The following is a 56,389-nucleotide window of genomic DNA, read 5'->3' as shown; positions in this document are numbered from 1 at the left end:
CGTAGACGCTTTTGACCGGAAGACCATCCTTGCGGTTCAATATCCTGAAATGAACCTTCGATGCCTCGCTGGTGGCGCCGACGACCTTCACGCCGCAGGACACCGAACCAACCTTCAAAAAACCCTTCCAGGCAGCACGCGGCGCGACCATTTTGCTCATCCTGTTTCCAGTCAGGGCAAACGGGTTTCCGTGCAAATCGTTCCTCCGGCTTGGCCGCCGGGATCCGCAAAACCGCACGAGCCTGCGGGGTGCGTTGGCTGGCTCTTCGTGGATGTTACCGTCTATTCGACGTCGCCGCCGCCGACCCTGTCGGGCTTTATCCGGGCAGATGCTTGTTGCAGGGCTTCGCGTTGGGCCCTGAGCTTTGCGGTCTTCGTTTCTCGGGCTGAGCGCTCGAGGTCGATAATCTCCTTCGAAATCCGGTCAGCTTGCGCGCGCAGCTGATACGGGTCACGCATTCTCCGTTTCGCCATTCAAACCTCCAGACGAGAGATTTCCCGGGCTCTTAAATCGCCTGAGTGCTGGATGGTTCCGATCGCCACGATGAGACGCGACCAATGTTCAAATCGTACATACACGAGATCGATCTCGACTCCGACTTTGCCTTCAGGGAGACTGCTGCTGGGAGGAAGCTCGATGCGGCCATTGCCACGCAACGTCGATGCCGATGCGGTGCTGGCGATCGGCGCCTACCTTGACGATCAGGCACATTCCGTCCCGATATCCATTCGCGGCAGTATTGATGAGGTTCGCAAGCGAACCGGTACGAGCTTGTCCGACCGTCAATTGGAGGAGATCATCATCGAAAGTGCCGCAGCCAGACGTCTAGCGGTGTTGCTTGACGTTGGCCAAGCCAAGGGCGACGGCAGGCTTCCCTGACAGGTCCGCAATGCCTATCTCTACGCAACGAGCAACGCGGGCGGCACAAATTGGCGCAACGATCGGGAAGTGCTGATCTTCCACTGCATGGCGGTCGCGTGCCCAAATGGCTCGGAGATCGCATGACGCGCCTTGGCGCGGTGATGTGCGAGGCGATCATCCATCACTATGGTCGCACCGAATTGCTGCGCCGTCTGGCACACCCGTTCTGGTTCCAGTCTTTCGGCGCGGTGATGGGGATGGACTGGCATTCCTCCGGCATCACGACAAGCGTTGTCGGCGCCCTGAAACGGGGCCTGTCTCCACTCTCCGGCGAACTCGGTATCCATGTCTGTGGCGGGCGCGGCACCCATTCGCGCAAGACCCCGCATGAACTGGCACTGATCGGCGAGCGCGTCGGCTTCGACGGAACGGGGCTGGCCAAGGCCAGTCGGCTGGTCGCCAAGGTCGATAGCGCCGCCGTCCAGGACGGCTTCGATCTCTATCTTCATGGCTTCATCGTCACCGACGATGGCGACTGGGTCGTGGTACAACAAGGCATGAACGGCGACAGCAAGGTGGCGCGTCGCTATCACTGGCTGTCCGAGGGGCTGACGAGCTTTGTCGACCAGCCACATGCCGCGATCGAAGGCGCCAATCAGGGCGAGATCGTCAATCTGACCGACCGGCGCGCCGATGCTTCGCGTCATGGCCAACTGGAGCTGCTGCGGGATCTGGGACCCGATCGCATCGTGAAAGAGTTTGCCTTGCTTGAGCATGGCTCGCCACCCGCTCCCGCGCAGCCCCTGCTGCCGCATCTGATTATGCCGGCCCATCATGACGTCCGCGAAAGCGATGTCGTCATGCGCCGCCTGCACGGCAATATCGCCGCCGCCGTCGAACGCGGGCCTGCGGATTTTCCGGAGCTGCTCTTGGTGCCAGGCGTTGGTGCCCGCACCGTGCGTGCATTGGCGATGGTGGCCGAGGTCGTGCACGGCGCGCCATGCCGGTTCTCGGACCCCGGCCGGTTCTCGCTAGCGCATGGCGGCAAAGACAGACACCCGTTCCCCGTGCCGCTGAAAGTCTATGACGAGACGATCGGCGTGCTGAAATCGGCCGTTCAAAAGGCGAACCTAGGCCGCACCGAGGAAATCGACGCATTGAGACGGTTGGACAACCAGTCGCGCCAGGTCGAGCGCTATGTCACCGGTCCCAGCCTGAAGGAAATCGTGGCAGGTGAGTTCGACCAGTCGCACATGCTGGGCGGACGCAGTGTTTTCGGATGGGAACCACCGCCGCAAGCGCAGTCTGTTAGAGCCGGCAACAAGGAATGAACTCAGCCGAAGGCTTCCATCCCCGGCTTTGAAATTCTTTGCGAAGGCTCCAACAAGGAGCCGGAGCCTTCGCGTTTTGCGGGATTTCAATAGAAGCGGATCCAGTAGGATCGGCGGAAGCATCTCCGGCGCCAGCGGCCTCGACGCCAATAGCGACGGCAAACCACGCGCCATCCACGACGCCGCCTCCATACACGCCGCCGCCTCCATCGATAGTACTGCACGGGTTCGACGTCATTCTGGCTGTCAGGACCCGGCTCCACAAGGTCGTCTACCGGCTTGTCCAGTTCATCGAGAATGCCATTCCCAGTGCTCGGGATGCCAGCCACCGCCCTCACGGGGCGAGCTACGGTGACCACGGCCGCAGCGCCCGCCAATCCTAACATTCCAGTCAGAAACAATCGCCGATCCATGCCAACCTCCATCGTTGATCAATGCGACAATGGAGGAAATAGAGCAGTTGGTTGAGGCGCCTAGATGCCGAGCTAAATCTGTTTAAAAACCCAAAATCGGTATTGGTCGAGATTCACGGTGGTAAGAATTTGCGAGCTGGGCGATGAAGATTTCAACGCCGCGCCCGCCAAAAGCAGTCGCGCCGGAGATCGTCAGATGGCGGGAACTCCCGGTAAAGGCCAAGACCGATCTACATGGCTCTATTTCACGCCGATGCCGGCAGTCAGGCCTCCATCGATTTTATAGTCCGCGCCGGTGCAGAATCCGGCTTTGGCCGAACAGAGAAAAGCGATGAGTTCTGCCACCTCCTCCGGCTCGCCGATGCGCCCGATGGGATGCGTTTCGCCGAAGCGCTTGTAGGCGGCTTCGACATCGGCATCGGTGCCATTCTCGCCGCGTGCTGCCTTTTCCAGGATCGGGGTGCGGATCGAGCCCGGGCTGACGGAGTTGACGCGGATTCCCTGGCGTGCGTAGTCGAGCGCCAGCGAGCGCGTCAGGGTATGGATCGCCCCCTTGGTCGTCGCATAGGCGGCGACATTCTGCTGGCAAGCGTGACCCTGCACCGAAGCCACGTTGACGATGGAGCCGCCGCCCCGCCGGATCATTTCCGGGATGCCGAAATGCGCGGTCAGGTAGATCGAGCCGACATTGACCGACATTGCCTTGTTCCAGGTCTCGAAATCGGTGCTGGTAGCGGTTCCGTATGGATGGACCGCCGCCGAATTGACGATGATATCGAGGCCACCGAACCGCTCGACGCCGGCCGCGACCGCATCGCGAACCTGATCCGGCACAGAGACGTCGGTGCCTATGACCAGCACGCCTGGCCCGGAGCTTTCCAGTTGCGCTTGCATCGCCGCGTTGGCCGCGCGGTCGATGCCACAGGCGATGATCGCGGCACCTCCTGCCGCAAGGCGTATAGCACTTGCGAGGCCAATCCCGGTCGTACCCGTCACCAGAGCGACCTTGCCGTCGAAATCCTTCATTGCGGCTACTCCGTTATTTGCTGTGGCCCTTAATGCATGTCGCCCAAAACTGGCCCCGGTTTTGGGGGCAACGACATGCATAAAAACAAGGACCTAAAGCGCGTCGCCTGAATCCGCTCAAACGCGACGCGCTTTGGTTTGACAGTCGTTGCGGTCCAACAATAGGTTGCCGTCCTCGCAGAAGGAAAGCCGTAATGGAACAATGCTGGCGCTGGTATGGACCGGACGACCCGGTGACGCTCGATCATGTCAGGCAGGCAGGTGCGACGGGTATCGTATCGGCGCTGCACGACATCTATGACGGGCGCGCCTGGCCGCTCGAGAACATTCTGGAGCGCCAGCGGATCATCGAGGCGGCAGGGCTGACCTGGTCGGTCGTCGAGAGCATTCCCGTCCACAATTCCTTCAAGATCGGTGCGCCGGAGCGCGAGCGCTACGCAGGCTACTATCGCGACACGATCCGCGCCCTTGCCAAGGCCGGGATCACAACGGTCTGTTACAATTTCATGCCTGTGGTCGACTGGACCCGCACAGATCTGGCCTATCGGCTTCCGACGACGGGCTACGCCCTGCGTTTCGATGCAATCGATTTCGCGGCCTACGACCTGTTCGTGCTGAAACGCAGGAATGCTGAGGCCAGCTACAGCGCCGCCCGCATCGCCGAGGCGGAAACACGGCTGAAGGAATTGAGCGACGAGAAGATCGACAGGATCGAGCGCAACCTCATCGCCGGCCTGCCGGCGACCGAGCGCAGCTACGACCGTGACAGTTTTCGCGAGGCCCTGGCGGACTACGATGCTATCGGTCCGAAGGAATTGCGCGACAACCTTGCCTGGTTCCTGCGCGAGATCATTCCGGTGGCCGAGCAGGAAGGGGTGCGCATGTGCATCCATCCTGACGATCCGCCCTTCTCGCTCTATGGCCTGCCGCGCATCGTTTCGACCGCCGCGGATGCGCGTTTCATCCTCAACGCCGTCGACAGCCCCGCCAATGGTTTGACGTTCTGCACCGGCTCGTACGGGACGCGCGCCGACAACGACATCGTCGCCATGGTCAAGGAATTCGCCGACCGCATCCATTTCGCCCATCTGCGCAACATCACCATCGAGGAGGACGGGTCGTTCTATGAAGCCGAGCATCTCGAGGGCGGCACCGACATGGCGCATGTCATCCTCGCTCTGATGCAGGAAGAGGCGCGCCGCAGCAGGGAAGGCCGCGCCGACTGGCGCATCCCCATGCGCCCCGATCACGGCCACCTGCTTGCCGACGATATCGGCAAGACCAGGATCAATCCCGGCTACTCGCTGATCGGCCGGCTGAAAGGCCTCGCCGAACTGCGCGGCATCATGCGCGCCGTGGAGACGTTCGGCCTGGCTTGAAGTCATCAGACAGGCTGGCCTGAGAAGGGATCCGGGCGCAACAGCCAACCTGCTCGGGTCTTCGGTCTCTGATCGATGTCTCGTCGCATTGTGCATGGAACATCCCTTTGGGAATATTATTTTGCCCTCGGGTCACAATATGCAGCGCTGACTTTCTTCTGTTGGTGCCGAGATTGGGGTGCCCATTGCTTTGATCGGCTGCACCTGCGTGGCACCCTTGGATGCACGATCCACGCCTCGAATGCTTGCCGATGGTCGCTCCTACTTCTCCTCGGCAAGGGCGGAGAAAAGAAGGAACCTGCCCATGCCCAGAATTGTGCCGGTACTCGATCTGAGCCGTCTCGAACAAGGAGCGTCCGAGCATCGCACCTTTCTCCTGGACCTGCGCACGGCGGCCCGGGACGTCGGCTTCTTCTATCTCAGCGGTCACGGAATTTCGGCGTCGGAGACCGATGAAGTGCTTGATGCCTCACGCCGGTTCTTCGCCTTGCCGGAGGCCGACAAGCTGGCGATCGAAATGGTCAAGTCCTCGCAGTTTCGCGGCTACACCCGCGCCGGCGGTGAACTGACCAGGGGCGCCGCCGACTGGCGTGAACAACTCGACATCGGCGTCGAGCGCCAGCCCATCCCACAAGGGCCGGGAATTGCGCCTTGGACACGGCTGCAAGGACCGAACCAATGGCCGTCGGCACTGCCCGATCTCAAGTCGGCGCTGCTGGCATGGCAGACCAGGGCTATGGCTGTCGCGATCCGGCTGCTGAAAGCCTTCGCGCTGTCGCTCGATCAGCCCGAGGACGCCTTCGACGCGATCTACAGGGACTCGCCCAACCATCGCATGAAGATCGTGCGTTACCCCGGACGTAACGCGACGGATGGCGACCAGGGTGTCGGCGCGCACAAGGATGGCGGCTTCCTGACGCTGCTGCTGCAGGACGACAACAAGGGGCTGCAAGTTGAATATGACGGAAGCTGGGTGAATGTGGACCCGCTCCCCGGAACGCTTGTCGTCAACATTGGCGAACTGCTCGAACTGGCGTCGAATGGCTATCTGCGCGCCACCGTTCACCGCGTCGTGACGCCGTCTGCCGGCGTCGAGCGGATTTCCGTTCCCTTCTTCTTCAGCGCGCGGCTGGATGCGACGATACCGCTGCTGAATTTGCCCGAGGAGCTGGCGGCCGAGGCACGCGGACCGGCAAGCGACCCGGACAACCCGTTGTTCCGCGACGTCGGCACCAATGTCCTGAAAAGCCGTCTGCGTTCGCATCCCGACGTGGCGCGCCGCCACTATGCCGATCTTCTCCAGACGGGAGCGGTGCGCCCGTAAAGCCAAATGCATGTCGCCACACAAGAGGCCCCGGCTTTGGGAGCTCGACATGCATAGGCAAAACCTCAATGCCGAACAGATTTTCGCCATTTTGCCTGTTCTTTGGAACGTCATTCGTCGCCAAGTCGCGGAAATAAGCTCAAACAGGTAAAATCGTTCGGCGGTTTCCTCCCATTCCGCTGAGCGGTGTTCCCCTCTGAAGGTTTGAACCTTCTTTTGGCCGGGCCGCATTCGCGCCCGGCCATTTTTTATGCCGCGGTCGTGGATCGCAAAACGGAATTGCTGCAAAAACCGGGCGCGGCGCAACGGAATACCTTCCCGGGTTGATCGGACAGGCCGATCCTAACGATCAGGATTCGAGCGATGGCGCTCGACCATATTGATCGGTCGGAACGATTTCCATGACACAGAAACAATTGCGGCTTGGCGCTTTCATGCGCCCCGTCAGCCTGCACACCGGCGCCTGGCGCTATCCGGGCGCCTGTCCCGACGCCAATTTCAATTTCGCGCATCTGAAGCGCTTCGCCCAGACCCTGGAGGCGGCGAAGTTCGACGCTTTCTTCATGGCAGACCATCTGGCCGTCCTCAACATGCCGATCGAGGCACTGCGGCGCAGCCACACGGTTACGTCGTTCGAGCCGTTCACGCTGCTGTCGGCGCTGGCGGCCGTCACCGATCATATCGGGCTGGTCGCAACCGCATCGACGACGTTCGACGCGCCTTACCACATCGCCCGCCGCTTCGCTTCGCTGGACCATATCAGCGGCGGCCGCGCCGGCTGGAACATCGTCACCACATCCAACCCCGATGCGGCGCTCAACTTCGGCCTCGACGAACATGTCGAGCATGGCGAGCGCTATAGGCGGGCACGGGAATTCTATGATGTCGTGACCGGCCTGTGGGACAGCTTCGCTGACGATGCCTTCATCCGCGACGCTGAAAGCGGTCTTTATTTCGATCCTTCCAGATTGCATGTGCTCGATCACAAGGGCGAGCATCTCTCGGTGCGCGGGCCGCTCAACATCGCCCGGCCAATCCAGGGCTGGCCGGTCATCGTCCAGGCCGGCGCGTCGGAGGCAGGGCGGCAACTGGCGGCAGAGACGGCGGAAGTCATTTTCGCCGCGCATGCCGATCTCGCCGCCGGCCAAAGTTTCTTCGCCGACGTCAAAAGCCGTGCGGAGAAACTCGGCCGCTCGCGCGACGACATCAAGATCCTGCCCGGCGCCTTTGTCGTCGTCGGTGACAGTGTCGAGGACGCGCAGGCCAGGCGGGCGAAGCTCGACAGCCTCGTCTACTACGAGAGCGGCATCGCCTCGCTGTCGATCGCGCTCGGGCAAGATGCATCCGGTTTTGATCCGGACGCGGCCTTGCCCGAAATCCCCGAAACCAATGCCAGCAAGAGCGGCCGCGAGCGTGTCATCGAACTGGCGCGCAAGGAGGACCTGACCGTCAGGCAGCTTGCCCAGAGGCTGGGTGGCTATTCCGGCCTTGCTTTCGTCGGTACGCCTCAAACAATCGCCGACGAAATGGAGGAATGGCTGGTCACCGAGGGCTCCGACGGGTTCAACATCATGTTTCCCTATCTGCCCGCCGGGCTCGACGACTTTGTCGAGAGGGTCGTGCCCGAACTGCAGCGACGTGGGATCTTCAGGCGGCAGTACGAGGGAACGACGTTGCGCGAGAATCTTGGCCTGAAGCGGCCGCCCAACCGGTTTTTCGAATAGCGTGTTCTTGACAACGAGGTCGTCCCCAAATGTCAGCCGAGACAAACACCCGCATCGTGCTTGCAGCGCGACCGCAAGGCCGGCCGAAGCCAAGCGATTTTCGTATCGAGACGGTTGAGATTGTCGAGCCGGCGGAGGACGAACTCCTCCTGCAGATCCTCTACCTGTCGCTTGATCCCTATATGCGCGGGCGGATGAACGACGCCAAATCCTATGCCAAGGCGGTGGAGATCGACGGCGTGATGGAAGGCGGCACCGTTGCGCGAGTCGTCAGATCCCGCCATGCCGGCTTCGCTGAAGGCGATGTCGTCCTGTCGCACTCGGGATGGCAGAGCTCTGCCCTGTCCGACGGCGTCGGGCTGCGCAAGCTCGATCCCGCGGCGGCGCCCGTCACCACGGCACTCGGCGTGCTCGGCATGCCTGGCTTCACCGCCTATGCCGGCCTGCTCACGATCGGACAGCCAAAGCCTGGCGAGACGGTCGTCGTGGCGGCGGCCAGCGGCGCGGTCGGGTCAGCCGTTGGACAGATCGCGCGCATCAAGGGCGCGCGTGCGGTCGGCATCGCCGGCGGCGCTGACAAATGCGCTTTCGTGCGGCAGGAACTCGGCTTCGATGCGGTCGTCGATCACCGTGCCGATGATTTTGCCGCGCAGCTCAAGGCGGCCTGCCCTGATGGCATCGACATCTATTTCGAGAATGTCGGCGGCCCTGTCTGGGATGCGGTGTTCCCGCTGCTGAACGATTTTGCCCGCGTGCCGGTCTGCGGGTTGATCGCGCAATACAATGTCATCGCAGAGTCCGACATCGATCGGCTACCGACGCTGATGCAGCAGGTGCTCCACCGAAGCCTGACGATCAGGGGATTCATCCAGCGTGAATTCGTCGACCAGCGCCCGGCATTCTACCGCGACATGGCCGACTGGATAGCATCCGGCCGCATTCGGTACCGGGAAGATATCGTGGATGGAATAGAGAACGCTCCGCGAGCCTTCCTTGGCCTTCTCGAGGGCAAGAATTTCGGCAAGCTCATCGTGCGGGTCGCCGGAAGTCGCTGAGGGCTCTGCCCAACAGGATTTCGGGCATTGCGAATCAAGAAATGGTCGCTCATTCCTTGACCCGCATGGATACTCTAATTGTTGAGGCCCCCATCGGGCTCGGCGTTCATGAAAGAACCGTCCAATAGTCGAGCGCTTTCAACTGCTCGACGCCATCCAGCACCATGCTGCCTGCGACATAGACGATGACCGCAAGGCCGAGCCAGCCGATCCAGCGATGCCTGGCCAGCAGCGCCGCCACCAGCGTCGAGGCGACCGCCATCAGAACCACCGACAGGATGAGGCCGAAGACCAGCGCATCCATGTCGTCGCTGGCAGCACCGGCCACGGCGAGCACATTGTCCAACGACATCGAAACGTCGGCAACGACGATCTGCACGATCGCTGTGCGCAGCGCCTTGGCCGGTCGTGTCGCCGCAAGGAAAGCCACGGTCGGATCGGCGTCTGCACCGTCCCCGTCATCGGCGTCGCCGGCGGATCGCAATTCCCCGAACATGTTCCAGCAGACCCAGAACAACAGCAGGCCGCCGACCAGCATGATGCCCGGGATCGCCAGCAACTGCACGGCCACCACGGCAAAGACGATGCGGATGACAGCCGCAGCGGCGATGCCGGCGATGATCGCCTTCTGCCGCAGCGCCTTTGCCAGGCCCGCGGCCGCCATGCCGATCACCACGACATTGTCGCCCGACAGAACGAGATTGATGGTGATGACTTCCAGATAGGCTGTGATCGTCGCCTGATCGATCCCAAGGGACATCCGGTAAGCTTCCCTGTCGTTCGCAGTTTTCCTGCCCTAGGCAGGACTCAGCAAGACGAGTGGATCCTACCATGCATATGGGGCTTCGCTTCCGGCAAGATTGGGGTGGCCCGTTGCCACCGCACCTCGTGCTGCGGCAGCGTCAATGGCGGTATGAACTCCAGCACATTATCGGCTTGGACGCAGCGGCGGCATTCGCTACGCCGTTCTCGATGCGCATGATCCGGTCGTGTCTCGGTTTGAAGGCTCGCTGGTCGCGATCCGGGCCGAACTCCTATATACTTACCGCAAAGCATGGGGAGATTTCATTCCATATGCCGTCCAGACTGCCCGGATGCGCCGAGGCAGGGACCACGCGGACGGTATAGAGAGCGCTTTGCCGAGAAATAACGGAGGTGTGGGCAATGGCTCAAGACATGCCCGTTCAACCAATTCGCCGCGATCTCCTCCTTGGAAGCTGGCGGATGACGTCTTGGATGACGAGAGATGTTTCGACCGGGGAGCGGCAGCCAGCCCTGGGTCAGGAACCTCATGGCATCGTCATCTATACACCTGAGCGCGTCATTTTTTTTATCCTTAGGAACGATCGCAATCGGCCGCAGCGTTTGCCGCCATCCGACGAAGAGAAGATCGCGTTGTTCGATTCGATGTTCGCCTATTCGGGCAGCTACACGGTTGAGGCGGATCGAGTGGTCCATCATGTCGACATGAGCTGGAATGAAACATGGAGTGGCACGGAACAGGTGCGGTTCTGCAAAGTCGACGGACATACGCTGACTTACACCTCGCCTCCCGCCCAAAATCCGTTCGACGGGCGCGAGATTATTCACGAAGTGACTTATGCGCGAGAGAAATGACCCTGGGTCGATCTGCCTCTCAGGTCTCTGCATTGTCCGTATCGCAAAATTTCAAACTGAGACACTAGCTGATTGCGAGCAGAGTCGACATTGCATGAGGATGTCACTATATACCGGCGGCTTCGACCCGCGCGCCTGAGGGTAGCGCCGCCGAAGCGACTGTAAATGTGTTACGGATTGCGCCATCTATTGTGACGAAATCGGCTAGGAAACCGGAAAAAAGCAAATAGAAACAGTGGCGCAAAGCTGGGCGTGATCCCGGCCAACGGTACCGACCCCTCAGAAACAGAATGCTCTTGACCCCTCGATTTCCTTTGACGCTGTGGACCTTGGACAAGATCGGCTTGCCGGTTGGCGACGACTCGGTTCGTATGGGAGCATGCATCCTTTGCGGGGTGTCGGCGTTTATGATTACCAACCGGCTTTGCCGCCAGGGAACAGCAGTATGAGTGAACACGCGATCGAATTCTTGCGGGGATGGATTGGCGAAAAGGTCCACTGCCAGTCATCCCACGCCAGGATCGACAAGCAGGCCGAGACTCTGGCCAAGGAATGCGCTGCCAAGGCGGCAGAGGTAGGCATCCCCCTGGAGGATATCCAGGAAGAGGTCGGCGACATTCAGGAACTGATCGCCTCCCGGCTCGAGGAAGCGGCCGAGGCCGACGAGAACCAGCAGGCGCCCAGCAAAGCAGCGGAATAGCCGCTTAGAGCAATTCAAGGGAAACCGTCTGAAACGCGGGCTATTCGGCCCGCGTCTTTGTATCAGTCATCCCCTCGGCCAAATTTCTCTTTCAGCCACACTTTCGGCAACGCCGGCACGAAATTGCCGTCGCGTCCGCTCATGTCGTCATTGGCGACCAAGGCGTTGAGGATCGATTCCTCCACGGACTGGATCACCGCATCGAAAAACGGATCGATGTCGGTGTCGGGAACAAAATCGGCGCTGGCGATGCGGCCGGATGGTGCCAGCGCCGCGCTCGCATTGGCGGTCGAGAAGGCGATAAAGATGTCGCCTGAACTGTGATAGCCGAAGCCGCCAGTCATGGCGACGCCAAGCGGCACGCGCCGCGCCAGCCGCTTCATCTGGTGCGGCAAGAGCGGCGCGTCGGTGGCGATGACGGCGATGATCGAGCCCTTTTCGGCGCGCGGCGTGCCCTGCCGGATCGCCGGCTCGGCAAGCTCCGGCCCGGCGCGCAGACCGCGAACCGTAAAATTGTGCCGCTTGCCGAAATTCGACTGCACGAAGGCGCCGACCGTGTAGGCGCGGCCTTGCCATTCGACGATGCGTGACGCGGTGCCGGACCCGGCCTTGAAGCCGAAGGTGATCATCCCCGTGCCGCCGCCGACGCTGCCTTCCTCGATCGGTCCGCTGGCCGCATCGTCAAGTGCCTGCGCAACATGCTCTGATGTCAAATGGTGGCCGTTGATGTCGTTGAGGAAGCCGTCATAGGTCTCCGCCGCCACCGGCAGGCCCCAGCCGCTGTCGAGTGCCGCCGGCAGTACCCTTTGCATCCAGCGCAGCGTGCCATCGCGTGAAACACCGCAGGAATGCGTGTTGGTGATGGTGATCGGGAAGTTGAATGCGCCGGTTTCCTCGACGATGTGCGAGCCGGTCAGTTCGCCATTGCCGTTCTGGCTGAAGATACCGGCAAAGACCGGTGTGGCAAGATCGGCGCGCGGCCGGGGCAGGATCGCGGTGACGCCGGTACGCACCGGTCCCTGGCCGACGACGAGTGCACCATCGCCCGAAATCAGCGTCGTGTAACCGACGGCGACGCCCGGCACATCGGTGATCGCGTTGAACGGACCGGGTGTGCCGTCGAAACCGATGCCGAAACGCCGCGCGCGCGGCTTGCCGGAAGGCGTTGCCAGATGGTTCGGATTGTCGGTCATGATCTCAGAACAGCGATCCCTGATTGCCGGGCTCTTTGGCCTTGCCCGCCGGCTTGGCCACGGCTTTCGGTCTTGCCGTGCCGCTGGTGGCAATCGCATCGGCGGTGCCGTCGGCGAACTCCAGCGAAAGCGCCATTCCCGACGCCACTTCGGTGGCATGTTTGATCACCGCTCCGTCGGCGTCCTTCACCAGGACGAAGCCGCGCGCCAGGACGGCCTTGTGCGAAAGCGTGGTCAACAGGCGGTCGGCCTGGCTCAATTGTCCGCGCAAGCGCTCGAGCCGGACGGAGATCACCAGATCCTGCCGCCGCGCTAGTGCTGCCAGCGTGTCCCCTTGCAGCTTCTGGCGCCGCGCGATCGGCGCAGGAGACAGCCGCGTCGCGGTGCGCGAAAATCGTGCGCGACGTTCGCGCACGATGGCAAAAAATGCCGCTTGCGCGCGGGCGAGGTCGCGGCCGGTCAGCGTGCGGGCTTCATTCATGCGCCGCGACAGCGTGGCCGGCGTCAGCCTTTGGCCTTGAAGCCGCGCCCGCTTGCGGTCGACGCTGACGGACAGCGCCCGGCCGAGCCGGCTTGTCGCCTCGTCGAGGCGGCGGCGCGGCAGCGCCAGCAACTGATCGGGCGAGGGCAGCGCACGGGCGGCGGCACGGGCGGCCTGCCGCTTGCGCTCGAAATTGCGCAAGACCGCCGCCTTGAGCCGCGCGCCAAGGCTGGCAAGCGTCGCTTCGAGGTCGGCCTTCACCGGCACCGCAAATTCGGCGGCACCTGTCGGTGTCGGGGCCCGGCGATCCGCGACGAGGTCGATCAGCGTCCAGTCGGTCTCGTGGCCGACAGCCGAGATCACCGGAATGGCGGAGGCTGCAACGGCACGCGCCAGCGCCTCGTCGTTGAAGCTCCAAAGGTCTTCGAGGCTGCCGCCGCCGCGCGCCACGATCAGCAGATCGGGGCGCTGGACGGCACCGTCCCAGGCCAGCGCGTTGAAGCCATTGACAGCGGCGGTCACTTCCGCGCCCGCCGTCTCGCCCTGCACGCGCACCGGCCAGACCAGCACATGCAATGGAAACCGGTCCTTGATGCGGTGAATGATGTCGCGGATGACGGAACCTGTCGGCGAGGTGACGACGCCGATGACACGCGGCATGAACGGCAGCAACCGCTTGCGGCCGGGGTCGAACAGGCCCTCGGCCTGCAGTCGGCGCTTGCGCTCTTCCAGCAGCGCCATCAGGGCGCCGGCGCCGGCTGGCTCCAGATTGTCGATGACGATCTGGTAATTGGATTTGCCGGGATAGGTGGTGAGCTTGCCGGTGGCGATCACCTCCATCCCCTCTTCGGGGCGGAATTTCAGCCGGCTCATCGTGCCCTTCCACACGACGGCGTCGAGCCGCGCGCGGTCGTCCTTCAGCGCAAAATAGGCATGACCGGACGAATGCGGCCCGCGATAGCCGGATATTTCGCCGCGCACCCGCACATTGCCGAACACGTCCTCGACGGTGCGCTTCAGCGCGCCGGAAATCTCGCTCACCGTGTATTCGGTGGCGTTGGTGCGTGATTCGGATGCTGCCTCGCTCATTGGCCGATTGGGGAACGGTTGGACGCTCGCGTCAAGGCATCTGTGACGGACCACGCGTCATAACGTGATCTTAAGCCTGCTTTGATTGAGTTGCATTCAACGAAGCTGGCCAAGGACGCATGAGCGCAAGCGGACATCGCAGCCCATTGACGTATCAGGTCACGCTGACCGTGCTGGCGCTTGCCGCTTTTGCGCTGGTCATGGTCGTCGGATTTGGCTTCTACGCGGCCGTGCAGACCGATCGTGCCTCGCTTGAGCGACAAAAGGTATTCTTCGCCAACGGTTTGCAGGATCAGATCGCTACCGTGGAGCGCGAGCAGGAAAGTATCTCGGTCTGGGACGATTCCATCCTCAACGCCAAGGCCGGCAACCAGCAATGGATGGTCGAGAACATCAGCGTCTGGATGTACACCTACTACGGACACAACCGTGTCTATGTGCTGGACGATGCAAACCGGCCGATCCACGCCATGCAGGAAGGCAAGGTGATGCCGCTGGCCGTCTATGGCGCGGATGAGCCTGCTTTGCGGCCCACCATCGAAAAGCTGCGCTTGCTGATCGCTCAGCCGCCGCAAGCGAACGCATCCGGCGGCGCGACCAAGATGGTCGCCGAGGACCTTGTGTCGCTTGGGGGCAAGCCCGCGATCCTCAGTATCGCACCGCTGGTGCCAAGTTCGGACCGCGTCACACAGGCGCCGGGGAGCGAATATCTGCATGTCTCGATCGAGTTCATCAACGACGCTGTCATCGGCAAGATCGCGGAAAAATATCTGCTTGATGGCGCGCACCTGCTGCTGTTGTCGCAACCGGTCGACTCAGCAGCCATTCCGCTGATGAATTCACGCGGTGTCATCCTCGGTTACATCGGCTGGGATCAGGAGCGCCCCGGTCTGACACTGGTGCGCAAGGCGGGCCCGGCATTGGTCGCTGGCGTGCTGTTTGCCGCGGGTGCATTGATCTTTCTCCTGCGGCGCCTGCGGCGGACCTCGCTGGCGCTGCAGACCAGCCAGGCGCAGGCGCAGTATCTCGCCTTTCATGATACGCTGACGGGCCTCCCCAACCGGGCTCTCTTCGAGGACAGGTTGCGGCGGGCCTTGCTGACGACCGGGCGCGATACGGCAAGGATGGCGCTGTTTTATCTCGATATCGATCGTTTCAAGCATGTCAACGACACGCTCGGCCATCCCGCCGGCGACGAGCTTGTGCGCCAGACGGCAACAAGGCTGCAGCAGACGATTCGGGAAATCGACACGGTGGCGCGGCTTGGCGGCGATGAGTTCGCGATCATTCTGGTCGATGTTCGCGACATCAGGGCGGCCGAGGATGTTTCGGAACGGCTGCTGCGGAAAATGCAGGAGCCGTTCAGGCTGATGGACGATCAGGTCTTCGTCAGTGTCAGCATCGGCATAGCCTTGGCGTCGGGTCCGCAAGTTGATGCTGACGACCTGCTGCGCAAGGCCGATATTGCGCTTTACGAGGCCAAGAAGAACGGCCGCGGTCGCCATCAGATCTTCGCAGGCGACATGGACGACCTCTTGCTGCATAAGCGCAAGGTCGAGAACGAGCTCCGCAGCGCCCTTGCCGGCGGGACCGGGATAAAACTGGCCTATCAGCCGATTTTCGCCGCGGATGGCAGGACGATCGCCGGCGCCGAAGCGCTGATCCGCTGGGCGCATGAGATCCATGGCGCGTTGCCGCCCCAGCAGTTCATCGCCATTGCCGAGGAACGGGGCATGATCGGTGAACTCGGCAAATGGGTGCTGGCCGAGGCCTGCCGGTTCGCCGTCGGCACGCAATTACCCTGGGTGGCCGTCAACGTCTCGCCGCTACAGCTGCGCGATGCCGGGTTCGCCGACGAGGTTGCGTTGATCCTTGCGGAGACGGGCTGGCGCCGTCGCGGTTGCAACTCGAGATCACCGAAAGTGTGCTTCTGGAAAACAACGACACCACCAGGACGGTACTGGCGGCCTTGCGCCAAACGGGCATCGGGGTCGCGCTCGATGATTTCGGCACCGGCTATTCTTCGCTGAACTACCTGCGCCGCCATGCCATCGACAAGCTCAAGATCGACCGTTCCTTCGTGCGCCTTCTCGACCATGATCGAAGTTCCACTGCGATCGTCAAGGCGTTGGTCGACCTTGCCATCGCTCTTGAAGTAGAGGTCACCGCCGAGGGGGTCGAGACCGAGGAGCAAAAGGCTCTGCTCGTCGGCATGGGCTGCCATCAGTTGCAGGGCTATCTGCTGTCGCCGCCGCTGGAGCCGGCCCAGATGCTGGCCCTCGCAGGCCTGTCGCCCGGTGAGGGCAGGTCGGCTTTTTCGGCTCTTGGGTGATCTTCCTGTCAGGGAGGATCTGGCCTACCAGCCCGGCAGGATCTGGTTCGGCTTCGTCCGCTTCATCTTGGCATAGGCGAGGGCTGCGAAGTCGAATGTCCCGGTCTCTTCGCCGATCGGCACGGAAATATTGTCCAGGCTTTCCGAAATGTGGCGGGCAAGCGCATCGACGATCTCCGGCCGCGACGTCTGGCCGCGCATGATGCCGATGCGGCAATCGGGCAGGGCGCCGAAGCCGTCGGCTTCGCCCAGCACCCGCATGCCGGGCCTCAGCGCGCATTCCGGCAGCACCGAGATCGCCAGGCCGGAAAGCACCGCGGCGGTGATGACGGTTGCCGAGAAGCTGGTGAACAGGATGCGATAGTCGCGGTTCTGCTGGTCGAGCACATCGACGGCGGCACGCCGCCAGATGCAATTTGGCCGGCCAAAGGCCATCGGCAGCGTCTGCTGTTCGTGCGTCGCATGGTTGGCGGAGGTGACCCACAGCAGCGGCTCGCGCCGCACCACCTCCGACTGGCCGCGTACATCGTTGTGCGTCACCAGCGCCAGGTCGAGATTGCCGCGCTTTATATGCTCGACCAGCCCTGGCGTCGGCTCGCAGATGACGGTCAGTTCGACGCGCGGATTGGACCGCGTGAACCGCGCCATGATTTCGGGCAGGAAACGGTCGGCATAGTCGTCCGGCGTGCCGATGCGGATCGTGCCTTCGAGCCGCCGGTCGTCGAAGGCGGCCAGTGTTTCGCGGTTGAGATAGAGCAGCCGCCGCGCATAGGAGAGCAGCTTGTCGCCTTCCTCGGTCAGCCTGTTGGTACGCCCGTCCTTTTCGAACAGCGGTTTGCCGATCCGCTCCTCCAGCCGGCGCATCTGCATCGATACTGCCGACTGGGTCCGGTGCACCTCTTCGGCCGCCCGCGTAAAGCTGCCGGTATCGGCAATCGAGATGAAGGTCTGCAACTGATCGAGATCGAGTGGCGCTTTCATCGGTTCAATCCATCACTAGTGTTGATGCCTAGGATTAGAAACATTCGTTGGATTAATCAATCGGTCGATGGCAAATTGTCATTGTCCACATGAAGGCATGTGACTCGAAGCCGGAACGGCCGCTGTCGCCAGCGCCGCTTGCCTGGTTTCGTCCGTTCGAGTCTGAAGGAGACCGACATGACCACGTTTGATTTCGCCACCGAGACTTCGCGCATCACCTCGCGTCCGGCCGTTGCGACGCGCGTGGCAAACACCGTCTCCAACGTTTACCGCGCCTGGAAAAACCGCCGCGCCTTCTATCGCCTTGGCGAGATGTCGGATTCCGAACTCGCCGATATCGGCCTGACGCGCGCCGACCTCCATGTCGCCATCGACATACCGTTTGGCCGCGATCCGACGAAGATCTTGCGCGCAATCGCCAGCGATCGCGTCGAAACGATCGAGGACCTCGCCCGCAAGGTGGCCTGATCGCCTGGCTTGGTCGCTATCGCATCGGTTGCCGTGAACCTTTTTAAGGTTCGACGCGACAGACGAGTATGCAGGCCCCACTCCCCGCCGGATCCCCGCCGGCCCGCCTGCACTCTGGCCCGGTCCTCCCAGGACCGGGCTTTTCTTTTGAAGGGCCGATCGGGTTACCGCCGGTCCATGTCCCGCTTGAACTGGTCGAAGATCGTTTCCACGCCCTTCTGATACTCGTCACGCTGCTGGGCGCCAGTCTCGAACATCTTGCCGAACAGGTCGTCGAACGGATTTCTCGGCCGGCCGCTCGGATTGGTCTGCGGTTGCGGCGCCTGCCGCTGCGGTGGTGCCTGTGGGTGTTGCGGCGCCGGCTGTCCGCCCCCGCCGAAGCCGCCACCACCTTGCCGCAGCATCTCCTCGAAGATCTTGCCCAGCGGGTTGTCGCCATAGGGGCTCTGGGTCTGCTGTGGTTGCGATTGCTGCGGCTGCGGCGCCCCACCGCCGAACATGTCTTGCAGCACCTTGCCGAGCGGATTGTCGCCATAGGGATTGGGTGCCGGCTGCTGCTGGCTTTGCGGCTGCGGGGCACCGCCGCCGAACATGTCCTGCAAAACCTTGCCGAGCGGGTTGTCCATCGGATTCTCCGGCTGCGGTGCCTGGCGTGGCTGCGGAGCGGGGGCTTGCATGCCGCTTTGCCGCATCATCTGCTCGATGATCTCGCCGAGCGGATTGTTGCCGCCGCCAAGGCCGCCGGCGGCTTGCATCTGATTTGTCGTCTGCTTGAACAGCCCGCCCATGACCATCGAGGCGATCGCCGGCAGCATCTGTTGCAGGATCTGCTGGCTGACGCCGCTGGCCTGCGCCGCCTGGCTGGCCACGGCCCGCGACAGGTCCTTCGAACCGAACAGGTGCCCCAAAATGCCGTTGCCCTCATCGACGCCTTGCGGCGAGAAGGCTCGGGTCGCGTCCTCGAAATACTTGGCGTGCTGGCCGCTCGCCATCGCCGTCATGAAGGCGCCGAGCCCATAGGGATCGGCAGTGTTGCGCTGCAGCCCCTGCGAAAAGGCCGGCAGCAGAGCGGCAACGGCCGCCTGAGTCTGCTGCATCGACAGCCCGTATTGTTGGGCAAGGGCCTGCATGCCGTTGCCGTTCTGGGCCTGCGCCAGCATATCGAACAAGGTAGGCATCGGCTTTCTCCTCCGGGAAATCCTAAGGTGGAGAGCCTAATTCGTTTCGACGGCCGATTGAAGCGGCTTTTGCCAATCAAACGGCCGCGCCGACCCTGGCTGGGTTAGTAGGCGTATTCCATGAAAACCGGCTCGATCGAGCCGCCCCAGCGCGTGTGGTAGGCGGAGAGCATCTCCTCGGCGCTGGTGGTGCCGCGTGCGACGACTTCGTCGAGCGTGTTGAGGAACGAGGTTTCGTCGTAGCCGTCGCGGTTCTTGCGGCCACGGTTCTTCAGGCCCATGCGCGAGATGACCATCACGTCGCGGGCGATCTCGCGCAGCGTGGTGTTGCGGAAGGGCGCGGAAATGCCTTGTTCCGGCACCGCGTTGCGCATCGCCATCACTTCGTCATATGTCCAGCTTGAGGTCAGTGCCTCGGCGGCGTCGAGCGCTGCCTCGTCATAGAGCAATCCGACCCAGAAAGCCGGCAACGCGCAGATGCGCCGCCACGGCCCGCCATCGGCGCCGCGCATCTCGAGGAAACGCTTCAGCCGCACGTCCGGGAACAGCGTCGACAGATGGTTCGCCCAGTCGCCCATCGTCGGCAGCCCGTCCGGCACTTCATTGCGGGCGGCCCCGGCCATGAACTGGCGGAAGGTGATATGCGTCATGTCGTGATAGTGGCCGTCGCGGATGACGAAATACATCGGCACGTCGAGTGCCCATTCGACATAATCGGCGAAACCGAAATCGGGTGAGAAGCAGAAGTCGAGCAGGCCCGAGCGCTGGTTGTCGGTGTCGCGCCAGATGTCGCCGCGCCAGCTCTGCAATCCGTTCGGCCGGCTCTCGGTGAACGGCGAATTGGCGAACAATGCCGTCGATAGCGGCTGCAGCTTCAGAGACACCTGCATCTTGCGGCGCATGTCGGCCTCGCTCTCGAAGTCGAGGTTCACCTGGATCGTGCAGGTGCGGTACATCATGTCGAGGCCCTTGGTGCCGACCTTTGGCATGTAGCGCGTCATGATCTCGTAGCGCGACTTCGGCATTTTCGGCGTCTCGGCCAGCGACCATTTCGGGCTGCCGCCAAGGCCGAGAAAGCGGATGCCCATCGGCTCGGCGATCTCGCGCACCTGTGCCAGATGCGCATTGCCCTCGCGGCACGTCTGGTGGATCGTCTCCAGTGGCGCGCCGGACAGCTCGAACTGGCCACCCGGCTCTAGCGAAATCGCACCCTGGCCGGTCGGTTCGACCAGGCCGATGATGCGGCCGTCATCGATGATCGGATCCCAGCCGAGTTTTTGCTGCATGCCTTCGAGGATGGCGCGGATACCGCGTTCGCCGCCATAGGGCACAGGCGCGTTGCCGTCGACATAGAACGGGAATTTCTCGTGCTCGGTGCCGATGCGCCACTTGTCGCGCGGCTTGTTGCCTTCGGCCAGATGCTCGACGAGTTCATCGACGCCTTCGATCGGGCGGAAATCGGTTGTGTCGCGCGCCATGATAGAGCCCTCCGCACATAATCCCGAAAATCGGCTTTCGATTTTCGGAAAGGATCACGTGCCCCTTCAAGTGTTACAGCGTCCTTTGCGCGTCCGAAAGGACACGCGGAGTTGTAGGACGGTCGGACGACCGCCGGCGCTAGATGGACGAAATGTCAGTAGTCGATCAAGCGAAAAATCCTGAGCCACAGGTCAACAGGAATTGAACGATACTGCGCTCTCCGTCCCTTGCAAGGAATGAAGTCTCACCAGTCTCCGACGGTTGCCTGGATCACCGAAAGTGCTGCCACCGCCGCCGTATCGGCGCGCAGGATGCGCGGTCCGAGCGGAATGGCTGTCACGAAGGGCAGCGCCCGCAGCATCTTGCGCTCGTCATCGGAAAAGCCGCCTTCGGGCCCGACCAGCAGCCCAAGTTTCTTTTCCCTGACCGCCTGCAGAGCCGGCAGCGGGTTGTTGGTCGAGGCGTCCTCGTCGCAGAAGATCAACCGCCGCTCTCTGTCCCAGCCGGTCAGCAGGCGGTCGAACTTTTCGGCTTCGCGCACCTCCGGCACCGCCAGGATGCCGCATTGTTCGGCGGCTTCGACGACATTGGCGCGCAGGCGATCGATGCTGGGCTTGGCCACTTGCGTGTGCTGGGTGATCACCGGCTGCAGGATGCCGGCGCCCATCTCGACAGCTTTCTGCACGAGATAGTCTAGCCGGCCCTGCTTCAGCGGCGCAAAGCAGTAGATGAGATCGGGCAGCGGCGGTTGCGGCCGTTGCAGCGTCAGCACCTTCAGCCGCACCGCCCTTTTTGATTTCGCCGCAATGGCGGCCGACCATTCACCGTCACGACCGTTGAACACCAGGATTTCGGCGCCTTCTCCAAGCCGCAGCACATGCAGGAGATAGTGGCTCTGCTGCTGACCGGCATCGAACTCGATCTCTGGCCGCAGACCGTCGGGCACGAACAGGCGTTGCATCTTGTAGTTGGCGCGCATCGCCGAGGAATGAGCGAGCCGCCCGCCGGCGTCAAGCCTCGGCGGTCGGATGCCACACCGGCCGAAAGCCATGCTGCAGGACGGCGAGCGTCGTGGCCGGCGTCAGCAGCGCAAGCGCCTTGCCTTCCAGCAGGCTGAAATCGCCGGGTGGGCCATATCCGGCAAAGGACCAGCGCACCGCCTTGCCGCCGCGCAAGGCATAGGCGGTGCCGCCATCAGCAAGCATCGCACCGTCGGGAAGACCGGCAAGGTCCTCGAGGGCCAGCATCGGTGGCTTGCCACCGGACGCCAGCCGCTCCTTGTGCAGCCGCTTGTCGACCTGCGGTGCGCGCGGCTCGGAAATACCAAACGCTTCACCGAAGCGGCCGACGAAGTCCCTGGCCCGTTCGCGCTGGCAAAAGAAGCAGGGGCGATGCCCGGCCGCCAGCGCCGTCACCTCGTCGAGGAAGAACAGCTCGGTCCAGCCGGCTTTGCCACCCAAATGGTCGTCGCTCTTCCGGTTGCGGCCCATCGGTTCGCGCCGCACGTTACGGAATTTGCAGACGCAGATGATCCAGGCCGGAAGCGCCCAGCGCTTCTTCAGCAATGTCCTTGTCTCGGGATCGTGGATGATGCCGCGATTGCCGGTAAACAACCCGCGCTCGGGCACGGCATGGATGGCGCCGAACGGATCGACCCGGTTCTGCAGTGGCATAGCTTTCTCCCGCAACACGCATCTTGGCTGCAATGCTGGCGGCATGATATCGCTCCTCGCATCATTTTCATGTCATCAGGGTTTTGCGATGCGGGTGCTGGTGGTCCAGAACTACGACAATACCGGCCTTGGCCAGGTTGGTGCCGCCCTTGCGGAAGCGGGTGCCGATCTCGATCTGCGCTTGCCTTACAAGGGCGATCCCCTGCCGGATGACGCGGCCGGGCACGATGCCATGGTGGTGCTCGGCGGTGGCCAGAATGCGCTGGCCGACGACGACTACCCCTATTTTCCGGCACTGCTCGAACTGACCCGCGATTTCGCCGACAAGGACCGTGCCGTGCTCGGCATCTGCCTCGGCAGCCAGCTCGTTGCCCGCGCCTTCGGTGGCGAGAACCGCATCGGTGGCGCCAACGAGTTCGGCTGGCACGGCGTGTCGCTGACGCCGGACGCCAAGGCCGATCCGGTGCTTGGCTCGTTGCCGGAAAAATTCCCGATCTTCCAGTGGCACGACGACACGTTCGTGCTGCCTGAGAACGCCGTGCGGCTCGCCGGCAACGATGTCGCCGAGAACCAGGCGTTCCGCGTCGGCCGCGCCGTCTACGGCTTCCAGTTCCATTTCGAGGCCGACCGCCCGATGGTGCAGGACTGGAGCGCCTCCTTTGCCCCGACCATCGCCGCGCGCCATCCCGACTGGGCCGGCAAGCTCGATGGCGAAATGGCCCGTAACGGGCCTGATGCCGACGCTGCCGGCCTGGCCATCGCCCGCGCCTGGGTCGCGACGATCTGAGAGACTGTTTGGAAATTCCACTCTGGCGGCCATCTGATGGCGGTTTCTGCGCTTCCGTTGCTCACGGACCAAATGTCCGCTGCGCTACGGTTCTCGAAACCACCACCATATGACTCGCCAGAGCGAATTTCGAAACAGTCTCTGAGCGTCCAACCCTCGGCGCCTCGCCGCGTGACATAATTGGCACGCAGTGGTGAAACCGCCTGGGGAAAACCCCTTTCATCCTTGGCTTGTGTCCGCCCATCATCCTAGAAGGCGCGCGCTCTGCATCGGCTGTGCAACCGCGATGAACCTTTGGTGTGACCCGCGCGACACACCGTCGATACAGAACGCGCCTAGAAGCGCGAAATCGTCGAAACTTTGAAGCGAATTCTCCGTTTCAACGCATTGGTAACCGCCCGGTGCACAGATGCACAAAGCTCAACAAGAGATGACCTCCGTGAAAGCAGCGCTTCTGTCCTTTGCCATGTTGTCCGCCATCGTGCTGTGCGGCCTCGGCATCTATTCCGCTGACGCAGCCAACAACCACAACGCCGTCGACGGCTACGGCGTCACCGCCTCGCTTCGCTAAAAGCCGGAACGTTTTCGCGTCCCCGGACGCGCCGCTCACGCTTCCTTTGTCGTCCCAGGCTCCTTGATCGTGATCGTCAGGATGCGTTTGTCCGGGCCATCGACGACGAGCGCGGTGAGCATCCCTGATTGCCAGGCAAGCGTGTCGACATTGACGCGGTTGGCCATCACTTCTGCTTCCGGCACCGGCGTGTGGCCGTGCACCACGATCTTCGGGAACAGGCCCTGGTAATTGTGGAAGATGTCGCGGATCCATAGCAGATCCTGCGGGTTTTGCCTTGCCAGCGCGATGCCCGGCCTGATGCCCGCATGGCAGAAGAAGAAATCCCCGAGCGTCAGCGAAAGCCGCAGCGATCGCAAAAAATCGATGTGCGTTTGCGGCACCGCCTCGACCAGGAATTGATGTCCCCTGCGCACGGACTCGGCTTTGCCGAACCACATGCTGCCTTCGCTGATTGCCACGCCGTAGGACAGCGCCGTCTGGATGCCGCCGAAACGGATGAAAAGCCCTTCCGGGTCGGGCTTCTTGAGAAAGTCGAGAAAGCCGACGTCGTGGTTGCCGGCCAGCATCAGATGGCGCGGGTCGCGCTCTCGCGCCTCGATCAGGAAGTCGATGACGCCTTTGGAGTCCGGCCCACGATCGACATAGTCGCCAAGATGGATGACGCGCCAGTCGGCAGGCGCATCCCGCTCGATCTCATCCTCGATGCGCCGGTGCATGGCGGCCAGCAGGTCGAGCCGGCCATGCACGTCGCCGATCGCGTAGAGACGCACACCCTCCGGCCCATGCGCGTCGAGAAAATGGATGCCGGGTTCTGCCAACTCTGCGCGGTCTCCGTGGTCAGGCTGTCACGGACTTAGCGCCGGAGCTGGTCCTTGCCCATGTCGGTGACCAGACGCTTTCCGCACAGAGCCAGCGTGATGTCCATCTCCTTGCGGATGATTTCCAATGCCTTGGTAACTCCTTCCTTGCCGAGCGCACCGAGGCCGTAAAGAAAGGGCCGGCCGATATAGGTGCCCTTGGCGCCGAGGCAGAGCGCCTTCAGCACATCCTGGCCGGAGCGGATGCCGCCATCCATGTGCACTTCGATCGTGTCGCCGACCGCGTCGGCAATCTCCTCCAGTGCCATGATCGAAGACGACGCGCCATCGAGCTGCCGCCCACCATGGTTGGAGACGATGATGGCGTCGGCACCGGTCTTGGCCGCCATCAGTGCGTCCTCCTTGTCGAGAATGCCTTTCAGGATCAGCTTGCCCCCCCAGCGTTCCTTGATCCAGGCGACATCCTTCCACGACAGATGCGGATCGAACTGCTCGGTCGTCCAGGAGGACAACGAGGCGACGTCGCCGACGCCCTTGGCGTGGCCGACAATGTTGCGGAAGGTGCGGCGCTTGGTGCCGGCCATGCCCATCCACCAGCGCGGGCGAATGGCGATGTCGGCGATGTTGGCCAGCGTCATCCTGGGCGGCGCCGAAAGTCCGTTGCGGACATCCTTGTGGCGTTGTCCGAGGATCTGCAGGTCGAGCGTCAGCACCAGCGCCGAGCACTTCGCCGCCTTTGCCCGGTCGATCAGGTCGAGCACGAAATCCTTGTCGCGCAGCACATAGAGCTGGAACCAGAATGGCTTCCTGGTCACCGAGGCGACGTCCTCGATCGAGCAGATGCTCATCGTCGACAGGGTAAATGGCACGCCGAACTCCTCGGCCGCCTGCGCTGCCAGCATCTCGCCATCGGCATGCTGCATGCCGGTCAGGCCGGTCGGCGCCAGCGCCACCGGCATAGTCACCTTCTCGCCGATCATGGTCGATTCCAGCGAGCGGTTGCTCATGTCGACCAGCACGCGCTGGCGGAATTTGATCTTGGCGAAATCCTCCTCGTTGGCCCGGTAGGTGCTTTCCGTCCAGGCGCCGGAATCGGCGTATTCGAAAAACATTTTTGGCACGCGCCGGCGCGCGAGGTCCTTGAGATCGGCGATGGTGAGGATTTGGCTCATGAGGGTCCCCGCTTATCAGTCCTGGAAGCGTCTGCGTGTGGGCTCATCTGGCCCCTTCAGAACGTTGCCTGAGCCTCAGCCGCGAGACGCGTTGCCAGTCGCCGCTGCGCTCGGCCTCGGCCATCGACCGCTCGACATAGATCATGTGGTCCATCGCCGCTTGCCGCGCGGCCGCAGGGTCACCGGCCTTCACCGCGGCATGGATCGCCCGGTGCTGGGCAAGCAGCGCGTCGCGCGCGCCGGGCACGGTGAACACCAGCAGCCGGTTCTGGAACACGCCTTCCGACAGCAGCCGGTAGCAGGAGCGCAGCGTGTGCAAGAGCAGGATGTTGTGCGCGCACTCGCAGATCGCGTGGTGGAACTCGACATCGATTTCGGCTTCGTCGTCGAAATCGCCGGTCCGGTGCGCTTCGTCCATGCGCGCCATGATGCGGTCGAGCAGCGCCAGATCCTCCGGCGTGGCGCGTCGCGCCGCATACTCGGCCGCGACGCCCTCGATCTCGCGGCGGTATTCCAGGTAGTCGGCCACCGCCTTGCGATGCATCGAGATCAGGTCCGCCACCGGCTTGGTGAACAGCTGGCCGATGATGTCGGCGACATGCGTGCCGCCGCCGGCCTTGGTCGTCAAAAGGCCGCGCCCTTCGAGCGCCTTTAGAGCATCGCGCAGGATCGGCCGCGACACGTCGAACTGGCGTGCGAGCTCGCGCTCGCCCGGCAACCGGTCGCCGGTGCGCAGCACGCCTTCGAGGATGAGGCTCTCGATCTGCTGCACCACCTCGTCGGCGGTGCGCGAATGCTCGATCCTGGAAAAAATGTCGCTCAACAGAATGCCTGGAAGGTGAACCGCTGTCGTGCAGGATAAAGCCTGCGTCGCCAACTGGTCAAATTATTTATCCAATTGGTCGAAGCGGGTCGATTTTGCCACCCGACGCCATATCGTCTTCGGCTAAACTTTGCTGTTTGCGTCATCTGGCCATTGGCCCTAGAGGGACGCAATGTAAGAGGGTCTAGAGAACCCTGGGGGACAAGCCGTGTCAGACGACCCGTCCAATCTCGAGTTCCAGCCGCGCGCCAAGGGCAGCGTCATGGGTTTTCCCGCGCATGAGGGCCGGCCCGGTGCGCTTGGCGAGGTCCATGCCCGGCCGCATCCGCTGATCGACAAGCCGCGTGTCCTGGTGCAACTCGCCTTCATGACCGAGGGCGGATCCGGTGTCGACCATGCGGTGCTGTCCGAACTATCGCGGCGTCTGGGCATTGCCGCGCCCGACCGCCAGGCCCGCCACCACGCCATGAAGTGGGGCAAGGGCTCGCTGCGCTGGGAGCGGCACACGGAATTCTCGACCTATCTGTGGGAAGGCCCGCTCTCCGAAAGCGGCAGGGCGCTGGAGGACTCGCCGTTCGGCAACGGGTTTTCCCCGCCGGGAACCGTCATCTCGGGGATCAGGCTCGAAATCCGCAAGTGGACGCAAGCGAGTGAGCGGCTGATCGCCGGCTTCGACCCGACCAGCCTGTGCTATTCGCTGGTCGAACGCGGCAACGCCGCCATCGTCACCGATTTCCGCCAGGATGGCGACGGCATGACCCGAATGCTGGTGCTCGACCGCGGCCTGACGCCGGCGCGAACCGGGGCGCTGTCGCAACGGCTGATCGACATCGAAACCTACCGAACGCTGGCCATGCTTGGCCTGCCATTGGCGCTGACCCTGTCCGGCCGCGCCCGCCGCATCGAGGACAGGCTGGCGCAGACCACGCTGGAAATGAAGGTCGCCGAAACCCGCGACAGCCAGACGCTGCTCGCAGACCTGACCGAGCTTGCCGCCGAGTTGGAAGCGGACGCCGCGTCGAGCCTCTACCGTTTCGGCGCCAGCCGCGCCTATGACGGCATCGTCGTCGAGCGGCTGGAGGCGCTCGACGAAGAAGCCGTGCCCGGCTACGACACCTGGGGTGGGTTCCTGCAGCGCCGCGTCGCACCGGCCATGCGCACCTGCCGTTCGGTCGAGGAGCGCCAGGCCAATCTGTCGCGCAAGCTGACCCGCGCCACCACGCTGCTGCGCACCTGGGTCGATGTCGAGGTCGAGAAGCAGAATCGCGACCTGCTGGCGTCGATGAACAATCGCGCCCGCCTGCAACTGCGCCTGCAGCAGACCGTCGAAGGTCTCTCGGTCGCCGCCGTCTCCTATTATGTGGTCGGCCTCGTCGGCTATGTCGCCAAGGGCGCCTCGATCTTCGGCCATGCCTTCGCGCCGGAGGTCGTCACCGCGGCTTCGGTACCCGTCGCCATTCTGCTTGTCTGGTGGGGCGTGCGCCGCGTGCGCCGGATGCATTCCGAGCCCGGCAAGCCGGCGGGCGAATAGGGCTGTACCCGCAGCGGCAGATTGCCGCTGCGGAAGCCCGTCCGGCGGTGACTTTGGACTTTCCGCCAAAGCGGGATTTGCAACCACCGCGCTTCACTGGTAAAAGATTTTGACCAGTCAAGCAAAACGAGGCTGCTGATGTCCGGCCTGGCCATGCCGAAACCAGACGACGCCACGATGCGCAGGCGCGACGAGATCGTCGCCGACATGCGCATCATCGTCCCGGCCGAGGGCGTTGTCGACGCCGCCAATTCCATGCGGGCCTTCGAGAGCGATGGCCTGACCGCCTATCGGCAGCTGCCGCTGGTCGTCGTGCTGCCACAGACGGTGGCGCAGGTTTCCCGCGTGCTGAAATACTGCGACGACCGCAACATCCGCGTCGTGCCGCGGGGCTCCGGCACCTCGCTGTCTGGCGGCGCATTGCCGCTGGAAGACGCGGTGCTGCTGGTCATGAGCCGTTTCAACCGCATTCTTGCGATCGATTTCCCCAACCGCGTCGTCGTCGCCCAGCCGGGCGTCACCAATCTCGGCATCACCACCGCCGTCGAGCAGGAGGGCTTCTACTACGCCCCCGATCCATCCTCCCAGATCGCCTGCTCGATCGGCGGCAATGTGGCGGAAAATTCCGGCGGCGTGCACTGCTTGAAATACGGCCTCACCGCCAACAATGTGCTCGGCATCGAGATGGTGCTGATGAATGGCGAGGTGGTGCGGCTCGGCGGCAGTCACCTCGATGCGGAAGGTTACGACCTGCTCGGCGTCATGACCGGTTCGGAAGGTCTGCTCGGCGTCGTCACCGAAGTCACCGTGCGCATCCTGAAAAAGCCGGAGACCGCACGCGCCCTGCTGATCGGCTTTCCGACCAGCGAGCAGGGCGGCCAGTGCGTCGCCGACATCATCGGCGCCGGCATCATTCCGGGCGGCATGGAAATGATGGACCGGCCGGCGATCCATGCCGCGGAAGATTTCGTCCATGCCGGCTATCCCCTGGATGTCGAGGCGCTGCTGATCGTCGAGCTCGACGGGCCGAGCGTCGAGGTCGATCACCTCATCACCGCCGTCGAGGCGATCGCCATCCGAAACGGTTCGACCACCTGCCGCATCTCGCAGTCGGAGCAGGAGCGGCTGAGCTTCTGGGCCGGCCGCAAGGCGGCCTTTCCGGCGGTTGGCCGCATCTCGCCCGACTATTACTGCATGGACGGCACCATCCCGCGCAAGGAACTGCCGCGCGTGCTCGCCGGCATGCGCGAGCTGTCGGAGACATACGGTCTCGGCGTCGCCAACGTCTTTCACGCCGGCGACGGCAATCTGCATCCGCTGATCCTCTACGATGCCAATGTGCCGGGCGAACTCGACAAGGCCGAAAGCTTCGGCGCCGACATATTGCGGCTGTGCGTCAAGGTCGGCGGCGTGCTCACTGGTGAACACGGGGTGGGCGTCGAGAAGCGCGACCTGATGCCGGAGATGTTCAACCAAATCGACCTCGACCAACAGATGCGGGTCAAATGTGCTTTCGATCCCAATCATCTTTTGAATCCCGGCAAGGTCTTCCCGCAGCTTCGCCGCTGCGCCGAACTCGGCCGCATGCATATTTCCGGCGGCAAGCTGCCGTTTCCGGACATTCCGAGGTTTTGAGGGGAAATGTCGGCGCTTGAACACCCCCCTCTGTCCTGCCGGACATCTCCCCAGCAAGGGGGGAGATTGGCTGGCCGCAGTGCTGGTGCTTATCCTTCAACCAAAGGAGTTTGCGAAAGCCGTGGTGACGATCTGATCTCCCCCCTTGCGGGGGGAGATGTCCGGCAGGACAGAGGGGGGTGGGAAGGATCGCGGCATCTCCACACCTCTGTTTGGCGCAGGCTTCGCCCAATACCCGAGTGAGGTCTGAATTGCTGTTCAAACAATCCTCGCTGGACAAGATCGCGCGCAAGGAGGTGACGCTCGCCTTCCGCCGCTGGAAGCGGCCGACGGTCAAGGCCGGCGGGCGGGTGAGGACGGCGTCGGGCGTCGTGCTGATCGGCGATATTGCGATCGTGGACATGTCCGCACTGACGGAAAAGGACGCAACTGCGGCCGGCTTTCCGGCACTCGGAGCTCTTCAGGAGATGCTGGGCTCCCATGACGGCACCCCGGTCTACCGCATCGAACTCAACGGTATCGAACCCGACGAACGCGTTACCTTGCGTGGCGAGGCCTCGCTTTCCGATGCGGATTGGCACGCCTTGACCGCGCGATTTGCGCGCTGGGATAAGACGACACCGGGTTACTTCCCGTCGATCCTGCGGACGATCGGCGCCCACCCGGAAGTGCGGGCGGCTGAGCTGGCTGCGATGGCCGGCGTCGAAACGCTGAAATTCAAGCAGGATGTCCGCAAGCTCAAGGAACTCGGCCTCACCGAGAGCCTCGAGGTCGGTTACCGGCTGTCGCCAAGGGGCGAAGCCGTGCTCGAAAAGCTCCGGGAGCACAGGCTTTGACGTCTTTTACCCCGACCACATCGGACGAAGTCCTGTCCACCGTCGCCTGGGCGGCGGCGGAGGAATCTCCGCTGGAAATCCTTGGACATGGTTCCAAGCGCGGCATTGGTCGTCCGCAACAGAGCGAACACACGCTCGACCTGTCGAAGCTCACCGGCGTTACACTCTATGAGCCCGCCGAGCTGGTGCTGTCGGCCAAGGCCGGCACACCGCTGGCAGACATCGAAAAGCTGCTGGCACAAAACAGCCAGCAGCTCGCCTTCGAGCCGATGGATTACGGCCCGCTGCTCGGTGGCGAAGCTGGCAAAGGCACCATCGGCGGCGTGCTTGCCGCGAACCTTTCAGGTCCGCGCCGGCTGAAGGCAGGTGCCGCGCGCGATCATATCCTCGGCATCAATGCCGTCTCAGGTCGCGGCGAGGCCTTCAAGTCCGGCGGCCGCGTCGTCAAGAACGTCACCGGCTACGATCTGTCGAAGCTGATGGCCAACAGCTGGGGCACGCTGGCCGCGTTCACCGACGTCACCTTCAAGGTACTGCCCGCCGCCGAGACCGAGGTCACGCTTGCCGTCCGCGGCCTGCTCGACGACGCGGCTGCTGCCACCATGGCCCTGGCGCTTGGCTCCAGCGCCGAAGTGTCGAGTGCCGCCCATCTGCCGGAGCGCATCGCCGCGCGGGTCGCCGGCGGCACGCTTGGCAGCGAGGCCGCGACTTTGCTGCGCGTCGAAGGTTTTGGCCCCTCCGTCGCCTATCGCACCGCCGCGCTGAAAACGCTGCTGGGCAAGGCCGGGCCACTGGAAGAGATTTCCGGCGAGGCTTCACGGCTGATCTGGCGCGATGTGCGCGATTGCAGGCCCTTCGCCGACGGCAGCGAAAAACCGGTCTGGCGTGTGTCGATGACGCCGGGAGAGGGCCACCAGATGGTTCTAACGCTGCGCATGCAGGCCGCCGTCAGCGCGTTCTATGATTGGCAGGGTGGGCTGGTGTGGTTGCGCATGGAAGAGGGCGACCCGGAAGCCGCTTTGCTGCGCGGGCTGTTGAGAAAACACTCCGGCGGCCATGCGACGCTGGTGCGCGCCGCCCCTTCCCATCGCGCCGCCCTGCCGGTTTTCGAGCCGCAGGCGCCGGCCCTGGCAGCTCTTGCTGCGCGCCTGAAGCAGGAATTCGACCCAAGAAACATCCTCAATCCCGGCCGCATGGCCTAGGACTAGAACGCGATGCAGACCAATTTTTCGCTTGCCCAGCTTGCCGATCCGCATGTCGCGGAATCCGAGAAGATCCTGCGCAAATGCGTGCATTGCGGCTTCTGCACCGCCACCTGCCCGACCTATGTCACGCTCGGCAACGAGCTCGATTCGCCGCGCGGGCGCATCTACCTGATCAAGGACATGCTGGAGAACGGCCGGCCCGCCGACAAGGAGATCGTCACCCATATCGACCGCTGCCTGTCCTGCCTTGCCTGCATGACCACCTGCCCTTCGGGCGTCAACTACATGCATCTGGTCGACCACGCCCGCGCCCACATCCAGGAGACCTACAAGCGGCCGCTGCTCGACCGCCTCACCCGCGCCATGCTCGCCTTCGTGCTGCCCTATCCCGCGCGTTTTCGCGCCGCACTCAGGCTGGCGAAGCTGGGCAAGCCGTTCATTGGCCTGTTCGAGAAGGTCCCGGCGCTGAAGCCGCTTGGCGCAATGCTCAAGCTCGCCCCGGCATCGATTCCCGCAGTCTCGCCAATGGCCTCGCCGGGTATCCACGCCGGGCAAGGGGCCAAAAAAGGCCGCGTCGCCATCCTCACCGGCTGCGCGCAATCTGTGCTTGATCCCGCCATCAACGAAATGACGATTGCGCTGCTGACGCGGCTCGGCGTCGAGGTCGTGATACCGCAGGGCGAGGGCTGCTGCGGCGCGTTGGTCCATCACATGGGCCGTGAGCAGGCAGCACTTGCCTCGGCAAGGCAAAATGTCGACGCCTGGACGCGCGCTATCGAACAGAGCGAGCTCGATGCCATCGTCATCACCGCATCCGGCTGCGGCACGACGATCAAGGACTATGGCTTCATGCTGCGGCTCGATCCGGCCTACGCCGACAAGGCGGCGCGGGTGTCGGCGCTGGCCAAGGACATCACCGAGTATCTGGCCGGGATCGAGCTGCCCGAGCCGGTGCGCAAGCCGGGCACGGTCGTTGCCTATCATTCGGCCTGTTCGATGCAGCACGGCCAGAAGATCACCCGCCAGCCGAAGGAATTGCTGACCAAGGCCGGCTTTATCGTGCGCGAGCCGCGGGAGGGCCATCTGTGCTGCGGTTCGGCCGGCACCTACAACATCCTGCAATCCGAGATTTCGGCCAGGCTGCGCGACCGCAAGGTGAAAAACATTGAGGCCACGGGGGCCTCGATCGTCGCCACCGGCAACATCGGTTGCATCACCCAGATCGCGTCCGCGGCGAAGATGCCGGTGGTGCACACGATAAAGCTGCTCGACTGGGCCTATGGCGGACCGAAGCCGGAAGGCGTTGCGGAAGACAGCCTGATCGCCGCGGAGTAGCCTCCGTAGGCTGTCTCGGCGCTCACTCGGCCGCCAGCCTGTCGGCCGTGCCGTAGGTCGCTTCATAGAGCGCGCGCTGCCGGCTGAGCGCCACCATCGTGTTGCGCAGCAGGATCGCCACCGTGATCGGGCCGACGCCGCCCGGCACCGGCGTGATCCAGGAGGCGACCTCGCGCACGCTTTCGGTGTCGACGTCGCCGACGATACGGCTGGAGCCGTCAGGCCCGATCTCCGAATTGATGCCGATGTCGATGACCGCCGCACCCGTTTTGACCATGTCGGCCTTGATCAGCCGCGACTTGCCGACGGCGACGAACAGCGCATCGGCGCGACGCGCATGCGCGGCAACCGATCGCGTCATGTGATGGCAGACCGTCACCGTCGCACCTTCGCTCATCAGCAGGAAGGCGATCGGCTTGCCGACAATTTCGGAATGGCCGACGATGACCACTTCCAGCCCTTTGAGGTCGAGGCCGGTCTCCTTCAGCAGCTCGACCGAGGCGGCCGCGGTGCAAGGCGCGAGGTCGAGCTGGTTGTAGACGATATTGCCGATCGAAGCCGGATGCATGCCCTCGACATCCTTGAGCGGATGCACTGCCGCCTGCAGCGTCCTGACCGGGATATGTGCCGGCACCGGCCGCTGGATGATGATGCCGGTGACGCGCGGATCGGCGTTCAGGCCGTGGATGGCCGCTTCCAGTTCGCCTGATGTGATGGTGGCGGGAAAGCGCCGTTCCTCGAAATCGATGCCGGCCAGCTGCGCCTTGGCGCGCTGGTTGCGCACATAGACATCCACCGCTGCGGTGTCGCCGACGGTGATCGAAATCAGCTTGGGTGGAAACCCCTCGGCTTTGGCGATCGCTGCATCCTCGCGCACGGCGGCAATGATGCGCTGGGCAACCGGGCCGCCCTTGAGATAGCGGCTGTCGTCGGATAGGGACATGGGTGAACCCTTTTGCTTGGTTGCCGCCGACATAGCAAAAGAACATCGCCAAGGGCAGCGCGACAGCGAACCGTCATGCTTTTTGCGCGACGTGCCGACCAGGGAGTGTCTCGCTGACCCTCAGGCTCCGGTCGAAACGGAAAGGGCAGCGCGGTTTCCCGTGCTGCCCTTCCTGACTGGCCGCATCCCCATACGGCCCGTCCCCCGTATCTTCAGACTGGCCGCCAAAAAGCGAGGTGCTTTGCCGGCCAAGTGATTCGTCGCCGGAACTATATCACCTCGACCGTGGTTCCGACATTGACCCGTTCATAGAGGTCGACGACGTCCTCGTTGCGCATGCGGATGCAACCTGACGACACCGCGCCGCCGATTGTCCATGGCTGGTTGGTGCCGTGGATGCGATACTCGGTCGTGCCGATATAGAGCGCGCGTGCGCCGAGCGGGTTCTCCATGCCGCCGGCCAGGTAGGTCGGCAGGTAGCGGCCCTTGGCGGCTTCGCGCTTGATCATCTGCGCCGGTGGGCGCCAGTCCGGCCACTCGCGCTTGTTGGTAATCTTGTGCGTGCCCGACCATTCGAAGCCGGGTTTGCCGGTGCCGACGCCGTAGCGCCGTGCCTTGCCGTTCTTCTCGACCAGAAAGAGGAAATTCTGGGTCGTATCGATGACGATCGTGCCCGGCTTCTGCGGGCCGTCATAGGCGACTTCCTGCGGCAGGTAGATCGGGTTGATCTGCGGACGCATGACCATCCGCTTGGAAGGCGGCTGCACCGCTGCCGTCTGCACCCGGTCAGGCTGCCCCGGTTGCGCGTAGCGCAGGCGCGGCTGCTGCACGACCTGGCGGTTCTGGCGAACGATGCCGGGCGCATGGCCAAGCTGCAGCAGCCAGGGGGCGGAAAGGTCGGGGCTCACCATAACCGGCGGCCTGTCGGCGTAGCGATCGCCGGCGGTTGAAGGCGTGACGCCTGCGGCAAACACAGCCACGGCGCCGAGCACGGGAAACAGAACTGTCTTCATCGGAACGCACCTTGATCGTCTGATACAACCGGGTGGAAACGCCCCCGGTTCGGCGATCATTGGCGCGCAAGCAGCAACCGAAACATGAATCGGAATGCGTAAAATGCGCTGTTGTCAGTAAAGCTTTTGGTGTGGTTACCGCCGGGTTCAGGAATCTGGTAAAGCCGCAGTAAATGCAGCGCAAAGGCGCATTAACGAACGGATCTTTGGCTATGGAAAAAGAAAACACCGGCCTGCTCGCCGGCCCCGACGGTGTCGCGCGTTGCTTTTGGCACGGCAATCTGCCCGACTATCTGCACTACCACGATCATGAATGGGGCCGGCCGGTGGCGGACGACCGCAGGCTGTTCGAAAAGATCTGCCTCGAAGGTTTCCAGTCGGGCCTGTCGTGGCTGACCATCCTGCGCAAGCGGGAGAATTTTCGTGAGGCCTTCGCCAATTTCGAATTCGACAAGGTCGCCGCCTTCACCGACAAGGATGTCGAGCGCCTGCTTGGCAATGCCGGCATCATCCGCCATCGCGGCAAGATCGTCTCAACCATCAACAACGCCAAGTGTGCCCGCGAGATGGCCGATGAATTCGGCTCGCTGGCCGCCTGGTTCTGGAAGTTCGAACCCGGCAAGGACGAGCGGCCCGAAATCGTCGATCTCGCCCATCTGCGCGCCAACCCGACCACGGCGGTCTCGGTTCGCATTTCGAAGGAGCTGAAGAAGCGCAGCTGGAGCTTTGTCGGCCCGACCACGGTCTACGCCTTCATGCAGGCCATGGGCCTGGTCAACGACCATCTCGAGGGCTGCGTCTGCCGCAAGCAAGTCGAGAAAGAGCGAAAGGCTTTCAAGCGGCCGAAGTAGCGGCGCTTGCATCCCTTTGGTGAGTCGCCCGAAGGCGCGGGTGGGTACCTTCAGGTGCCGTTGGCGCTGGCCAGGAAAAGCCCGGCGACAATCGCCACCACCGTGGCCACTGTCGGGTAGATCACCAGCAGGCCGGTCATGAATGCGTCGCGCATGGATGGTCCCTTGCCGGCGTCGGCCGGTATCTCGAATGGACCGGCGGCCTGGCTGACCATTTTCTGGGCGTGGAGGTCGGCTGGACGCAGGCGCGTGGGCACTTCGCCTGCGCCGACGTCGACGGCATGGAATCTTGCTGTGCTGGTCATGGCCCGAACCCCTTCGTGTCGGCGCGACTTATCGGGTGCGATTGTGTCGGCACGATGCCGCACCCATGGCGGGATTGTTTCATTTTTGGTGCGTTTTTGTTTCGAGGGCGCTTCGGCTCTGCCTTCTCCCGGCAGGGAGAGGCAAGGCGGCAAACCCTTGCCGCACAAAGCTGCATCGGTTAGGACACGCGCGCTGCGGAAATAGGAAATTTCCTGCCGCACATCGCCACGAAACACCGAGTACCCATTCCATGGCCGACAAATCGGAAAAGACGAAAGCGCGGCTGCCGCGCGGTTTTGCCGACCGCAGCGCCGAAGACATCCGCGCCGTCGAGAAGATGATGGCGACGATCCGCTCGGTCTATGAGCTCTATGGCTTCGAACCGGCCGACCAGCCGTTGATCGAATACACCGATGCGCTGGGAAAGTTCCTGCCCGACCAGGACCGGCCGAATGAAGGCGTGTTCTCCTTCCAGGATGATGACGACCAGTGGCTCTCACTGCGCTACGACCTGACCGCACCGACGGCGCGCTTTGTCGCCGAAAATTACGAGCGGCTGCCCAAGCCCTATCGCAGCTACCGCTCCGGTTGGGTGTTCCGCAACGAGAAGCCTGGCCCCGGCCGCTTCCGCCAGTTCATGCAGTTTGATGCCGACACGATCGGCACACCGGGCGTGGCGGCGGACGCCGAGATGGCGATGATGATGGCCGACGTGATGGAAGCGCTCGGCATCAAGCGCGGCGACTACGTCATCCGCGTCAACAACCGCAAGGTGCTGGACGGCGTGCTGGAGGCGATCGGCCTTGGCGGCGACGACAATGTCGGCCGCCGGCTGACGGTGCTGCGGGCGATCGACAAGCTGGACAAGCTCGGGCCCGACGGGGTGAGACTTCTGCTTGGGCCGGGGCGTTGGGATGGCGGCAAGGAAGGCGAGGGCGACTTCGCCAAGGGCGCCGGGTTGAATGACGGGCAAGCCGAGGCAGTTCTTCGTGCGACAGCGAGGAATGCACAGGCCGGTCAGGATTCCAGCGTCAGCACGAATGCGGTCTACCAGGAAGGCGTTGGCGAGCTCTCGACGATCGAAGCCCTGGTCCGGGCAGCGGGATACGCCGAAGACCGTATTGCAATGGACCGTTCCGTCGTGCGCGGCCTAGAATACTACACCGGCCCAGTCTTCGAGGCCGAACTGCTGGCCGAGATCCCCAATGAGGACGGCCAGATCGTCCGCTTCGGCTCCGTCGGTGGTGGCGGCCGTTATGATGGCCTCGTCTCGCGCTTTCGCGGCGAGCCGGTACCGGCGACCGGTTTCTCCATTGGCGTCTCCCGGCTGATGACCGCGCTGAAGAACCTCGGCAAGCTCGACAGCGCCGACGTGATCGCGCCGGTGGTGGTGCTGGTGATGGACAAGGACACCGACAGCCTCGGCCGCTACCAGAAGATGGTGGCGGCGCTGCGCGCCGCCGGCATCCGTTCCGAAATGTATCTCGGTGGCGCCGGCATGAAGGCGCAGCTGAAATACGCGGACCGGCGCGGCTGCCCGGTGGCAATCATCCAGGGCGGCGACGAGCGCGCCAAGGGCGAGCTGCAGATCAAGGACCTGATCGAAGGTGCGCGCATGTCGGCCGAGATCACAGACAACGCCGAATGGCGCGCCGCGCGCCCGGCCCAGGTGACGGTGGCGGAAAGCGAGCTGGTCGCCGAGGTTAAGAAGATCTTGGCGGCGCAGGCCGCCGATCGCGTCAAAGGTGGCGCTTGAACACCCCCCTCTGGCCTGCCGGCCATCTCCCCCGCAAGGGGGGAGATTGGATGTCGCGAGTGCTTTCGCCAATCTTCAACGTTGGAAAAAAGGCGCGGGGCTTGCAACTGCCGATCTCCACCCTTGCGGGGGAGATGGCCGGCAGGCCGGAGGGAGGCGCCTCGCGCCCGTCTGATCGATGACCTCCCGCTACCCCGCCATATCAGCCGACATCATCAACCTCTTCGCTACACGCAACACGCATGCCGTCGAGGTTGCCGTGCTGCAACCGGCCGATCCGTTCCTCGACATGGCCGGTGAAGACTTGCGCCGGCGTATTTTCCTCACCGAAAGCGAAACCGGCCAGGCGCTGTGCCTGCGGCCGGAATTCACCATTCCGGTCTGTCTCGACCACATAAGATCGCAGGCCGGCACGCCGCGCCGCTATTCCTATCTCGGCGAGGTGTTTCGCCAGCGCCGCGAAGGCGGTAACGAGTTCTTTCAGGCTGGCATCGAGGATTTGGGCGATCGCGACACCGCAGAAGCGGATGCCCGTTCGCTGGCCGACGCACATGCGCTGCTTGCCCTGGTGCTGCCCGGCCAGGCGCTGGCGATCACGCTCGGCGACCAGACCATTTTCGAGGCGGTGCTGGCCGCCCTTGGGCTGCCGCGCGGCTGGCGCATGCGTCTTGCCCGCGCCTTCGGCTCGGCGCCGATGCTGCAGGCAGCACTCGCCGATCTCGCCAACCCGCCGCGCAACGGCCAGCTCTCCGGTCCGGTCGCCGCGCTCGTCCTGGACGGCGATCTGGAAGGTCTGTCCGCGCACATCGCCGGCGGCATGGAAGAGGCCGGCCTGTCGGCTTCCGCCGGCCGCTCGCCGTCCGAGATTGCACGGCGGCTGATCGAGAAAGCCGAGTTGCGCAGCGTGCGACTGTCCAACGAGGCCTTCGCGGCGCTGAAGAGTTTTCTGGCCATCGACGTGCCGCTCGATGGCGCGGCCCAGGCGTTGGCGACCTTCGCCGGTGGCGCTGGGCTCTCGCTGGGCGCCGCGCTGGAGAATTTCGCCGCCCGCGCCAAGGCGATCGAAGCGCATGGCTTGCCGACGGGAAGAATCCGCTACGACGCCGCCTTCGGCCGTCCGCTCGACTATTACACCGGCCTGGTCTTCGAAATCGCGGCGCAAGATGGCGAACGGCCGCTCGTCGGTGGCGGCCGCTACGACCGGCTGCTGACGCTGCTTGGCGCCAAGACGCCGATCCCCGGCGTCGGCTTTTCCGTCTGGCTCGATCGCATCGAAGCATTGCGGGAGACGGCGCCATGATCACGCTGGCAATCCCGTCGAAAGGCCGGCTCAAGGAGCAGGCGCTGGAGGTGCTGGCCAAGGCCGGGCTCGCCGTCAGCCTGCCCGGCGACCAGCGTTCCTACCGCGCCCGCATCGAAGGTGCGGAAAGCATCGAAGTGGCCTTCCTGTCTGCTTCAGAGATTGCTGGCGAGATCGGCCAGGGCGCGGTCGATCTCGGCATCACCGGCGAGGACCTGGTGCGTGAGAACCTTGCCGACTGGGAAACCCGCGCCGAAATCGTCGCCCGTCTCGGCTTCGGCAATGCCGATGTCGTGGTCGCCGTGCCCGACATCTGGCTCGACGTCGACACTATGGCCGATCTTGACGACGTTGCCGCCGATTTCCGCCAGCGCCATGGCAGGCGGCTCAGGATCGCCACCAAATATTGGCGGCTGACGCAGCAGTTCTTTTCGCAAAAACACGGCATCCAGGTCTATCGCATCGTCGAGAGCCTCGGCGCCACCGAAGGGGCGCCGGCGGCGGGCCTTGCCGATGTCATCGTCGACATCACCACCACCGGCTCCACGCTGCGCGCCAATCATCTCAAGGTGCTCGGCGATGGCCTCGTCCTGCGCTCGCAGGCCTGTCTTGTGGCGTCAAAAAAGACACGCGCGGCGGCTGACGAAGCGGTCCTGCGCGATATCGCCACCAGGATGACCGCCATCATCAGCTAAGGATGCCTCTCCAGTACCATCGGCGGGATTTCCACCATCCCGGCAGGCTGATAGGCTCGACCAGTCCTGGGAGGAGACAGCGATGCCGATCAATCTCGACGAGCTGAAGAATGCCACCAATTTGCGCGCGCGTGGATCGCGCGATGGCGGTGTCTTCGTGGCACCCGTCGACGGCACGGCGCATGTTTCCGGCGAGCGCACGACACCGCTGCTCAACAAGACCATTCCCGCGCTGTTTTCCGACACCGCCAGCAAATACGCCACGCTCGATGCCGCGGTCTTCGTCGACCAGGACAAGCGCTTCACATGGAGCGAACTGTCGGACACGGTCGATGCGTTGGCCGCCGGCTTCCTGGCGCTGGGCCTCGAAAAGGGCGATCGCGTCGGCATCTGGTCGCCCAACCGATGGGAATGGCTGGTGACGCAATTCGCCACCGCCCGCATCGGCCTGATCCTGGTCAACATCAACCCGGCCTATCGGCTGACCGAACTCGATTATGCCTTGAACAAGGTCAGCTGCAAGGCGCTTGTGACCGCGGTCAAGTTCAAGACCTCGGACTATCTCGGCATGATCGAGACGCTGGCGCCGGAGATCGCGACCGCCACCCCCGGCAAGCTCATGGCAAAGGCATTGCCGGCGCTGAAGATCGTCATCCGTATGGGCGAGGACAACTCGCCCGGCATGTTCAATTTCGGTGATGTGCTGGCCATGGCCGGGCGCGACGAGCATGACAGCCTCGACCGCATCTCGGAGGGGCTGAAGCCCGGCGACGCCATCAACATCCAGTTCACATCAGGCACGACAGGGGCACCCAAGGGCGCGACGCTGACCCACAACAACATCGTCAACAACGGCAATTTCGTCACCTCGGCGATCAAACTGACTGTCGACGACCGGTTGTGCATTCCGGTGCCGCTCTATCATTGCTTCGGCATGTCGATGGGCACCATGGGCTGCGTGTCGAAAGGCGCAACCATGGTTTTCCCAGGCGAGGGGTTCGATCCTGGCGCCACGTTGAAAGCGGTGGCGAGTGAGCGCTGCACCGGGCTTTATGGCGTGCCGACCATGTTCGTCGCGCTGCTCGATCATCCGGATTTCCAGTCCTTCGATCTCTCCAGCCTGCGCACCGGCATCATGGCCGGCTCGCCATGCCCGATCGAGGTGATGAAGAAAGTGGTGTCGCTGATGCATATGTCAGAAGTGACGATCGCCTACGGCATGACCGAGACCAGTCCGGTGTCGTTCCAGAGCGGCGTCGACGACCCGCTGGAAAAACGCGTCTCGACGGTTGGACGCATCCACCCTCATGTCGAGGTCAAGGCAGTCGATGCCGACGGCGCCACCGTCGCCGTCGGCGCGCCGGGCGAGCTATGCACGCGCGGCTATTCGGTGATGAAGGGCTATTGGGACGACGACGACAAGACCCGCGAGGCGGTCGACACCGATGGCTGGATGCACACCGGCGACCTCGCCACCATCGATGCCGAGGGCTATTGCAACATCGTCGGCCGGGTCAAGGACATGGTCATCCGCGGTGGCGAGAACGTCTATCCGCGCGAGGTCGAGGAATTCCTCTACCGCCATCCCAAGGTCAGGGAAGTGCAGGTGTTCGGCATTCCAGACCCAAAATATGGCGAGGAGCTGTGCGCCTGGATCGTGCTCAAGCCAGGCCAGATCGCCACCGAACAGGAGATCAAGGCCTTCTGCGCCGGCCAGATCGCCCATTACAAGATCCCGCGCCACATCCGCTTCCGCACCGAACTGCCGATGACGGTGACCGGCAAACCGCAGAAGTTTCTGATGCGCGAGGCGATGGTCAAGGAACTGGGGCTGGTGACGCAGAAGACGGCGTAAGGGAGCAGCGCTTCGATTTGCCAAGGTCGCGGATCCTGCGGCATCGTTTGGAGCCGCGGTTGACGTTGTTTGTGAGGGGTCGAATGGGCGCCCGCCGGATATCGGCGAAGGCGCTCCATGAGTTTTCCGCAAGTTTCGCGAATGCATGGGGGCTTGAATGAGTGGTTTCGGACGATCGGTGACCTCTTATGCAATGCCCCTAGCCGCTTTGGTGATGGCTGTCGCAGTCAGGGCAAGCGGGCTGTCGGTAGATCAAGGTTCGCTGAGCGTCAGGATCCTTATCGGAGCGCTTTCGTGTGCGATCATGTTCACCACCATTTTCGTGGTGCTCGACCACGCTGAGGCGGTGGCTCGGCGAGTAGGAGAGCCCTACGGCACATTGGTGCTGACTTTCGCCGTGACGGCAATCGAAGTATCGATCATCGTCTCCATGATGCTGCATGGAGAGAACAACCCCACGCTTGCACGTGAGTCCGTCTTTTCGACCGTGATGATCACATCTACCGGCGTTGTCGGCATGTGTCTCGCGCTTGGCGGCTGGCGTCATCGCAAGCAGGCAATTGTTCGACAAGGGACCAGCGCATATTTGGCGGTTCTGGCCGCACTGACCGTCATGACGCTTGTTCTGCCAACCTACACACAAACCACGGGGCCTGGCACATTTTCAGCTGCTCAACTTGGCTTCGTAAGCGTGCTCTCAGTGCTACTCTATGCAAGTTTTGTGTTCGCACAGACTGTCCGGCACCGAGACGACTTCGTCCAAGGACAAGAACACGACGTTTCGACGCGGACCGTCCCTCATGAAAGCGTCGCTGCCGGCACTTTGCTCCTGTTGATCGGGCTGATTGGAATTGTCATGCTCGCCGAGCAAGTCGCCGCAAGTGTTGAAGATACGCTCGTTGCCTACCAGGTGACTCAGTCCGACAGTATTGTGGGGGCATTGATCGCCGGGTTGGTTTTGATGCCGGAGGCCATTTCCGCGGTTCGCGCTTCACTTCACAATGAGCTGCAACGCGGCTTGAATGTTGCGATGGGTTCCGCCTGCGCTACAATTGGTTTGACAATACCGGCGGTCGCAGCCGCCAGCCTGCTGACGGGAAGAGGGTTGACCCTGGGGCTTCCTGCAACTGACACAGTACTTCTAATTTTAGCACTCTTCATATGCAATGTGAGCTTTAGTACCGAAAGAACGACATTCCTGACTGGCATGGTCCATATCGTGGTATTTTTCACGTATATATTTCTTATATTTGTACCATGACCGATTTGCGCCGAGATCAGCGGTTGGCTCTAAGGAATTTAGGATCGGAGGCCGCAGGCTGATGCTGGACAACTACGAGGTGGACGGGTTTGGCGTGATCCACCAGATCGACTTCACCCCGATCAAATACGACAAGCAATACATTTCTTATTACGAGGACCTGAGTGACCGGACCATCAAGCTCGGATATCAGCGACTTGGCTGGGTGCTGGGAATCACCGGCGAGATTCCTCGGTCCGTGCTGGAGATTGGATATGGCACGGGGACATTTGTCGAAGCCGCGAAAATAACCGGGGTCGCCGACTGCGCCGGCTGCGACATCGCCAGGTTTCCGCTGCCCAAGGGCGTCCGCTTTGTCGATTGGGATGAGGCGCTCGCCAGCTCGTGGGATCTCGTCGCCATGTTCGACGTGCTGGAGCACATCCCGGATCTGGGCTTCCTCGCCCGCCTTCAGGCCCGCTACCTGGCGGTCGCCGTCCCTTATTGCCGCTGGCGCGAACTCGGTGCCGACGGCGACGCGTGGTTCCGGACGTGGCGTATGCGTCTCCCCAACGAGCACCTGCACCACTTCGACCGTGACTCGCTGGTGGCACTCCTCGCGCACAACGGCTTCCAGTGCGTGACACTGAACTGCTTCGAGGACGGGATTAGACTGCGGCCCGGCGAAGCGGGTCCGAATATTCTGTCCGGCTTCTTTAGAAAGCTGTAGCCCGGTTTCCCCGCGGGCCCGACCAAGCGGGCGAAAACGGGCGAGTGAGGTATGGCCTTGTCGTTGGGACGCGGCAGGATCGGCAAAAAAGGCGCGGGCCACGGCCCGCGCTTTTTTCTTATTCAAGCGTCTAAACCTCAGTCCTTCTCGAAGATCCGCGCCTTGGCGACGACGCCGGCGAGGGCGCCGCCGATCAACGGTGCAACGATGAACAGCCAGAGCTGGCCGATCGCAGCAGTGCCGGAAAACAGCGCCGGGCCGATCGAGCGGGCCGGATTGAGCGAGGTGCCGGTGACAGGGATGATGGCGAAGTGCAACCCTGCCAGCGTCAGGCCGATGACCAGCCCGGCGAACGCTGTCGAGTGCTTTTCAGCGGTGACACCGAGGATCACGGTGACGAAGGTGAAGGTGCCGATCAGTTCCCACAGGAACGCCGAGCTGACGCCCCATTTCGCCACGTCCCAGCCATTGGCGCCGAAGCCGCCAGTGTGTCCGCCGGCCTGGCCAGAGACGATGATCCACAATGCCAGCGAGGCCAGGATGGCGCCGATGATCTGCGCGATCCAGTAGGGGATGACGTCCTTGGCCGGCAGCCGGCCGGCAAGAAAGACACCCAGCGTCACCGCCGGATTGAGATGCGCCCCTGAAATCGGCCCGATCGCATAGGCCGCCGCAATGAGACCGATGCCGAATGCCAGTCCGATGCCTTCCTGGCCGAGCGGCAGCGCACCGCCGAAGCCGCCCGTCACCACCGAAGCCGTACCGATGAACACCAACAGAAATGTGCCTAGAACTTCCGCCAGATAAGTCTTCATTGCCCTCTCCTCGTATCGATCCGCCGGTCCACGTTTTCCGTGCCGCGAATCATGGCGGCTAGAGTATTCCCAACCGAAAAACTTGGAAAGCAGAGCGGTCGCGCCAGATTGCGTGCTTGCTCGCCCCAGTCACGAACATTAGAGATCTGTCATCTATTGATCGATCTGTTGTTGCCGGCCAGAGACATTTACTTGTCGGGCGGATCAGCTGGCCTCGGTCAGGATAACCTCGTCGCCGTGAGACGGAAGCGGGGTTCAATCCGATCGAGAAAGGCTCTAAGAGCAGGCCCGGAGATCATGTGCTCGATTAGATGGAATGACGAATGCGACTGGGCGGACGGCTGGCAGCAGCCATCGAAGTTCTGGAAGACATCGGCCGGCGTCACCGGCCGGTTGCGGACGCGCTGAAGGATTGGGGCCTGTCGCACCGCTTCGCAGGCGGCGGCGACCGCGCCGCGATCGGCAACATCGTCTATGACGCCTTGCGCCGCAAGCGTTCCGCCGGCTGGCTGCTCGGCGAAGACACGCCGCGCGCCATCGGCTTCGGCGCGCTGTTGCTCGAATGGGGCCAGACGGCGCAGTCGCTCAACGATGCGCTTGACGGTGACAAATTCGCGCCGCCGCTGCTGACGGCCACCGAACTGCAGACAATTGCCGAACGCCGGCTCGCCGATGCGCCGGCCGCGGTACGGGCCGACATACCCGATTGGTGCGTGCCGCTTTTCGAGAAAACCTTCGGTGCAAGCTGGGTCGATGAGGGGGCGGCGCTGGCGACACGCCCGCCGCTCGACCTCAGGGTCAACACGTTGCAGGCTAACCGTGACAAGGTGCTGGGCGAGCTGACCGGAACCGGCGCGCAACCAGCCACCATCGCGCCGCAAGGCATCCGCATCCCGCCGATCGATGGCGACGGCAGGCACCCCAACGTGCAAGCCGAGCCGGCTTTCCAGAAAGGCTGGTTCGAGGTCCAGGACGAAGGCTCGCAGGTCGCGGCCGCCCTTTCCGGGGCCGAAGCCGGCATGCAGGTGCTCGACTTCTGCGCCGGCGCCGGCGGCAAGACGCTGGCGCTGTCGGCTGCGATGGACAATCGCGGCCAGATCTTTGCCCACGATGCCGAAAAGGCGCGGCTGGCGCCGATCTTCGACCGCATCCGTCGTTCGGAAAACCGCAATGTGCAGGTCGTCACCAAGCCAGCCGAACTCGCTCCGCTCGGCAACCATATGGACATCGTGCTGGTCGACGCGCCTTGCACCGGCAGCGGCACCTGGCGGCGCCGTCCCGATGCCAAATGGCGTTTGACGCAAAGACAGCTCGACGCCCGCAAGGGCGAGCAGTCGGCGATCCTCGAAGCGGCCAAAGCCTACGTCAAGTCAGGCGGCCTGCTGGTCTACATCACCTGCTCGGTGTTCGAAGAGGAGAATGGCGAGCAGGTCGCGGCGTTTCGGGAGCGCAACAGCGGCTTTGTCCCGGTCGATCACCGAGCCCTCTGGGACAGTCGTTTTCCCGGCCATGCGGCAGCCGTGCGGATCGGTCCGGCCGGCGACGTCTCGCTGTCGCCGGCGCTGAGCGGAACTGACGGATTCTACTTTTGTGCCATGCGCAGGTCGGCCTGAGCCCCATCGGATATCGCCAATCCTTGACGTGTGCCTGACCTCAGCCGGCGGGCGAGGTCGATTGCTGCAGTGCAGCAAAAGCATTTGCCTGCCGCCCGTGCCTCTGCAATAAGCTTATCCGCATAAAGAAAGGCAGCGGCCATGGCAGCAAAGATCGTACCCGCCCCGGACTACGAGGATCGCGTCAGAACCTCCTTCGCGCGCCAGCAGGCCATGGCCACGATCGGCGCCGAACTGACGCTGGTGACGCCGGGCATCATCGAGATCGAGATGCCTTATTCGGCGGCACTGACCCAGCAGCATGGTTTCCTGCATGCCGGCGTCATCTCGACGGCATTGGACTCGGCCTGTGGCTATGCCGCGTTCTCGCTGATGCCGGAAAACTCCGGCGTTCTGACCATCGAATTCAAGGTCAATTTGCTGGCGCCGGGCAGGGGCGAACGCTTCCTGTTCCGCGGTTCGGTGACAAAACCCGGCCGCACCATCATCGTCGCCGACGGCCAGGCCTATGCCTTCGCCGCCGACGGCGAGGCCAGGCTGATCGCCACCATGACCGGAACGATGATGACGGTGGTCGGGCGTGATGGCATCGAAGGCTGATCCGATGGGAAAGATTGTGCGGCTTGGCGGCAAGGGCGTCCTCTTCGTGATGGCCGCCGAGGCCGAGTATGGCCCGCACCTCAAGCGGCTGTTCACGCCGCTGATGACCGGCGTTGGACCGGTCGAGGCCGGCGTCAGGCTGGGCGCCGAACTCTCCCTGCTGAAGTCGCGGAAGACGCTGCCGGACCTCGTCGTATCGCTCGGCTCGGCCGGCAGCCGGACGCTGGAGCAGACGGAAATCTACCAGGCCGTGTCGGTCAGCTACCGCGACATCGACGCCTCGCCGCTCGGCTTCGAAAAGGGCGCGACGCCTTTCCTTGACCTGCCGGTGACCGTGCCGCTGCCGTTCAGGATTCCTGACCTGAGGGAGGCAACGCTGTCCACCGGTGGCGCGATCGTCACCGGTGCCGCCTACGACGCAATTGCCGCCGACATGGTCGACATGGAGACTTTCGCTTGCCTGCGCGCCTGCCAGTTGTTCGACATCCCGCTGATTGGGCTGCGCGGCATTTCCGACGGGGCGGCGGACCTGCGGCACGTCGGCGACTGGACCGAATATCTGCACGTCATCGACGAGAAGCTGGCCGGAGCGGTCGGGCGGTTGGAACAGGCGGTCGGCGATGGCTTGCTGAGCGCCTGACCGGAAATAGCATCAAGCCGCCAGGCTCTCCGGATCGCCGAAATCGATGCGCGAAATGCGCCCGCGCACGGCGCCGTTTGCATCGACATAGTCGATCGTTCCTGGCGAATGATCGAGTTTCCAGGAGCCGGTGGGGCCGTCTTTCCATTCGACATTGTAGCCGTCGTCGAGCAGCATCCAGATCCCATGGAAAAGGGTTCCATCCGGCAGCAGCATATGCGCCCGGTTCTCGTTTTCGTAGTGGATGAAGGCGTCCTTGCCGCCCATGTCGATGACATGCGTGGTGCCAACCATGAGAACGGCCAGCATGTTCCTGTCGAGAATTGTCATGGTCTGTGTCCGGGCTTGAGTTCGAAAGAGTCTCGACGCAGTGATTATCGTCAAGTATCTTGACTATACGGAGCCGAGATAAAATGGTCAAGGAACTTGACGAAAAAATCGAAACCCTGCCGGATCACGTCGGCTGGCGCCTGTGGCAGGCAAGCCGTGCCTGGCAGGCAGAATTCGCCGCCGCGATGCGCGCCGCCGGTCACGGCTGGTTCACCGAAGCACGCGCCGGACTGCTTGGACACATCAGCAGGAACGGCATGCGCCAGTCGGCGTTGATCGAACGCTCGGCAATCTCCAAGCAGGCGGTCCAGCAACTGCTCGACGGCCTCGAGGCGGAGGGGATCGTCGAGCGTCTACCCGATCCGCAAGATGGCCGCGGCAAGCTGGTGCGTTACACCAGCAAGGGGCTGGATGCCTTGCGCGACGGCGATCGGGTCAAGATGGAGATCGAGCGGCGCTATGTCAGTCGCATTGGCGAGGAGCGGTTCACGGCGCTGATGGGCGCTTTGCGGGCGCTTGCGGCCGGACAGGCTGCGGCGAAGGATGAAGACGCTGGCGCTGTAGGTGAAGTCGTGGAATCGAAGTGACAGCAAGGCCCCGCAACCCATTGCGTCGACTCATTTCTTTCTCTAAACGCTCGCCATGAAAACAGCCAATCATCCCGACACCGTCCTGATTGTCGATTTCGGCAGCCAGTTTACGCAGCTCATCGCCCGCCGCATCCGCGAGGCCGGCGTGTTTTCCGAGATCGTGCCGTTCCAGTCGGCCGAGGCGGCGTTCAAGCGCATCAATCCGAAAGCCGTGATCCTGTCCGGCGGCCCCGCCTCGACGTCGGACATCGGTAGCCCGCGCGCGCCGCAGATCGTCTTCGATGCCGGCGTGCCGGTGCTCGGCATCTGCTACGGCCAGATGGCGATGTGCGTGCAGATGGGTGGCGTCGCCGAAAGCTCCGATCATCGCGAATTCGGCCGCGCCTTCGTCGAGATCGAGAAGGACAGCCCGCTGTTCGAGGGCCTGTGGGCGCCCGGCCAGCGCCACCAGGTGTGGATGAGCCATGGCGACCGGGTCATCTCCTTGCCCAAGGGCTTCGAAGTGTTCGGCAAGTCCGAAGGCTCGCCCTTCGCCATCTTCGGCAATGTCGAGCGCAAGATGTACGGCATCATGTTCCACCCCGAGGTGGTGCACACCCCGGACGGCGCAAGGCTGCTGCGCAACTTCGTCCACAACATCGCCGGCATCGAGGGCGACTGGACCATGCGTGCCTATCGCGAACACGCGGTCGAGGCGATCCGCAAGCAGGTCGGCAAGGGCAAGGTCATCTGCGCGCTGTCGGGCGGTGTCGACTCGTCGGTCGCCGCACTTCTGATCCACGAAGCGGTCGGCGACCAGCTGACCTGCATCCTTGTCGACCACGGGCTGATGCGCAAGGACGAGGCGGCGGGCGTGGTGGCGATGTTCCGCCAGCACTACAATCTGCCGCTGATCCTGGTCGATGCCGCGGACAAGTTCATTTCGGCGCTGGAAGGCGAAGCCGATCCCGAGAAGAAGCGCAAGACCATTGGCCGGCTGTTCATCGAGGTGTTCGAGGAGGAGGCGAAGAAACTCGGCGGCGCCGACTTCCTGGCGCAAGGCACGCTCTATCCCGACGTCATCGAGAGCGTCTCCTTCACCGGCGGCCCGTCGGTGACCATCAAGTCGCACCACAATGTCGGTGGCCTGCCCGCGCGCATGAACATGCAGTTGGTCGAGCCGCTGCGTGAACTGTTCAAGGACGAGGTGAGGGCGCTGGGCAAGGAGCTCGGCCTGCCCGAAAGCTTCATCGGCCGGCATCCGTTCCCAGGCCCTGGTCTTGCCATCCGCTGCCCCGGCGGCATCACCCGCGAAAAGCTGGAGATTCTGCGCGAGGCCGATGCCATCTATCTCGACGAGATCCGCAAGGCCGGCCTCTACGACGCCATCTGGCAGGCCTTCGCCGTGCTCTTGCCGGTGCAGACTGTCGGCGTGATGGGCGATGGCCGCACCTACGAGTTCGTCTGCGCGCTGCGCGCCGTCACCTCGGTCGACGGCATGACCGCGGATTTCTACCACTACGACATGGCGTTCCTGGGTGCCGCCGCCACCCGCATCATCAACGAAGTCCGCGGCATCAACCGCGTCGTCTACGACGTCACCTCAAAGCCGCCTGGCACCATCGAATGGGAATGATTCAGGCCTACTCAAACGCCGCCGAAAATACGCCAATCTGCGCCCTAACCATCTGATAACAAATATAAATCCTTTCAGAGACAATCAGCGACAATCGGTGCGCAGAGATTGGCTTTGACGGACCGCTTGACGGACCGTCCGCATATTGCCCATCCGAATTTTTCTAAGTACCGTCGGAGCCAATGAGGCTCCTGACGGTACTTTTTTGTGCCTTAAGGCATTGAAGGAAAAAGGAATTTCCTTCTGCGGAACCTCGAATTGTACTGACGGTACGTTTCAGGGAGCAATGGGTATGCTGACGGACGCCGCCCTTAAAGCGCTGAAACCAAAAGAAAAAATCTACATGATTGCTGACCGTGACGGCATGTACGTCCGCGTTATGCCCAGTGGCGCGATCTCGTTTCGGCTGGATTACAGGCTGAATGGCCGCCGTGAGACGGTCTATCAAGGCAGATATGGCAGAGACGGAATTTCGCGCGCGTTGGCCGACAGAAGTGCCTGGACGCGAAGCGCGCTATCGGCGGGGGCGATCGCCGGCGATCGAGAAGCAGCGCGACAAGCACCGCCTGAAAGAGGCAAAGAGTTTTGGCGAATTCGGTGAGAAATGGCTCACAGCCACACCGATGGCCGACAGCACGCGCGCCATGCGACGCGCCATTTTCGAACGGGAGCTTCTTCTCGGTGCCGCAACGGGAGACTGTGACCCGAAAGCGATCCACGATGCGAACGGCAGCTTTGCGCCTCATCCCGGACGTTGGGGGGATCGTTGCTACTGCTGGAAGCAGACACTATTGGCAATCATTGGGAACGCCATGTTTGCGCCCAGCGGTCATCTGTCCAACGCTGGCGCACTCTTGCGGGCATGTCGAATTTGCCTGATTTCGCACACGGATAACGTCTTCCAGGCTGCCACCCTGCGCTCTCGATGCAATCTCGCCTAGGTCGTTGGAGGACTCTATATGGACTAAATAACGTGGGGGCGAAGCGACAATTCTCTAATATATAGAATAAAGTCTTAGCATGTGATAGTGTGCTAACATTATCGTTTTTTTCTAAGTTGACATTGCCGAGTCAAAGTCAGAATATTTATTCTGGAGATGGGCGATATATCTAGAACCGCGCGATGCGTTTGCAACGCATAGCGGAATTGGTTTCTGTGACCCGTTCTCGGTTGCATTTAAGCCTCGCTGCGTTTGCAGACGACGCAGATGAGCCCGCCAAAAAACCGAGAATCCCGTTGCAAACCTGATCAAGAGTTTGCGGCCTGCGGTTTCAGAACCGGCCTTTATCGGGATCTAAGCCGGCGGAGAGTTGAATGCCTGAGCCGGGCGCGCCACTGCCCGCAAAGTCATGGTCGAAAGCGTCGAAGTGCTTCGAGAGCCGGCGGCTGGTGTGGATATCGACATAGTTCGAAAGCCGGGGACAAATGAACCTCGCGTTGCAAATAGGGTCGATCGTATTTGCTGGAATAGCGGGTTCCATTCAGCCGGCATTGGCGCAGTCCTCTTCATCAGCGGACAAGCCGAACATCGTCTTCATCCTGATGGACAATCTGGGTTATGGCGAACCAGGTGTCTATGGCGGCGGCATCACGCGAGGGGCGGCGACGCCCAGGATCGACCAGCTTGCGGCCGAAGGGACGAGGCTGACCAACTACAATGTCGAGGCGCAATGCACGCCCAGCCGCTCCGCCGTCATGACGGGGCGCTTTCCCATCCGCTCCGGCACCTATTCGGTCCCGATCGGCGGAGGAGCCGAAGGCCTCACGCAATGGGAAAACACCATCGCCGAAACGCTGTCTGCCGCCGGCTATGCCACCGGCGCGTTCGGCAAATGGCATTTGGGCAGTGAGCAGGGCCGTTTGCCCAACGACCAGGGTTTTGACGAATGGTATGGCATACCGCGCACGACCGACGAGGCCTTCTGGCCCGACAACCCGCAGGCCCTGGCAGCGGGAGCCGAGCCCGAGCAAATCCTCGAAGGCCGCAAGGGCGAGAAGAGCAAGCCCGTCGGCAGCTACGACCTCCAGCAGCGGCGCCTCATCGATGCCGAGATCACACGCCGAACCATCGACTTCATGAAGCGAAGCGTCGATGCCGACAAGCCATTCTATGCCTATGTTCCGTTCACCCTCGTGCACCTTCCATCGCTGCCCAACCCGGCCTTTGCCGGCAAGACGGGGAACGGCGATTTTCCCGACTGCCTGGCGGAGATGGACTTCCACGTCGGTGAAATTCTCGATGCGGTCGACAAGATGGGCATCGAGAAGAACACCGTCGTCGTGTTCACCAGCGACAATGGCCCGGAAGCAACCTGGCCCTGGCAAGGGTCGTCGGGTCCATGGCGCGGCTACTATTTCACCCATATGGAGGGCTCGCTTCGGGTTCCCTTCATCATTCGCTGGCCAGGCCATGTTCCGGCGGGGCGCGTCAGCAACGAAATCGTCCATGAGGTCGACACATACACGACCCTGGCAAGCATCGCCGGGGCGTCGGTGCCAGGCGACCGTGTCATCGATGGCGTCGACGAGACGGACTTCCTGCTTGGCAAGTCCGACAAGTCCGCGCGGGAAGCATTCCCTGTCTTCGTGGCGGACCGCCTCGAGGCGGTCAAATGGCGCAACTGGAAGGTCGTGTTCTACGACGAAGAGCGTGACTGGTGGACACCGCCGACCAAGCTCGGCTCGCCCAAGGCCTTCGACCTGATCACCGATCCCAAGGAGGAGTACCCGGCGACCGGGCTGCGAAACAGCTGGGTGGCCGGACCCGCCCTGGCGGTCCTCGCCGAATTCGAGCTGAGCCTGAAAAAGCATCCACCCATTCCGGTCGGCACGCCCGATCCCTACACGCCAGCGAAGTGAGGGCAACGAATTTAGAGGTGCGCCATGCCCAGACCCGTGAAGTTTGCAGCTATGATGATCGTTGCGACCCTGTGTGCCCTGGCGTCGGGAGCCGGAGCGCAGGAGGCCAAGGATACGTCCGGAACGAACCCCGCGGTGCTGAGCAGGACCTTCTCGATTTCGAACGAGTACCGGTTCCTGTCCAGCGATGACTATTACGACATCACCAACTTCCGCTACACGGAGCCATTCCTGGACGGAAAGGCTTCGGTTCGCGTGACCTTGCCGCTCGACGCAACCAACCTGACGGGTGACGACCAGTTCGGCATTGGCGACATGGCGGCGAAGTTGAGCTGGATCCCTTATGTCAGCAGGCAGCAGGCGTTCATCCTCAGCGGTGAGATTTTTGCGCCTACTGCCTCCAAGGACGTACTGGGCACCGGCAAATGGGTGGCAGCACCCGGCATAACCTGGGCCTATTTCGCCAGCCGCGAGATCATCATCGCGCCAGCCTACATCCACAGTTTCTCGATCGGCGGCGACGGCGACCGGGCCGATGTCAATCGCGGCGATTTCGATCTGTACGTCGTCTACCGGCCCCAGGGCAAACGCTGGTGGCTCACGTCGGATGTAACCGCAAGCTACGACTTCGAAGGCAAGACGGCGCCAGCATCCTGGGAGGTGGCCCTGGGCGCGAACCTGGGGAAGCTGCCAGGCGGCGGAGCCATCAACGGCTACATCAGACCCGGCGTCGGCATCGGCAACGATCGCCCTTACGATTTCAACATCGAGGTGGGCGTCTCGTTGGTGGGCTTCTAGCGCACACTCGAAGACGGCCTATCCTGGAGAGGCACGAGATGAAAAAAAAGCCGAGATCCCTTTCCTTGCTGGTTGCAGCGGCTGCCGCCTTCGCAGCGGTCGTGCTGGCTGCGGGGGCGAATGCCAAAGCTCTTTCGGCGGAAGAACTCCACCGCCGCACCGTCGAGCGGCGCGCCGTCGAGGCGGTGATCTGGGGCATGCCGGCCGTCAACTACCAGCTCATGTATGAGGCGATGGTTCGTGCGTCGAAGGGCGGCTTCAACCAGATCGTCTACTGGTCGGGCCTGCCGGACTGGAAGAACCAGACGCTGACGCCCAATCCCGATGCGATCTACCTCATGCCCTTCATCGACACCAAGGATGCCGGGCCGATGGTGATCGAAATTCCGCCGGCCGACGAAGGCTCGATCACCGGGACGATCATGGACTCCTGGCAGACGCCGCTGGCCGATGTCGGACCGGCAGGCACCGACGCCGGCAAGGGTGGCAAATACCTGATCATGCCGCCCGACTACAAGGACCCGCCGCCAGACGGCTACATCGCGCTGCCCTCGATCACCGATTGTGGCTACGCGCTGCTGCGCTCGATCCTGAAGAGCGGCAGCGACGCCGACATCGCCAAGGCCATCGCATACGGCAAGCGGATCAAGGTCTATCCGCTTGCCGCTGCCGCGAGCCCGCCGCCGACGACCTTCGTCGACGCGCTCGGCATCCTCTACGACGCGACCATTCCTTACGACATCCACTTTTTCCAGGCGCTGGATCGTTTCGTGCAAGGCGAACGCTGGCTGACGCGCGACAAGGCGATGATCGACCAATTGGCCTTCCTCGGTATCGTCAAGGGCAAGCCGTTCGCGCCCGACGCCGCGACCAAGACTTCGCTCGGTAGCGCCGCACTGGAGGCGCACGCTTTCTTCGAGCAGGCCTATGCGACCCGCTTTACCCCCTACTACACTGGCAGCCACTGGATCCTGCCGGTGCCGCAGCAATTCATCAAGGCGGCGCAGGGCGGCTACAGCGCGCCGGAGCAATATCCGGTCGATGATCGCGGTCTGATCTTCACGTTCGCTTTCTTTACGCCCAAGCAGAGCGGCGGGGGCTCCTTCTACCTCATGGACATTTTTGACCAGGCGGGCAAGCCGTTCGAAGGGAGCAAGACCTACCGGTTGACCGTGCCCGCGAATGCGCCCGTCAGCCAGTACTGGTCGGCCACCGTCTACGATCGCGAGACCCACGCACTGCTGCGTAACCAGAGCACGGTCAGCCGCTCGTCGCTCAATCCCGGTCTCAAGAAGAACGCCGACGGATCGGTCGACGTCTATTTCGGACCAAAGGCGTCGGCCGGCGAGGCGTCGAATTGGGTGCCGACGACGCCAGGCGGAAAGTTCGAAGTCCTGTTCCGCTTTTACGGGCCGCAAAAGCCGCTCTACGACAAGACCTGGACGCTGCCGGACATCGAAAGGGTGAAGTGATGCTCCGCTCGACCATGGCGGCCGCGGCTCTTTGCGTCCGCCCAATCCTGACCTCGAGCGGATCTCCGCTCCCCGAGCCTGAGGTGTGTGATGAAGCCAAATCGTAGAGAGACCATCACGATACTCGCCGGTGCGGCACCGGCTGCTCTTGGGATCCTGTCGCTTGCGGGAACGACAAGCGCAACGCTTGCGGCAGCGGCGCCGGCCGGCGACATGGCCACGACGAAGATCGACACCCGCATCGGCACGCTCGAATTCACCAATAATTTCGCCGATGGCTATCCAACCGATGCCACGATCGACAAGCTTTACGACGAGCGCGATTTCCAGCGCGCCTGCCAGGCCTATCTGTGGTCGCTGCCTGCCGTCGCGTTCACGTCGTTCCAGCGTGGCATCACGGACCAGATTGGCGCCAAGAACGGCCAGATCGTCGCGCTCCTGTCGATCGAGGCACGGCGCGGGGTCCTCACCGCAAATGCCACGACGCCTTATTATCTCGGCTTCGCGGATGTTTCCGCCGGCCCGCTCATCATGGTGGTGCCGCCGCGCGGCGTGCAGGGCGGGATCAGCGACGCCTGGCAAAGGGCCATTCCAGGGACGGAGTCGCCTGGCACCTACCTTGTGCTGGCTCCCGGGCAGAAGGCGCCCGACGATGTCAGCGCCTACACCGTGCGCCAGTCAGCCACTTTCAACATCTTCCTCGGTGCCCGGCTTACCGACACCGACCCCAAACAGGCCAAGCAGGCGCTGTCGCAACTTCAGATGTATCCCTACGCCGAGCGCGCCAATCCGCCCAAGGCCGACATCCTTGACGCGGGCAACAAGACCTGGAGCGGCCTGCCGCCACGCGGCATCGGATACTGGCAGCGGCTCGATGATGTCATTCAGCGCGAACCGATCGAGGCGCAGGACATCTTCTTCCATGCGATGCTGCGCCCGCTTGGCCTTGAGAAGGGCAAGCCGTTCAATCCCGACCCGCGGCAGACCAAAATCCTCACCGAAGCCGCACTGGTCGGCGAGGCGATGGCAAAGGCCAACTCCGCGGACCGGCGTTTTGCCGGCGGACGGTTCAGGCCCGATGCGCACTGGGACTTCGCGCTGCAGCTCGACGCCGGCGACCCCGACGCGTTCTGGAACCTGCTCGACGAGCGCGCGTCCTGGTTCTACGAGGCGGTGGGCGCCGCCCCGGGCATGGCACCCAAGCACCCAGGCCCGTCGTCAGCCTATCTCAGTGCCTACAAGGACAAGGCCGGCGAATGGCTCGATGGCGGCAGGTCGTATCGCCTGCGCGTTCCGCCCAATCCGCCGATCAAACTTTTTTGGTCAGTGACGGTCTACGACGTCGG

At 63.0% G+C, this 56,389-nt stretch carries 51 protein-coding genes and 2 pseudogenes (1 of these 53 cut by a window edge); 34 read left to right on the top strand and 19 right to left on the bottom strand.

Annotated elements, in window-relative coordinates; translation table 11 throughout:
• Together ku and AC1DZU_RS29410 are read right to left on the bottom strand one after the other, a co-directional pair.
• On the bottom strand, positions 1-160 hold the 5' portion of the coding sequence (gene ku, locus AC1DZU_RS29415; protein ID WP_477290167.1) for a non-homologous end joining protein Ku. Its footprint begins 677 nt before the window's first position; only the first 160 of its 837 coding nucleotides appear in the window; its start codon is at positions 158-160; its stop codon lies off the left edge, out of view.
• 122 nt (positions 161-282) lie between these two features.
• Positions 283-459 carry a hypothetical protein gene (locus AC1DZU_RS29410; protein ID WP_477290165.1) on the bottom strand — a complete coding sequence of 59 codons (177 nt, stop codon included), beginning with the start codon at positions 457-459 and terminating at the stop codon, positions 283-285.
• A 187-nt stretch (positions 460-646) separates the two neighbouring features.
• Here AC1DZU_RS29410 and AC1DZU_RS29405 point away from each other — a divergent pair, with 187 nt between their 5' ends.
• Positions 647-880 carry a hypothetical protein gene (locus AC1DZU_RS29405; RefSeq protein ID WP_477290163.1) on the top strand — a complete coding sequence of 78 codons (234 nt, stop codon included), beginning with the start codon at positions 647-649 and terminating at the stop codon, positions 878-880.
• 50 nt (positions 881-930) lie between these two features.
• A complete protein-coding gene (locus AC1DZU_RS29400) occupies positions 931-2,193 on the top strand; it encodes a DUF763 domain-containing protein (protein WP_477290161.1) in 1,263 nt (420 codons plus the stop codon).
• 653 nt (positions 2,194-2,846) lie between these two features.
• Here AC1DZU_RS29400 and AC1DZU_RS29395 read toward each other — a convergent pair.
• Positions 2,847-3,632 carry an SDR family NAD(P)-dependent oxidoreductase gene (locus AC1DZU_RS29395; protein WP_477290159.1) on the bottom strand — a complete coding sequence of 262 codons (786 nt, stop codon included), beginning with the start codon at positions 3,630-3,632 and terminating at the stop codon, positions 2,847-2,849.
• A 194-nt stretch (positions 3,633-3,826) separates the two neighbouring features.
• Between AC1DZU_RS29395 and uxuA the strand changes: the two genes are divergently transcribed.
• The 4 genes from uxuA (at position 3,827) to AC1DZU_RS29375 (ending at position 9,114) form a co-directional block, all read left to right on the top strand.
• Positions 3,827-5,011, top strand: a complete 1,185-nt coding sequence (gene uxuA / locus AC1DZU_RS29390; protein WP_477290157.1) for a mannonate dehydratase — start codon at positions 3,827-3,829, stop codon at positions 5,009-5,011.
• 304 nt (positions 5,012-5,315) lie between these two features.
• Complete coding sequence (locus tag AC1DZU_RS29385) at positions 5,316-6,335, top strand: isopenicillin N synthase family dioxygenase (protein ID WP_477290155.1); 1,020 nt, start codon at positions 5,316-5,318, stop codon at positions 6,333-6,335.
• A gap of 401 nt (positions 6,336-6,736) precedes the next feature.
• On the top strand, positions 6,737-8,059 hold the full coding sequence (locus tag AC1DZU_RS29380; RefSeq protein WP_477290153.1) for an LLM class flavin-dependent oxidoreductase: 1,323 nt from the start codon (positions 6,737-6,739) through the stop codon (positions 8,057-8,059).
• A gap of 29 nt (positions 8,060-8,088) precedes the next feature.
• On the top strand, positions 8,089-9,114 hold the full coding sequence (locus tag AC1DZU_RS29375; protein ID WP_477290151.1) for an NADP-dependent oxidoreductase: 1,026 nt from the start codon (positions 8,089-8,091) through the stop codon (positions 9,112-9,114).
• Between the two features lie 106 nt (positions 9,115-9,220).
• On the opposite strand, the gene AC1DZU_RS29370 is transcribed toward AC1DZU_RS29375, so the two are convergent.
• Positions 9,221-9,874 carry a YjbE family putative metal transport protein gene (locus AC1DZU_RS29370; RefSeq protein ID WP_477290149.1) on the bottom strand — a complete coding sequence of 218 codons (654 nt, stop codon included), beginning with the start codon at positions 9,872-9,874 and terminating at the stop codon, positions 9,221-9,223.
• A gap of 404 nt (positions 9,875-10,278) precedes the next feature.
• On the opposite strand from AC1DZU_RS29370, the gene AC1DZU_RS29365 reads away from it, so the two are divergent.
• Positions 10,279-10,731, top strand: a complete 453-nt coding sequence (locus tag AC1DZU_RS29365; RefSeq protein ID WP_477290147.1) for a lipocalin-like domain-containing protein — start codon at positions 10,279-10,281, stop codon at positions 10,729-10,731.
• 445 nt (positions 10,732-11,176) lie between these two features.
• Complete coding sequence (locus AC1DZU_RS29360) at positions 11,177-11,431, top strand: hypothetical protein (protein WP_477225521.1); 255 nt, start codon at positions 11,177-11,179, stop codon at positions 11,429-11,431.
• Positions 11,432-11,493: 62 nt separating this feature from the next.
• Here the strand turns inward: AC1DZU_RS29360 and AC1DZU_RS29355 are convergent, their stop codons facing one another.
• Both AC1DZU_RS29355 and xseA read right to left on the bottom strand, forming a co-directional pair.
• The gene (locus tag AC1DZU_RS29355) at positions 11,494-12,624 is read right to left on the bottom strand and encodes a DmpA family aminopeptidase (protein ID WP_477290145.1); all 1,131 of its coding nucleotides are present in this window, start codon (positions 12,622-12,624) and stop codon (positions 11,494-11,496) included.
• A gap of 4 nt (positions 12,625-12,628) precedes the next feature.
• Positions 12,629-14,194 (bottom strand): exodeoxyribonuclease VII large subunit, encoded by a 1,566-nt coding sequence (gene xseA / locus AC1DZU_RS29350; protein ID WP_477290143.1) that lies wholly within the window; start codon positions 14,192-14,194, stop codon positions 12,629-12,631.
• 119 nt (positions 14,195-14,313) lie between these two features.
• Here xseA and AC1DZU_RS29345 point away from each other — a divergent pair.
• Positions 14,314-16,526: pseudogene (locus AC1DZU_RS29345) on the top strand (bifunctional diguanylate cyclase/phosphodiesterase).
• A 24-nt stretch (positions 16,527-16,550) separates the two neighbouring features.
• Here the strand turns inward: AC1DZU_RS29345 and AC1DZU_RS29340 are convergent.
• On the bottom strand, positions 16,551-17,507 hold the full coding sequence (locus AC1DZU_RS29340) for a LysR substrate-binding domain-containing protein (protein ID WP_184871984.1): 957 nt from the start codon (positions 17,505-17,507) through the stop codon (positions 16,551-16,553).
• 177 nt (positions 17,508-17,684) lie between these two features.
• On the opposite strand from AC1DZU_RS29340, the gene AC1DZU_RS29335 reads away from it, so the two are divergent.
• Complete coding sequence (locus tag AC1DZU_RS29335) at positions 17,685-17,975, top strand: DUF1127 domain-containing protein (RefSeq protein WP_477290140.1); 291 nt, start codon at positions 17,685-17,687, stop codon at positions 17,973-17,975.
• Between the two features lie 164 nt (positions 17,976-18,139).
• Here AC1DZU_RS29335 and AC1DZU_RS29330 read toward each other — a convergent pair whose 3' ends face one another.
• The 4 genes from AC1DZU_RS29330 to AC1DZU_RS29315 form a co-directional block, all read right to left on the bottom strand.
• Positions 18,140-19,153, bottom strand: a complete 1,014-nt coding sequence (locus AC1DZU_RS29330; RefSeq protein WP_477290138.1) for a DUF937 domain-containing protein — start codon at positions 19,151-19,153, stop codon at positions 18,140-18,142.
• Positions 19,154-19,257: 104 nt separating this feature from the next.
• Entirely contained in the window at positions 19,258-20,631 is a 1,374-nt protein-coding gene (locus tag AC1DZU_RS29325; RefSeq protein WP_477290136.1) for a glutamate--cysteine ligase, read from the bottom strand.
• 245 nt (positions 20,632-20,876) lie between these two features.
• Positions 20,877-21,611, bottom strand: a complete 735-nt coding sequence (locus tag AC1DZU_RS29320; RefSeq protein WP_477290134.1) for a 16S rRNA (uracil(1498)-N(3))-methyltransferase — start codon at positions 21,609-21,611, stop codon at positions 20,877-20,879.
• A 31-nt stretch (positions 21,612-21,642) separates the two neighbouring features.
• Positions 21,643-22,305 carry a hypothetical protein gene (locus tag AC1DZU_RS29315; RefSeq protein ID WP_477290132.1) on the bottom strand — a complete coding sequence of 221 codons (663 nt, stop codon included), beginning with the start codon at positions 22,303-22,305 and terminating at the stop codon, positions 21,643-21,645.
• Positions 22,306-22,393: 88 nt separating this feature from the next.
• On the opposite strand from AC1DZU_RS29315, the gene AC1DZU_RS29310 reads away from it, so the two are divergent.
• Together AC1DZU_RS29310 and AC1DZU_RS29305 are read left to right on the top strand one after the other, a co-directional pair.
• The gene (locus AC1DZU_RS29310; protein WP_477290130.1) at positions 22,394-23,092 is read left to right on the top strand and encodes a type 1 glutamine amidotransferase; all 699 of its coding nucleotides are present in this window, start codon (positions 22,394-22,396) and stop codon (positions 23,090-23,092) included.
• Between the two features lie 439 nt (positions 23,093-23,531).
• Positions 23,532-23,663 (top strand): hypothetical protein, encoded by a 132-nt coding sequence (locus AC1DZU_RS29305; RefSeq protein ID WP_257784452.1) that lies wholly within the window; start codon positions 23,532-23,534, stop codon positions 23,661-23,663.
• A 35-nt stretch (positions 23,664-23,698) separates the two neighbouring features.
• On the opposite strand, the gene AC1DZU_RS29300 is transcribed toward AC1DZU_RS29305, so the two are convergent.
• The 3 genes from AC1DZU_RS29300 to AC1DZU_RS29290 are packed head-to-tail and all read right to left on the bottom strand — an operon-like array spanning position 23,699 to position 26,479.
• Positions 23,699-24,484 (bottom strand): metallophosphoesterase, encoded by a 786-nt coding sequence (locus AC1DZU_RS29300; protein WP_477290128.1) that lies wholly within the window; start codon positions 24,482-24,484, stop codon positions 23,699-23,701.
• Between the two features lie 35 nt (positions 24,485-24,519).
• The gene (locus AC1DZU_RS29295) at positions 24,520-25,656 is read right to left on the bottom strand and encodes an alpha-hydroxy acid oxidase (protein ID WP_477290126.1); all 1,137 of its coding nucleotides are present in this window, start codon (positions 25,654-25,656) and stop codon (positions 24,520-24,522) included.
• A 43-nt stretch (positions 25,657-25,699) separates the two neighbouring features.
• Positions 25,700-26,479 (bottom strand): FCD domain-containing protein, encoded by a 780-nt coding sequence (locus AC1DZU_RS29290; protein ID WP_457151378.1) that lies wholly within the window; start codon positions 26,477-26,479, stop codon positions 25,700-25,702.
• A gap of 208 nt (positions 26,480-26,687) precedes the next feature.
• On the opposite strand from AC1DZU_RS29290, the gene AC1DZU_RS29285 reads away from it, so the two are divergent.
• From AC1DZU_RS29285 to glcF, 5 genes are all read left to right on the top strand, one after another.
• Positions 26,688-28,010: a DUF3422 family protein gene (locus AC1DZU_RS29285; protein ID WP_477290124.1), complete on the top strand. Its 1,323-nt coding sequence runs from the start codon at positions 26,688-26,690 to the stop codon at positions 28,008-28,010.
• A 138-nt stretch (positions 28,011-28,148) separates the two neighbouring features.
• Positions 28,149-29,645, top strand: a complete 1,497-nt coding sequence (locus AC1DZU_RS29280; protein WP_477290122.1) for an FAD-linked oxidase C-terminal domain-containing protein — start codon at positions 28,149-28,151, stop codon at positions 29,643-29,645.
• Between the two features lie 251 nt (positions 29,646-29,896).
• Positions 29,897-30,481, top strand: a complete 585-nt coding sequence (locus tag AC1DZU_RS29275; RefSeq protein ID WP_477290120.1) for an ASCH domain-containing protein — start codon at positions 29,897-29,899, stop codon at positions 30,479-30,481.
• Positions 30,478-31,683, top strand: a complete 1,206-nt coding sequence (locus AC1DZU_RS29270; RefSeq protein WP_477290118.1) for an FAD-binding protein — start codon at positions 30,478-30,480, stop codon at positions 31,681-31,683. The genes AC1DZU_RS29275 and AC1DZU_RS29270 overlap by 4 nt, the downstream gene beginning before the upstream one ends.
• A 12-nt stretch (positions 31,684-31,695) precedes the next feature.
• On the top strand, positions 31,696-33,021 hold the full coding sequence (gene glcF / locus AC1DZU_RS29265) for a glycolate oxidase subunit GlcF (protein WP_477290116.1): 1,326 nt from the start codon (positions 31,696-31,698) through the stop codon (positions 33,019-33,021).
• A 22-nt stretch (positions 33,022-33,043) separates the two neighbouring features.
• On the opposite strand, the gene AC1DZU_RS29260 is transcribed toward glcF, so the two are convergent.
• Complete coding sequence (locus AC1DZU_RS29260; RefSeq protein ID WP_477290114.1) at positions 33,044-33,964, bottom strand: bifunctional 5,10-methylenetetrahydrofolate dehydrogenase/5,10-methenyltetrahydrofolate cyclohydrolase; 921 nt, start codon at positions 33,962-33,964, stop codon at positions 33,044-33,046.
• A gap of 269 nt (positions 33,965-34,233) precedes the next feature.
• On the bottom strand, positions 34,234-34,977 hold the full coding sequence (locus tag AC1DZU_RS29255) for a L,D-transpeptidase (RefSeq protein WP_477290112.1): 744 nt from the start codon (positions 34,975-34,977) through the stop codon (positions 34,234-34,236).
• Between the two features lie 212 nt (positions 34,978-35,189).
• Between AC1DZU_RS29255 and AC1DZU_RS29250 the strand changes: the two genes are divergently transcribed.
• Positions 35,190-35,828, top strand: a complete 639-nt coding sequence (locus tag AC1DZU_RS29250) for a DNA-3-methyladenine glycosylase I (protein ID WP_477290110.1) — start codon at positions 35,190-35,192, stop codon at positions 35,826-35,828.
• A gap of 50 nt (positions 35,829-35,878) precedes the next feature.
• Here the strand turns inward: AC1DZU_RS29250 and AC1DZU_RS29245 are convergent, their stop codons facing one another.
• Entirely contained in the window at positions 35,879-36,133 is a 255-nt protein-coding gene (locus tag AC1DZU_RS29245; RefSeq protein ID WP_477290108.1) for a hypothetical protein, read from the bottom strand.
• Positions 36,134-36,384: 251 nt separating this feature from the next.
• On the opposite strand from AC1DZU_RS29245, the gene hisS reads away from it, so the two are divergent.
• From hisS to AC1DZU_RS29215, 6 genes are all read left to right on the top strand, one after another.
• Positions 36,385-37,890 carry a histidine--tRNA ligase gene (gene hisS / locus AC1DZU_RS29240; protein ID WP_477290106.1) on the top strand — a complete coding sequence of 502 codons (1,506 nt, stop codon included), beginning with the start codon at positions 36,385-36,387 and terminating at the stop codon, positions 37,888-37,890.
• A 178-nt stretch (positions 37,891-38,068) separates the two neighbouring features.
• On the top strand, positions 38,069-39,190 hold the full coding sequence (locus tag AC1DZU_RS29235) for an ATP phosphoribosyltransferase regulatory subunit (protein ID WP_477290104.1): 1,122 nt from the start codon (positions 38,069-38,071) through the stop codon (positions 39,188-39,190).
• Positions 39,187-39,885: an ATP phosphoribosyltransferase gene (gene hisG, locus AC1DZU_RS29230; protein ID WP_477290102.1), complete on the top strand. Its 699-nt coding sequence runs from the start codon at positions 39,187-39,189 to the stop codon at positions 39,883-39,885. Before AC1DZU_RS29235 ends, hisG begins: the two co-directional genes overlap by 4 nt.
• Positions 39,886-39,967: 82 nt before the next feature.
• Entirely contained in the window at positions 39,968-41,740 is a 1,773-nt protein-coding gene (locus AC1DZU_RS29225; RefSeq protein ID WP_477290100.1) for an AMP-binding protein, read from the top strand.
• A gap of 157 nt (positions 41,741-41,897) precedes the next feature.
• Positions 41,898-43,001, top strand: coding sequence for a calcium:cation antiporter (locus tag AC1DZU_RS29220; RefSeq protein ID WP_477290098.1), 1,104 nt, complete (start codon positions 41,898-41,900; stop codon positions 42,999-43,001).
• A gap of 61 nt (positions 43,002-43,062) precedes the next feature.
• Positions 43,063-43,710, top strand: coding sequence for a class I SAM-dependent methyltransferase (locus tag AC1DZU_RS29215; protein WP_477290096.1), 648 nt, complete (start codon positions 43,063-43,065; stop codon positions 43,708-43,710).
• Between the two features lie 137 nt (positions 43,711-43,847).
• On the opposite strand, the gene AC1DZU_RS29210 is transcribed toward AC1DZU_RS29215, so the two are convergent.
• Positions 43,848-44,525, bottom strand: coding sequence for an MIP family channel protein (locus tag AC1DZU_RS29210; RefSeq protein WP_477290094.1), 678 nt, complete (start codon positions 44,523-44,525; stop codon positions 43,848-43,850).
• Positions 44,526-44,848: 323 nt separating this feature from the next.
• Here AC1DZU_RS29210 and AC1DZU_RS29205 point away from each other — a divergent pair, with 323 nt between their 5' ends.
• The 3 genes from AC1DZU_RS29205 to AC1DZU_RS29195 all read left to right on the top strand — a co-directional run bounded on the left by AC1DZU_RS29205 (position 44,849) and on the right by AC1DZU_RS29195 (position 47,378).
• Positions 44,849-46,138: an RsmB/NOP family class I SAM-dependent RNA methyltransferase gene (locus AC1DZU_RS29205; protein ID WP_477290092.1), complete on the top strand. Its 1,290-nt coding sequence runs from the start codon at positions 44,849-44,851 to the stop codon at positions 46,136-46,138.
• A gap of 141 nt (positions 46,139-46,279) precedes the next feature.
• Positions 46,280-46,738: a PaaI family thioesterase gene (locus tag AC1DZU_RS29200; protein WP_477290090.1), complete on the top strand. Its 459-nt coding sequence runs from the start codon at positions 46,280-46,282 to the stop codon at positions 46,736-46,738.
• Between the two features lie 4 nt (positions 46,739-46,742).
• Positions 46,743-47,378 (top strand): 5'-methylthioadenosine/S-adenosylhomocysteine nucleosidase, encoded by a 636-nt coding sequence (locus AC1DZU_RS29195; RefSeq protein WP_477290088.1) that lies wholly within the window; start codon positions 46,743-46,745, stop codon positions 47,376-47,378.
• Between the two features lie 12 nt (positions 47,379-47,390).
• On the opposite strand, the gene AC1DZU_RS29190 is transcribed toward AC1DZU_RS29195, so the two are convergent.
• Entirely contained in the window at positions 47,391-47,708 is a 318-nt protein-coding gene (locus AC1DZU_RS29190) for a hypothetical protein (RefSeq protein WP_477290086.1), read from the bottom strand.
• An 83-nt stretch (positions 47,709-47,791) separates the two neighbouring features.
• On the opposite strand from AC1DZU_RS29190, the gene AC1DZU_RS29185 reads away from it, so the two are divergent.
• From AC1DZU_RS29185 to AC1DZU_RS29155, 7 genes and pseudogenes are all read left to right on the top strand, one after another.
• Positions 47,792-48,295 carry a MarR family winged helix-turn-helix transcriptional regulator gene (locus AC1DZU_RS29185; protein WP_477290084.1) on the top strand — a complete coding sequence of 168 codons (504 nt, stop codon included), beginning with the start codon at positions 47,792-47,794 and terminating at the stop codon, positions 48,293-48,295.
• Positions 48,296-48,350: 55 nt separating this feature from the next.
• Positions 48,351-49,913: a glutamine-hydrolyzing GMP synthase gene (guaA, locus tag AC1DZU_RS29180; RefSeq protein ID WP_477290082.1), complete on the top strand. Its 1,563-nt coding sequence runs from the start codon at positions 48,351-48,353 to the stop codon at positions 49,911-49,913.
• Between the two features lie 292 nt (positions 49,914-50,205).
• Positions 50,206-50,587 (top strand): annotated as a pseudogene (locus AC1DZU_RS29175) (Arm DNA-binding domain-containing protein); the annotation flags it as partial.
• An 818-nt stretch (positions 50,588-51,405) separates the two neighbouring features.
• Positions 51,406-52,773: an arylsulfatase gene (locus tag AC1DZU_RS29170; protein ID WP_477290080.1), complete on the top strand. Its 1,368-nt coding sequence runs from the start codon at positions 51,406-51,408 to the stop codon at positions 52,771-52,773.
• 24 nt (positions 52,774-52,797) lie between these two features.
• Positions 52,798-53,571, top strand: a complete 774-nt coding sequence (locus tag AC1DZU_RS29165; RefSeq protein WP_477290078.1) for a hypothetical protein — start codon at positions 52,798-52,800, stop codon at positions 53,569-53,571.
• 38 nt (positions 53,572-53,609) lie between these two features.
• The gene (locus tag AC1DZU_RS29160; RefSeq protein WP_477290076.1) at positions 53,610-55,043 is read left to right on the top strand and encodes a DUF1214 domain-containing protein; all 1,434 of its coding nucleotides are present in this window, start codon (positions 53,610-53,612) and stop codon (positions 55,041-55,043) included.
• A gap of 90 nt (positions 55,044-55,133) precedes the next feature.
• Positions 55,134-56,389 (top strand): DUF1254 domain-containing protein (locus tag AC1DZU_RS29155; RefSeq protein WP_477290074.1); only part of this gene is annotated, 1,256 nt, incomplete at its 3' end.

This window comes from Mesorhizobium sp. P2_A12 (assembly GCF_056405075.1).
Note: the sequence above shows the minus strand (reverse complement) of the source record. Positions and strands in the feature narration are given on the sequence as shown.

What these genes read in the sequence shown, in the direction of transcription:
- AC1DZU_RS29410 (WP_477290165.1), bottom strand. Translation starts at nt 459, where the DNA reads ATGCGTGACCCGTATCAGCTGCGCGCGCAAGCTGACCGGATTTCGAAG.
- AC1DZU_RS29395 (WP_477290159.1), bottom strand. Translation starts at nt 3,632, where the DNA reads ATGAAGGATTTCGACGGCAAGGTCGCTCTGGTGACGGGTACGACCGGG.
- uxuA (WP_477290157.1), top strand. Translation starts at nt 3,827, where the DNA reads ATGGAACAATGCTGGCGCTGGTATGGACCGGACGACCCGGTGACGCTC.
- AC1DZU_RS29385 (WP_477290155.1), top strand. Translation starts at nt 5,316, where the DNA reads ATGCCCAGAATTGTGCCGGTACTCGATCTGAGCCGTCTCGAACAAGGA.
- AC1DZU_RS29380 (WP_477290153.1), top strand. Translation starts at nt 6,737, where the DNA reads ATGACACAGAAACAATTGCGGCTTGGCGCTTTCATGCGCCCCGTCAGC.
- AC1DZU_RS29375 (WP_477290151.1), top strand. Translation starts at nt 8,089, where the DNA reads ATGTCAGCCGAGACAAACACCCGCATCGTGCTTGCAGCGCGACCGCAA.
- AC1DZU_RS29370 (WP_477290149.1), bottom strand. Translation starts at nt 9,874, where the DNA reads ATGTCCCTTGGGATCGATCAGGCGACGATCACAGCCTATCTGGAAGTC.
- AC1DZU_RS29365 (WP_477290147.1), top strand. Translation starts at nt 10,279, where the DNA reads ATGGCTCAAGACATGCCCGTTCAACCAATTCGCCGCGATCTCCTCCTT.
- AC1DZU_RS29360 (WP_477225521.1), top strand. Translation starts at nt 11,177, where the DNA reads ATGAGTGAACACGCGATCGAATTCTTGCGGGGATGGATTGGCGAAAAG.
- AC1DZU_RS29355 (WP_477290145.1), bottom strand. Translation starts at nt 12,624, where the DNA reads ATGACCGACAATCCGAACCATCTGGCAACGCCTTCCGGCAAGCCGCGC.
- xseA (WP_477290143.1), bottom strand. Translation starts at nt 14,194, where the DNA reads ATGAGCGAGGCAGCATCCGAATCACGCACCAACGCCACCGAATACACG.
- AC1DZU_RS29340 (WP_184871984.1), bottom strand. Translation starts at nt 17,507, where the DNA reads ATGAAAGCGCCACTCGATCTCGATCAGTTGCAGACCTTCATCTCGATT.
- AC1DZU_RS29335 (WP_477290140.1), top strand. Translation starts at nt 17,685, where the DNA reads ATGACCACGTTTGATTTCGCCACCGAGACTTCGCGCATCACCTCGCGT.
- AC1DZU_RS29330 (WP_477290138.1), bottom strand. Translation starts at nt 19,153, where the DNA reads ATGCCTACCTTGTTCGATATGCTGGCGCAGGCCCAGAACGGCAACGGC.
- AC1DZU_RS29325 (WP_477290136.1), bottom strand. Translation starts at nt 20,631, where the DNA reads ATGGCGCGCGACACAACCGATTTCCGCCCGATCGAAGGCGTCGATGAA.
- AC1DZU_RS29320 (WP_477290134.1), bottom strand. Translation starts at nt 21,611, where the DNA reads ATGCGCGCCAACTACAAGATGCAACGCCTGTTCGTGCCCGACGGTCTG.
- AC1DZU_RS29315 (WP_477290132.1), bottom strand. Translation starts at nt 22,305, where the DNA reads ATGCCACTGCAGAACCGGGTCGATCCGTTCGGCGCCATCCATGCCGTG.
- AC1DZU_RS29310 (WP_477290130.1), top strand. Translation starts at nt 22,394, where the DNA reads ATGCGGGTGCTGGTGGTCCAGAACTACGACAATACCGGCCTTGGCCAG.
- AC1DZU_RS29295 (WP_477290126.1), bottom strand. Translation starts at nt 25,656, where the DNA reads ATGAGCCAAATCCTCACCATCGCCGATCTCAAGGACCTCGCGCGCCGG.
- AC1DZU_RS29280 (WP_477290122.1), top strand. Translation starts at nt 28,149, where the DNA reads ATGTCCGGCCTGGCCATGCCGAAACCAGACGACGCCACGATGCGCAGG.
- glcF (WP_477290116.1), top strand. Translation starts at nt 31,696, where the DNA reads ATGCAGACCAATTTTTCGCTTGCCCAGCTTGCCGATCCGCATGTCGCG.
- AC1DZU_RS29260 (WP_477290114.1), bottom strand. Translation starts at nt 33,964, where the DNA reads ATGTCCCTATCCGACGACAGCCGCTATCTCAAGGGCGGCCCGGTTGCC.
- AC1DZU_RS29255 (WP_477290112.1), bottom strand. Translation starts at nt 34,977, where the DNA reads ATGAAGACAGTTCTGTTTCCCGTGCTCGGCGCCGTGGCTGTGTTTGCC.
- AC1DZU_RS29250 (WP_477290110.1), top strand. Translation starts at nt 35,190, where the DNA reads ATGGAAAAAGAAAACACCGGCCTGCTCGCCGGCCCCGACGGTGTCGCG.
- AC1DZU_RS29245 (WP_477290108.1), bottom strand. Translation starts at nt 36,133, where the DNA reads ATGACCAGCACAGCAAGATTCCATGCCGTCGACGTCGGCGCAGGCGAA.
- hisS (WP_477290106.1), top strand. Translation starts at nt 36,385, where the DNA reads ATGGCCGACAAATCGGAAAAGACGAAAGCGCGGCTGCCGCGCGGTTTT.
- AC1DZU_RS29235 (WP_477290104.1), top strand. Translation starts at nt 38,069, where the DNA reads ATGACCTCCCGCTACCCCGCCATATCAGCCGACATCATCAACCTCTTC.
- hisG (WP_477290102.1), top strand. Translation starts at nt 39,187, where the DNA reads ATGATCACGCTGGCAATCCCGTCGAAAGGCCGGCTCAAGGAGCAGGCG.
- AC1DZU_RS29225 (WP_477290100.1), top strand. Translation starts at nt 39,968, where the DNA reads ATGCCGATCAATCTCGACGAGCTGAAGAATGCCACCAATTTGCGCGCG.
- AC1DZU_RS29220 (WP_477290098.1), top strand. Translation starts at nt 41,898, where the DNA reads ATGAGTGGTTTCGGACGATCGGTGACCTCTTATGCAATGCCCCTAGCC.
- AC1DZU_RS29215 (WP_477290096.1), top strand. Translation starts at nt 43,063, where the DNA reads ATGCTGGACAACTACGAGGTGGACGGGTTTGGCGTGATCCACCAGATC.
- AC1DZU_RS29210 (WP_477290094.1), bottom strand. Translation starts at nt 44,525, where the DNA reads ATGAAGACTTATCTGGCGGAAGTTCTAGGCACATTTCTGTTGGTGTTC.
- AC1DZU_RS29205 (WP_477290092.1), top strand. Translation starts at nt 44,849, where the DNA reads ATGCGACTGGGCGGACGGCTGGCAGCAGCCATCGAAGTTCTGGAAGAC.
- AC1DZU_RS29200 (WP_477290090.1), top strand. Translation starts at nt 46,280, where the DNA reads ATGGCAGCAAAGATCGTACCCGCCCCGGACTACGAGGATCGCGTCAGA.
- AC1DZU_RS29195 (WP_477290088.1), top strand. Translation starts at nt 46,743, where the DNA reads ATGGGAAAGATTGTGCGGCTTGGCGGCAAGGGCGTCCTCTTCGTGATG.
- AC1DZU_RS29190 (WP_477290086.1), bottom strand. Translation starts at nt 47,708, where the DNA reads ATGACAATTCTCGACAGGAACATGCTGGCCGTTCTCATGGTTGGCACC.
- AC1DZU_RS29185 (WP_477290084.1), top strand. Translation starts at nt 47,792, where the DNA reads ATGGTCAAGGAACTTGACGAAAAAATCGAAACCCTGCCGGATCACGTC.
- guaA (WP_477290082.1), top strand. Translation starts at nt 48,351, where the DNA reads ATGAAAACAGCCAATCATCCCGACACCGTCCTGATTGTCGATTTCGGC.
- AC1DZU_RS29165 (WP_477290078.1), top strand. Translation starts at nt 52,798, where the DNA reads ATGCCCAGACCCGTGAAGTTTGCAGCTATGATGATCGTTGCGACCCTG.
- AC1DZU_RS29160 (WP_477290076.1), top strand. Translation starts at nt 53,610, where the DNA reads ATGAAAAAAAAGCCGAGATCCCTTTCCTTGCTGGTTGCAGCGGCTGCC.